Genomic DNA, 57,039 nt, shown 5'->3' with positions numbered 1-57,039 from the left:
AACCACCCTGGGCTTTTTTTGTGAGCGGTGCTTAGAAAGCGCCCATGTAATCACGCTTGCCCACTTCCACACCGTTGTGACGCAGCAAGGCGTAGGTGGTGGTGACATGGAAGAAGAACTGCGGCAGGCCGTAGGTCAGCAGGTAGGATTGGCCGCTGAAGCGCTTCTCTTTAGGCGTGCCCTGGCGGGTGATGATCTCGATGCCTTCCTTGCCGTCGATCTGTGCTGGCGTGATGGTATCGACGAATGCCAGGACCTTGGCGATCAGCGCTTGCAGCTCGGCGAAGGTCACTTCGTTGTCTTCGTATTTCGGCACTTCGATTTCAGCCAGGCGGGCGGATACGCCCTTGGCGAAGTCGACGGCGATCTGCACCTGGCGCACCAGAGGAAACATGTCGGGGAACAGGCGCGCTTGCAGCAAGGCGTCAGGGTCGATGTTCTTGGCGGTGGCGTGGGCTTCGGCTTTGTTCAGCACATCGCTCAGGGCGTTGAGCATTTGCTTGAAGACTGGGATGGAGGCGGCGTACAGGGAAATAGTCATGACAGTCTCATCGGTAATGGCAGGGTTGGAACCAGCGGCGATTATAGCCATGCCTGCCGCTTGTCTTTTATTTTTTCAGGATTAGGCTAGTGGGCTTCACTGCATAGGGAACGCGCGATGACCGCCGAGCACGACACCGACACCCCTGAGCCGCGCCTGAACAGCACGGAAATCCGCATTCTGGGCTGCCTGATCGAAAAACACGCGACCAACCCGGAAACCTACCCCCTGACCCTCAATGCCCTGGTATTGGCCTGCAACCAGAAGACCAGCCGCGAGCCGGTGATGAACCTGACCCAGGGCCAGGTCGGCCAGAGCCTGCGCGCGCTCGAGGGCCAAGGCTTTACGCGCCTGGTGATGGGCAGCCGCGCCGACCGCTGGGAACACCGCGTGGACAAAGCCCTGGAGCTGGTGCCGGCACAGGTGATTCTGATCGGGCTACTGTTTCTGCGCGGCCCGCAGACCGTCAACGAGCTGCTGACCCGCAGCGCACGCATGCACGACTTTGAAGATGCCGAGCAAGTGGTGCATCAGCTCGAACGCCTGATCTCGCGCGGGCTGGCGCTGCTGGTACCGCGTCAGGCGGGGCAGCGCGAAGACCGTTACACCCATGCGCTGGGGGACCCGGCCGATATCGAGGTGATCATGGCCGCGCGGGGCAATCCGGTGGAGCGTGGGGCTGGTGTGCCTGTTGAGCGCATTGAAGAACTGGAAGCGCGGATCGCGGCATTGGAGGAACGCCTCGCACAGCTGGAACAGGCCTGACTCGGTAAAAAATGTGGGAGGTGGCCTGCCCCTTCCCACATGGCTCAACCCTCTTTCTTCAGCTTCGGGCAAACGCCACGGCCTTTTCGAACTGTTCCTGGGTCGGCCGAACGCCGGTGTACAGCACGAACTGCTCCAACGCCTGGATCGCAATCACTTCCAGGCCAGTGATCACCCGCTTGCCCTGGGCCCGCCCTCGCACGATCAATGGTGTTTCGGCGGGGATCGCCACCACATCAAACACCGTCTCGGCGTTATCAACAGCATCAGCGTCAAATGCCAGCGCGTGCGCCTCAGGCCCGCCAGTCATGCCGATCGGCGTTACGTTGATCAGCATCTGCGGGCGTAATTCTCCCAGTTCGGCTTGCCACGCATAACCCAGGTTCTGCGCCAATTTGCGCCCTGTGGCTTCGTTGCGCGCCACAATTACGCCGTTGGCATAGCCACCATCACGCAAGGCACTGGCCACGGCCTTGGCCATGCCGCCGCTGCCGTGCAGGGCAAAGGTCGACGCCTGTGGCACCGCGTGTTTTTTCAGCAATTGCTCGATGGCGATGTAGTCGGTGTTATAGGCCTTGAGGTGGCCGTCGGTGTTGACGATGGTGTTCAACGAGTCGATGGCTTGAACCGAATCGTCCAGTTCGTCCACCAGGGCAATGGCCGCTTCCTTGAAGGGCATGGACACCCCGCAACCCCGCACGCCCAATGCGCGTATACCGCCGATCGCGCCAGGTAAGTCCTGGCTGCTGAACGCCTTATAGTAGAAATTCAGACCCAACTGTTCGTACAGGTGGTTATGAAAGCGCAGGCCGAAATTCCCGGGGCGCGCCGACAGCGACATGCACAGCTGGGTGTCCTTGTTGGGGTGCATCTGCATGGATAACTCCTTTGAGTAAGCAAATCGGTACAGACCTTACACAACCTTTACCTTGCGGCCGTGCTGTTTTTCAGAAATACGTTGTCTTAAAAGTATCCCCGCGACATTACTTGAGTCTATTGATTGCAGACCACAAGCGCAGGGGCTAACCGAGGAATGACCATGATTCGTACAATCCCCAAGATCGCCTTGCTGGTGGGTGCACTCGCGATGGCAGGCCAGGCTTCCGCCCACGGTGGTGGATGGGCTGGACCGGCCGCCTTGGGTGCCCTGGTCGGCGCCGCCGTGGTGGGCTCCGTGGTTGCCAGCCAACCCCGTGAGGTCTATGTGCAACAGCCGGTCTACGTGCAGCCGCAGCCGGTGTATGCCGCACCGCCGCCGGTCTATTACGCCCCACCACCACCGGTGTATGTGCAGCAACAGGTGTATTACCGCCCGGCACCGGTGTATTACGGCCCGCCGCGTGGGTATTACGGCCCGCCCCATGGTTATTACCGTCGCGGCTGGTAAGCCTTGCGCATCACGCCTGAAACCGGGCCTCGCCTTCGGCGGGGCCTTTTTTTGCGTGTGACGTCCGGTTTTATCGCTCCAGGGTCGCTCTGAGAACAATGCCCCGGCCAAAATCCCACATTATTCAAGTCGAAAGTCTACTTGCCCCACGGGGCCCGGCGCTGTCATGTTTGTGTCACGACACGCTTTCACTATCCTTCCTGTCCACCCAATAACAACAAGGACGACTGACCATGCCCACACAAAACCCGCATCGCACCGCTGGCCTCTGTACGTCCAGCAAGGTCTATAGCGCCCTCACTGAACTCAAGCACCTGGAAGGCCACCGCAGCGCGAAGTTTCTGGCGTTGCTGGCAGAAAATCTGGTGCGCAAGGGCCTGCTCAATGAGCAGGAAGTGGTGAGCATGCTTGATCAGGTGGTCGACTGACGCCTGGCGTTGATGTCGACTATCGAGCCAGGTGATTTTTCCTGAGCCGCCCGCCCCCGTAAGGTGACCTCCATTGCGATTGGAGGTATCTATGCCCACTGTTCAAATCATGTCCGTCATCGGCAGCGCCGTCCCCGCCCCGCTTCGCGCGCTGGGTGTGCTCGCCTGCTGGTACCTGGTACGCGATGGCGAGGCCATCAGCGGCCCGCTTACGTCCTTGTCCGCCGCCGAACAACAACTGCAGCAAGCCACCCGCTTCCGGTTGCACGCCTGAGGTTACGGCAATGGCAGTTTGACCCGCGGTTTGCTTTCGACAAACAGCGCCCAACTGGAGATGAACAGCGCCGCCACCAGCGGCCCGATCACAAATCCGTTGAGGCCAAACACCGACAGGCCGCCCAGGGTCGAGATCAGGATCAGGTAGTCCGGCATCTTGGTGTCCTTGCCCACCAGAATCGGGCGCAGCACGTTGTCCACCAACCCGATCACAAACACACCAAACAAGCCCAGCACCACGCCCTGCCAGATCGAACCACTGAGCAGGAAATACGCAGCCACCGGCGCCCATACAATCCCCGCGCCCACCGCCGGCAGCAGCGACAGAAAGGCCATCAACACCGCCCAGAGCAACGCGCTGGGAATGTCCAGGAACCAGAAAATCAAACCGCCCAACGCGCCTTGGGTCACGGCCACCAGCACGTTGCCCTTGACCGTGGCGCGCACCACCCGGTTGAACTTGAGCTGCAACCGGCGTTTCTGCGGCTCGGCCAGCGGCACTGCGGTGCGAACCTTGCGCACCAGTTCCGGGCCGTCGCGCAGCAGGAAGAACAGCAGGTACAGCATGATGAAAAAGCTCACCAGGAAATCGAACGTACCCTGGCCGAAGCTGAACGCCTGGGTAGCGAAGAACTGGCTTCCCTGCATCGCGCTTTTGACGATTTTCTCGCGCAGCCCGTCCAGGTCGCCCATACCGAAGCGGTCGAGCAAATGCTGGAAGTACGGCGGCAGGAAGTGCTTGAACTGCTCGATATAACTGGCCACGTCGAGCTTGCCGCTCTCAATGTTCTTGTAGAGCGTCGCCCCCTCTTGCACCAGCAAGGCGCTGGTGATAATCACCGGCAAGATTGCGATCACCAGGCACACCGTCAGGGTGGTCAGGGAGGTCAGGTTGCGGTTCCAGCCGAACCGTTGCTGCAGTCGACGTTGCATCGGCGCAAAGATGATTCCCAGGATCACCGCCCAGAACACCGCGCCGTAGAACGGCAGCAATATCCAGATGAAGGCGATGGTCACCAGCGCCAGCAGCAACAGCAGGGTTTTGAATTGCAGGTTAGTTTGATTCATGTCCGATCCATGTCAAAAAAGCAGGCCGCGCGGGTGCGTCCCGGTGCTTAGTCCACCGCAAATCCTGGGAGTGCCATCTTTGTTGCGCTAAGCGTAGACGCAGATCAATAAAGCCCGGTGTCGCTTGCACTACCCTCGCGCCTTTTTGCGACCCAAGCCCATGCCCCCAGTCATCGCCCCCGAACTGCTCGCCCCTGCCGGCACCCTGAAAAACATGCGTTACGCCTTCGCCTATGGCGCCGATGCGGTGTACGCCGGTCAGCCGCGTTACAGCCTGCGCGTGCGCAACAACGAGTTCGATCATGCCAATCTCGCTCTTGGCATCGATGAAGCCCATGCACAGGGCAAGCGCTTCTATGTGGTGGTCAACATCGCCCCGCACAACGCCAAGCTCAAAACCTTCCTCAAGGACCTGACCCCGGTGATTGCCATGGGCCCGGATGCGCTGATCATGTCCGACCCCGGGTTGATCATGCTGGTGCGTCGGCACTTCCCGCAGATGCCGATTCACCTGTCGGTGCAGGCCAATACGGTGAACTGGGCCAGTGTGGAGTTCTGGCAGCAGCAAGGGATTGGCCGGGTGATTCTCTCGCGCGAGCTGTCCCTGGAGGAGATCGACGACATCCGCCAGCAGGTGCCAGCCATGGAGTTGGAGGTGTTTGTGCACGGCGCGTTGTGCATGGCCTATTCCGGGCGCTGCCTGCTGTCGGGTTATATGAACAAACGCGATGCCAACCAAGGCAGTTGCACCAACGCGTGCCGCTGGAAATACCAGGCCACGCCGGCGGTGGAAAACGCCACGGGGGATATCGTTCAGCAATACCAGCCGGAACCGACCCTGGGCATCGGCACGCCGACCGAGCAGGTGTTCCTGTTGCAGGAGGCCAACCGCCCCGATGAGCAGATGCCCGCGTTCGAGGATGAGCACGGCACCTACATCATGAACGCCAAGGACCTGCGCGCGGTGCAGCACGTCGAGCGCCTGACCCACATGGGCGTGCATTCGCTGAAGATCGAGGGCCGCACCAAGTCGCACTTCTACTGCGCGCGCACCACCCAGGTGTATCGCCAGGCCATCGACGATGCCGTGGCCGGTCGCGCCTTTGATCGCAGCCTGATGACCAATCTCGAATCCCTGGCCCAGCGCGGCTACACCGAAGGCTTCCTGCGCCGCCATGTGCACGATGAATACCAGAACTATCAGAACGGCAGCTCAGTCTCCGAGCGCCAGCAGTTTGTCGGCGAGTTCACCGGCGAGCGTCGCGGTGAGCTGGCCGAGGTCAAGGTGAAAAACCGCTTTGCCGTGGGCAATCACCTGGAACTGATGAGCCCGGCCGGCAACTTTCACTTTGATCTGGACACTTTGCACAGCAGCAAGGGGGAAGCCATCGAGGTCGCGCCGGGAGACGGGCACACGGTGTATATACCTGTGCCCGCGCAGATGGACCTGCGTTTCGCGCTGTTAATGCGTGACGTCTGACGGCTTCAGATCCTGAACTGACCGACCAGTTGCCCGAGGCGCTGACCAAGCTCCGCCAGGCTGCGAGAAGTTTGGGCGCCCAGTTGGGTTTCGTCGGCGACGGTGTCCACCGCCACGGCAATCTGATGCACGCTGCGGTTGATCTCTTCGGCCACCGCAGTCTGCTCCTCGGCCGCGCTGGCGATCTGTGCGTTCATGGAGTTAATGGTGCCGATCAACTGAGCCATGGTGTCCAGCGACGCCCCGGCTTCGTTGGCCTTGGCCGAGGTGCCGTCGCCGGCATCACTGGAGCGGCGCATGGCGTCCACGGCGGCTTCGGTGCCTTTTTGCAGGCGGTCGATCATGCCCTGGATTTCCTGGGTGCTGGTCTGGGTGCGACTGGCCAGGGCGCGCACTTCGTCGGCGACCACCGCAAAACCACGGCCGGCCTCGCCTGCCCGCGCAGCTTCGATGGCAGCGTTGAGGGCCAGCAGGTTGGTCTGTTCGGCAATCGAACGGATCACGCTGAGCACACTGACAATCGATGACACATCCTGCTGCAAGCTGTCGAGGGACACGCCGCTGCTGCGAATGTCGTTCACCAGCGCATGGATCTGCGCGATGCTGCCGTCCACCACGCGCTTGGCGGCCTGGCCTTCGGCGTCGGTCTGTTGCGCCGCCACCGATGCACCCTGGGCGCTGCGTGCCACTTCTTGCGCGGCGGAAGACATCTGGTTGATCGCGGTGGCCACCTGATCGGTCTCATGGCGCTGACGCTCCATGGCCTGCTCCGAGCGCTGGGCCTGGTCGGACACCTGGCCCACCAGCCCGGTCAATTGCGCGGTCATTTCGGTGATCTGGCGCACCAGACCATGGATCTTGTCGACAAAGCGGTTGAACGCCCCCGCCAGGTCGCCCAACTCATCCTGACTGGTGATGGCCAGGCGGCGGGTCAAATCGCCTTCGCCGGCGGCAATGTCATCGAGGTTGGCTTTCATCAAATGCAGCGGCCGCAGGATGGTATTGGCCAGCAGCATGCCGGCAGCCGCGATCACCAGCAGCACCACCACGGCCAAGCCCAGGATGCTCAACAACACGCCTTCCATGCGTTTTTCGACCTTGGCCTCGACCACTGCTACCTGGGCTTCGATGCCATCAAGGTTGACCGACGTACCGATCACCATGTCCCATTTGGGCAGGTATTCGGTGTAGCCCATCTTGGGCACCAGTTCGGTCTGACCGGGTTGGGTCGAGCTGTATTGCAGGTAGTGCGTGCCGTCCTTGCCGACCTTGACCAGATCGCGGTTGACGTAAACGCCGTTGGGATCGCGGTTGTCCTTGAAGCTTTTGCCCACGCCATCGGGGCTGTTGCCTTTGAACAGGCGGATAGTCTCGGAGTCGTAGCCGAAGAAGTAGCCGTCCTTGCCGTAACTGGTGTTGGACAACAGTTTGACCACCTGGGCCCGGGCGGCCGTATCGCCGGGCGCAGCCGCGTCGTAGAGCGGCTTGATGGTGGTCATGGCCACTTCCACATAACTCTGCAGCGTGGCCTTGGCATCGTTAAGCAGGCGCTGGCGGGTTTCATCCACCTCATTGCGCGCCTGCCCCTGGAGAATCCACACGGTGGTCAGGCTGATCACCAGAGCAAACAGCAACACCGGTACAACGGCGAGGGACAGGACTTTGGCCTTCAGACTCAGACGCATGGCTTTTCTCTCTTATTGGGCGACTTGAGAGGTATATCGGCCGCGGGCGCAGGTTCTGTAGACGGCAATGTGTTTGTGGGTGGGCTTGTGGGGAGAATCTGATATGGCCCGCTCACCACAACAAGCCCCATTCACCACCGCAGCTCCCTCAAAGATAGCCACGACGGCGGACAACAAGGATCAAAGCGTCATCGCGGCCAGCCAGCCAAAGGCCAACAATGGCAGGTTGTAGTGCAGAAAGGTCGGCACCACGGTGTCCCAGATGTGGTGGTGCTGGCCGTCGATGTTCAGGCCGGAGGTCGGGCCCAGGGTGGAGTCCGACGCAGGCGAGCCGGCATCGCCCAACGCGCCCGCCGTGCCGACGATGCACACGATGGCCATCGGGCTGAATCCCAACTGCACGCACAGCGGCACAAAAATCGCGGCGAGGATCGGCACCGTGGAAAACGACGAGCCAATGCCCATGGTCACCAGCAAGCCCACCAGCAGCATCAGCAAAGCGCCGACGCCACGGCTGTGCCCGATATAGGCCGCCGAGGCTTGCACCAGCGAACGCACGTCGCCGGTGGCCTTGAGCACCTCGGCAAAGCCTGAGGCGGCGATCATGATGAAGCCGATCATGGCCATCATTTTCATGCCTTCGGTGAACAGGTCATCGGTGTCGCGCCAGCGCACGATGCCCGACACCGAGAAGATCAGAAAGCCGGCCAGGGCGCCGATGATCATCGAGTCCAGCCACAGTTGAATGATGAACGCCGCAGCAATCGCCAGGCCGGCCACCAGCAGGGTCAGTGGGTTGTACTGCACCGCCACTTGCTCGACCCGCTCGATTTTCTTCAGGTCGTACACGCGCTTTTTGCGGTAGCTGAAAAACACCGCCACCAGCAGGCCGACCACCATGCCCAGGGCCGGCAGGCTCATGGCGTGGGTCACGTTGACCTGGCTGATGTCCACGCCGCCGTTGGCCACGTTGGCCAGCAGGATCTGGTTGAGGAAGATATTGCCGAAGCCCACCGGCAGGAACATGTAGGGGGTGATCAGACCGAAGGTCATCACACAGGCGATCAGACGGCGATCCAGTTGCAGCTTGGTCAGCACATAAAGAAGCGGCGGTACCAGCAGCGGAATAAACGCAATGTGTATCGGCAGGATGTTCTGCGAAGCAATCGCCACCCCCCCCAGCAGGCCGATCAACAGCCATTTGACGTGGCTGCCGCCGCCGGCTTCCTGGCGGTCGACCAGCAACAGCGCCTTGTCGGCCAACGCGTGGGCCAGGCCGGACTTGGCAATCGCCACCGCGAACGCGCCAAGCAGCGCGTAGGACAACGCCACGGTCGCCCCGCCGCCCAGGCCGCCGTTGAACGCCTTGAGCGTGGCCTCGATGCCCAGGCCACCGGTCAAGCCACCCACCAGGGCGCCGACGATGATGGCGATGACCACATGCACACGGGACAGGCTGAGCACCAGCATGGTGCCGACCGCGGCGATGACTGCGTTAATCATGGTTACCTCAAGCAGAAACATAAAAAACAGGCATGCCCACGCCTGGGTGGCCGTTGGCTGGAAACCCGCGTGCAGGCTTTAAAGGAGGTCTTATTAGAGGGCGCGCACTTTGCAGCAGGCGGGGCCACATGTCAAAAAACGACGCCGATTTCAGGTTTAAATTGAACGTTTGAATAAAGAAGCGTTTGTGGCGGCCGATACGCCTTTCTCTGTGTGTTCAGGTAAGGATGTACCGATGTCGCTTAGACAACTCTCCATTCAATGGAAAATCACCCTACTCGCCGGCCTCTGCCTGCTGGGGATCGTGACCCTGCTGGTGGGGTTGTCGTTGTACCGCATGGCGCAGAGCTCGGAGCAGGTTCAGGCCGCCAGCATGCACATGCTCGATACCGCCGCGCAGGCGCGCATTGAGGCCCAGGGCGAAGCGCAGGCACTGGGCATTCGTCGCCAGTTCATGGACGCCTACCAATACGGCCATGGTTTTTCCCGCCAGGTGCTGTTTTTGCGTGAACAGGCCGAAAAACGCTTCCTCGACGCCTTTGACACCCGCGAAGACCTGACCCGCCAGGTCAGGGCGGCATTGCAGGCCAACCCGGAACTGCTCGGTATTTCCCTGGTGTTCGAAGCCAATGCCCTGGACGGCAAGGACGAATTGTTCGCCGGTCAGGCAGAGCTGGGCAGCAACGACAAGGGGCGCTTCGCCCTTTACTGGTCGCAGCCGACGCCGGGAACGCTCACCTCGATGGCGCTGCCGGAAAGCGACATGACCGACACCCGCGTCGGCTCCAGCGGCGAAAAAGCCAACGCCTGGTTCACCTGCCCGCGCACCACGCTCAAGCCCTGCGTGATCGAACCCTACTTTTATGTGATCGACGGCCACAACGTGCTGATGACCAGCATCGTGTTTCCGTTGACCGTCAACGGCAAAGTCATCGCATCGTTGTCGGTGGACATCAACCTCAACAGCCTGCAGGCCGTCAGCCAGCAAGCCAGCCAGAAGCTCTATGACGGCCAGACCCAGGTCAGCATTCTCAGCCCCACCGGTGTACTGGCCGGCTACAGCGCCGATGCCGGCAAGCTGAGCCAACGCCTGGACCAGGTCGACACCGTCAGCGGCGCGCAGTTGATCAGCGCATTGGCCAGCGGCCCACAGACCCGCAGCGTGCGTACCGACCATCAGCTCAAGGTGCTCGCGCCCTTCGCGCCGATCCCCGACGGCAAGCTGTGGGGCGTGCTGCTGGATGTGCCAGAACACGTGCTGGTGGGCCCCGCCCAAGCGTTGAAGGCGCAATTGGATGCCGACAATGCCCGTGGCACGCTGCTCGAACTCGGCCTCGGCCTGTTGGCGGCGGTCATCGGCCTGATCCTGGTGTGGCTGATGGCCCGCAGCGTGACGCGGCCGATCCTGGGCGTGGCGCACATGCTTGAAGACATCGCCAGCGGAGAAGGCGATTTGACTCGGCGCCTGGCGTACGCCAACCGGGACGAACTGGGGCAACTGGCCGGCTGGTTCAACCGCTTCCTGGATAAGCTGCAACCGATCATTGCCGAGGTTAAACGCTCGGTGCAGGACGCCCGTGGCACCGCCGACCAGTCGGCCGCAATCGCCACCCAAACCAGTGCCGGCATGGAGCAGCAGTACCGCCAGGTCGATCAAGTGGCAACGGCCTCCCACGAAATGAGCGCCACCGCCCAGGACGTGGCCCGCAGCGCGGCCCAGGCGGCCCAAGCGGCGCGCGATGCCGACCAGGCCACCCGCGACGGCCTCACGGTGATCGACCAGACCACGACCAATATCGGTCATCTCGCCGCGGACATGAGCACGGCCATGGCTCAGGTTGAAGGCCTGGCCGGCAATAGCGAGAAAATCGGCTCGGTGCTGGAAGTGATTCGCGGCATCGCCGAGCAGACCAACCTGCTGGCACTCAACGCCGCCATCGAAGCCGCCCGCGCCGGCGAGGCCGGGCGAGGGTTTGCAGTGGTCGCCGATGAGGTGCGCAACCTGGCGCGGCGCACCCAGGAATCGGTGGAGGAAACCCGCCTGGTGATCGAGCAATTGCAAAGCGGCACCGCAGACGTGGTCGGCGCCATGGGCAATAGTTATCGCCAGGCCCAGGGCAGTGTCGAACAGGTCGGCCAAGCAGTGACCGCGTTGCGCCAGATCGGCGAGGCGGTCACGGTGATCAGCGACATGAACCTGCAAATCGCCAGCGCCGCCGAAGAGCAGAGCGCGGTAGCCGAGGAGATCAACAGCAACGTGGCGACCATTCGCGATGTGACCGAGTCACTCTCGGAGCAGGCCAATGAATCGGCGCGGGTGAGCCAGGCGCTGAACAGCCTGGCGAATCAGCAGCAGGGCTTGATGGATCAGTTTCGCGTTTAGTACCCCTGCACCGCTTCCGATATGCAGACCTTCCTTGTGGGAGCCGCGCTCCCACAGTGAGATGGCACCGCCTCAGGCGTGGCGCTTGGGTAACTCGATCAACACCTTGAGCCCACCCAATTCGCTCTCCTGCAACTGCAACACCCCGCCCCACACCTCGACGATATCCCGCACGATCCCAAGGCCCAGGCCGTGGCCATCGATTTGTTCATCCAGGCGCGCGCCGCGGCTGAACACCTGGTCACGTTGGGTTTCGGGGATGCCGGGGCCGTCGTCTTCCACTGCCAGCAGGTAGCTGTGCTCGGTTTGGCTGACGCTCAGACGAATGTACGCGTCCGCCCACTTGCAGGCGTTGTCCAGCAGGTTGCCCAACAGCTCAAGCAAATCTTCGCGATCCCAGGGCAGGTGCAGGCCGGGTTCGGCGTGACAGCTGAGGTCCAGGTGTTCACCGTGGATCATGCTCAGGGTGGCCAACAGACCGGGCAGTTCCTTTTCGCAGTCGAACAACGCGCCCGGCAGGGTTTCGCCAGCCAGGCGGGCGCGGTTGAGTTCACGGTTGAGGCGCTGCTGCACCTGCTCCAGTTGTTCGCGCAGCAGTTTGCTCAGTTCGGGGCGGTCCTTGAGCGCCTCGCTCGACGCCGCGCTCAGCATCACGGCCAACGGGGTTTTCAGCGCATGCCCCAGGTTGCCCAGCGCGTTGCGCGAGCGCTTGAGGCTGTCTTCGGTGTGGGCCAGCAGGTGGTTGATCTGCGCCACCAGCGGCTCCAGCTCCAGCGGCACCTGGGTGTCGAGTTGCGAGCGCTGGCCCTGTTGCAACTGGGCGATCTGGTTACGCGCGGTTTCCAACGGGCGCAAGGCGCGGCGTACGGTAAGCCGTTGCAGGATCAACACCAGCAGCAGCGCCGCCAGGCCCAACACCAGACCGATCTGACGCATCAGCCGGAAACTTTCCCGTACCGGGGTGTAGTCCTGGGCCACGCTGATGGAAATCGATTGGCCAAAGCGCTTGTAGTCCGAACGCAACACCAGCAATTGCTGACCTTCAGGCCCCAGTTGCAGGTTGCCCTTAAGCCCGGCCTCGGGCAGTTGGGGCAGTTCCTGATCCCACAACGAGCGCGATCGCCAGTGGACGTCGGCAAAGTCGATACGAAAGTAATGCCCGGAAAACGGCCGTTGATAAGCCGGCGACAGGCGCTGTTCATCCAGCTGCACGCCGTTGGCCCCACGCACCAGCGCCACCAGCAGGTTTTCGGAATCGTTGCGCAACCCCGCTTCCAGGTAGCGCTGCAAACCGGCTTCGAACAACCACAGACTGGTTTGCGCCAGCACCACGCCGACGATCACCATCACGCTGATCAACCCCAGGCTCAAGCGCCGTTGGATCGACCTCATGCAGGGTTGGCGCCAAACAGATAACCCTGGCCGCGCCGGGTTTCGATCACGCTACGCCCCAGCTTACGGCGCAGGTGGTTGACGTGGACTTCCAGCACGTTGGAATCGCGTTCGGTTTCGCCGTCATACAGATGTTCGGCCAGATGGCTTTTGGACAGGATCTGCTCGGGGTGCAACATGAAATAACGCAACAGGCGGAATTCAGCGGCGGTCAGCTGGATCTCGTCGCCATCGCGCAGTACACACTGGCGCCCTTCATCCAGATGCAGGCCGGCGGCTTGCAGGGTGGGCTGGTTGGCCCGGCCGTGGGAGCGGCGCAACAGCGCCTGGATGCGCAGGTATAACTCTTCGGGGTGAAAGGGCTTGCTCAGGTAATCGTCGGCGCCGGTCTTGAGCCCTTCGATACGTTCGGCCCAGGAGTCGCGTGCGGTGAGGATCAGCACCGGAATCGCCAGCGCGGCGGCACGCCATTGCGCCAACACCTCAAGGCCGGGCAAACCGGGCAGGCCAAGGTCGAGGATGATCAGGTCATAGGGCTCGCTGCGGCCCTGGTACACGGCGTCACGCCCATCGGCCAGCCAGTCGACGGCGTAGCCCTGGCGTTGCAGGCCGGCCAGCAGCTCATCGGCCAGGGGTACATTGTCTTCCACCAGCAGCAGGCGCATCAGTCTTCCTCATCTTTAATCAGCGCACCGGACGTGGCATCGAGTTTAATCTCGCGCACCACCCCCTCGGTGGTCACCAGTTCCACTTCATAGGCATATTGCCCGTGTTTTTTCTCAAGCTCAGCCTCCAGCAAACGCGAGCCTGGGTAGCGCGCCATGGCCTGATGCAGCAGTTGCTCCAGCGGCAGGATCACCCCCTGCTGTCGCAAAGCCAGGGCTTCGTCCTGGTTGAGGTCGCGAGCCTGCAGACCCGAGCAGAACACCACGAGCAACAATGCCACTCGACTGCCGGTGCGTAAATTTTCCTTCATTACGTATCCTGATGATTCTTGAGAACCTGGCCGGTGAGCGCGTCCAATTCAACGTCCCACTCAATGCCGTTGTTATCACGCACTTCGACTTCGTAGACGTACTTGCCGTAGTCCTCGTCCAGGTCGGTGTCCAACAGCGTGGAGCCGGGGTGCAGGGCCAGTGCCGTGGCTTCCAGTTCGTCAAACGCAACAATTGTAACAGTGGCCGGCACAACCCGCGGTTTGTCCGGGTCCACGGCTCCGGCCTGAGTCGCCGTGAAGGCGATGATAGCGGCGGCGACCAGAGCTGTGAGGCGCTTCATGATAAGTCTCCGTTACATGATGTTTTTCCTACGCCGGCCACCGTACCTGCTGCAACTTAACTGAAACTGAATTGCCACCATGGCAATTGCGGGTAAGCCTTTTCCCACAACCTGCGAGATTTCCTATACTGCCCCGCTCGCTTCAATAGAGACCGGTATGACAGCCATCCACATCAAGTTTCCCGCCCTGACCCTCAAGGCCGGCAACCGCGCGTTCACCCGCATCCGCGAACAGGGTCTTGCGCCCGCAGACGTCGGCATCCTTCCCGGTGCGGCTGGCGGCCCCAAGGCCCTGGGCATTCAGGGCTTGGACCTGGCCCTGTTCGGCGACTGGCTGGCCCGCGCCCCGCGGGAGCGGGCGTTGATCGGCGCGTCCATCGGCTCATGGCGCTTTGCCAGCGCCTGCCTGCCCGACCCAGTGCAAGGCTTGCTGGAGCTCGGCCGGCTGTACAACGAACAACGTTTTGCCAAGGGCGTCACCATGGCCGAGGTGAGCCAGAGCTGCCGACGCATGCTCGACGACCTGCTGGCCGGCCGCGATGCGCGGGTGCTGGACAACCCCCACTACCGCCTGAACATCATGGTGGTCAAAAGCCACGGCCTGCTCGCCGATGATCACCGTGGGCGCCTGGGGCTGGGCCTGTCGTCGGTGATCGCCGATAACCTGCGCGGCCGTGCGCGGCTGTCGCGGCATTTCGAACGACTGATCATCCACGACCCGCGCCAACCGCCACCGGTACACCCGTTACAGGATTTCCCCTCGCGCTTTCTCGACCTGGACCTGGGCAACCTGCGCCAGGCGCTGCTGGCCTCGGGCTCGATCCCGATGGTGATGCAAGGCGTGCGCGACTTGCCGGGGGCCGGCGCCGGCACCTACCGCGACGGTGGGCTGTTGGACTACCACCTCGACCTGCCGTACCACGGCGATGACATCGTGCTGTACCCGCATTTCACCGACCGGGTCATCCCTGGCTGGTTCGACAAAGGCCTGCCCTGGCGGCGCAGCAATCGGCAGGGTTTGCAGAATGTGTTGCTGCTGGCGCCGTCCAGGGAGTATCTGGCCCGCCTGCCCTACGGCAAGCTGCCCGACCGTAGCGACTTCAAACGCTTTTTGGGCGATGACCCGAGCCGCAACAAATACTGGCAAACCGCGATGAGCGAGAGCCAACGGTTGGGGGATGAGTTTCTGCAACTGGCGGATAACGGCAAGCTGGGCGAGCGCTTGCAGGCGCTTTGACCGAGCGGCATGCGCGGTGGCGGATCAAGCTGCTAAACTCGCCGCCTGCCAGATACCTGACCGAGCTGAAAATACTGTGGAAATCTTCAAAGAGTTTACCTTCGAGTCCGCCCACCGCCTGCCGCATGTACCGGACGGCCATAAATGCGGGCGCCTGCATGGGCATTCGTTCAAGGTGGCGATCCACCTGAGCGGCGACCTGGATCCCCATACCGGCTGGATTCGCGACTTCTCGGAGATCAAGGCGATTTTCAAGCCGCTCTATGAACGCCTCGACCACAACTACCTCAATGACATCCCAGGCCTGGAAAATCCGACCAGCGAAGTGCTGGCCAAGTGGATCTGGAATGAGCTCAAACCGCTGTTGCCGGAACTCAGCGCGATCCGTATCCATGAGACCTGCACCAGCGGCTGCATCTACCGCGGCGAGTAAGCCTGGGATGTGAAAAACCCACCTGTTGGAGCGAATCACCGGCCTGGTCCCGGACTTCGCCCAGCGGTGTTCGACACCGATGCTCGACGTACCCGGCGCCGTCATAGAGGCTGACCGAATCCTACTGGTACGCGAATTGACCGACGGCTGCTGGGCCGTGCCGGGCGGCTACGCGGCTATCGGTCTGTCAGCTGCGCAAAACATCGTCAAGGAAATCCGCGAAGAGGCCGGGCTCACGGCAACGGCACGGGCGCTCTAAAGCGTGACGGGTGGACCAAGTGACGCGGATGGCGGCCTTCGAGACCACACAGCCATTGTTCGACTGATCCATTTTGTATCACCGTTGCACCGCTTTCGTGCCTGACTGGGAGCGGCCACTCAACCCTGCATTTGTCCCCTGTTTAGCTATAAATACTGTGCACGCTGCACAGCAGCCACCGTGCGCCCGTCACTGCTGCGGATATGGCACGCGCGGTGCAACGGGCCTGCGTCACTCATTCAGGGAGCAAGGCACATGACGCAGCAAGAACCGGGCAACGATTACCCCTTAAGCGAAGTCCCCATGCATGCGCGCAAGGGCCTGGCCTCGACGGCCATGGTGCTGTTGGGCTTTACGTTTTTTACCGCGACCATGTTTGCCGGGGGCAAGCTGGGCGTGGCGTTCAGTTTTACCGAGATGCTCGGCGTAGTGGCCATAGGCAACCTGCTGCTGGGTATGTATGCCGCTGGCCTGGGCTATATCGCCTTCAAGAGCGGCTTGAACTCGGTACTGATGGGGCGCTTCTGTTTTGGCGAAATGGGCAGCAAGCTCAGTGACTTAATCCTCGGTTTCACCCAGATCGGCTGGTACGCCTGGGGCACCGCCACTGCCGCCGTGGTGTTGGGCAAGTATTTCGAACTGGGTCAGGGCAGCGTGCTGGCCTTGATGGTGGTACTTGGCTTGGTGTTTTGCGCCACGGCCTATGTGGGTTACCGCGGGCTGGAGATTCTGTCTTACATCGCGGTACCGGCTATGGGCCTGTTGCTGTTTCTGTCGATGTGGGTTGCCACTCAGAAAGTCGGCGGCTGGGACGGTCTGCTGGCAGTAGTGCCGACCGGCGAACTGGACGTGTCCACGGCAATCACTCTGGTGTTCGGTACGTTCGTCAGCGGTGCAACCCAGGCCACCAACTGGACACGGTTTTCCCGCTCGGCCAAGGTGGCGGTACTGGCCAGCCTGATCGGTTTCTTTATCGGCAATGGCTTGATGGTGCTGATCGGGGCCTACGGCGCGATCGTTTATCAGCAACCTGACGTGGTCGAGGTGTTGCTGCTGCAAGGCTTTGCCATGGCGGCGATGGCCATGTTGCTGCTCAATATCTGGAGCACCCAGGACAACACCATCTACAACTTTGCCGTGGCCGGCTGCAACCTGTTGCGCACCCGACGCCGCAAGACCGTGACCCTGGCCGGCGCGGTGATCGGCACCCTGCTGGCACTGCTGGGCATGTACGACATGCTGGTGCCGTACCTGATCCTGCTGGGCACGGTGATCCCACCGATCGGCGGGGTGATCATGGCGGACTTCTTTTACCGCTATCGCGGCCAATACCCGCGCCTGGCCGAGGTTCGCCTGCCGGCGTTCAACTGGACGGGGTTGGTGGCGTATGCCGTGGGCACCGTGCTGGCGTTCAACTCGCCGTGGGTCGCGCCGCTGGTGGGCATCGCTGCCGCCTCGCTGACCTACATCGTGCTCACCGCCGTGTTGCGTGTACGTGTGCCTCTGGCTGACGTCCAGGCATGAGCCTGACCGTCGCCGACGGCTGGCCGATTGGCTGAGTCTGATGCCTACCCTGGCAGCCTGGTTCCATGAAAATGCTAACCTGATGGCCGCCGTCCAGCGCCTGGCCCTGCACCGCAACCCCCTGACGCACCGCGTCCAGCGCATCGAAGCCCTGTGCGGGCTGTCGCTGGATAATCATATGACCGCCTGGACATCGGCATTGCCCTGATGATCTGGCGGCTGTCTGCCTGATTGTTTTCAGCCAAGAGGAACTTGCCCATGCACATCATCAACGCCCGCCTGCGCAACCGTGAAGGCCTGCATGATCTGCACCTGGAAAATGGCCGGATCGCCAGCATCACCCTGCAAACGGCAGCGCCGCTACTGGCGACCGATGACCTGGATGCCGCCGGCAACCTGGTGATTCCACCGTTCGTGGAACCGCATATCCACCTGGACGCCACGCTCACTGCCGGCGAACCACGCTGGAACATGAGCGGTACGCTGTTTGAGGGCATCGAATGCTGGGGCGAACGCAAAGCCACCATCACCGAAGAAGACACCCGGACCCGAGCCACGAAAACCATCCAGGCCCTTGCCGCCCACGGCATTCAGCACGTACGCACCCACGTCGATGTGACCGACCCGGACCTCACGGCGCTCAAAGCGATGCTGCAAGTGCGCGAAGACAGCGCGCACCTGATTGATTTGCAGATTGTCGCGTTCCCCCAGGAAGGCATCGAGTCATTCCGCAATGGCCGCGAGTTGATGGAAGAGGCCATTCGCCTGGGCGCCGATGTTATCGGTGGCATCCCGCACTTTGAATACACCCGTGACCAAGGTGTGAGTTCGGTGAAGTTCCTGATGGACCTGGCCGAACGCACCGGCTGCCTGGTGGACGTGCACTGCGACGAAACTGATGACCCCCACTCACGCTTCCTCGAAGTGCTGGCCGAAGAAGCCCGCAGCCGCGACATGGGCGCGCGGGTCACTGCCAGCCACACCACCGCCATGGGTTCTTACGACAACGCCTACTGCGCCAAGCTGTTTCGCCTGCTGGGGCATTCGGGCATCAGCTTCGTCTCGTGCCCGACCGAAAGCATCCATTTGCAAGGCCGTTTCGACAGCTTCCCGAAACGCCGTGGCGTGACACGGGTCAACGAACTGCTCGAAGCCGGCATGAACGTGTGCTTCGGCCAGGACTCCATCGTCGATCCCTGGTACCCCCTCGGCAACGGCAACATCCTGCGGGTGCTGGAAGCCGGGTTGCACATCTGCCATATGCTCGGCTACCGCAACCTGCAAAATGCCCTGGACCTGGTGACCGACAACAGTGCCAAGGCGATGGCTCTGGGTGATCGCTACGGTCTGGAACCTGGCCGCCCCGCCAACCTGCTGATCCTTTCTGCGGACAGTGACTACGAGGTGATTCGCAGCCAAGGCCTGCCGCTGTATTCGATTCGCGATGGCAAGGTGTTGATGAGACGTCATCCGGCGCAGGTGGAGTTTGTGTAGCCCTGCAGTTCAGACAATAGAGTCGATATCCAACGGCTGCGCCCTGCCCCGCTCGTTATCTTGGCTGGGTGGGATGCTGGCGACTTGGGACAGTGCTCGATTCTCACGATGACTGAACCAGCGCTTGAGGCTTGGTTGCAAGTGGGCGGCCAGGGCCTGACTGCCGTACACATCGCGGGCCTCGAGGCGGCGCCAGCGAAGGTTTTGCAGGCGTTCACGGCTGCGGTGCAAGCGGTCGATTTCGGCATTCAACGGCTCGTGATGTTCGTAGCCACGGTCGTTGGCCGGTCGATGTCGGGTCAGTTCCCGGCGCTTGTCCTGCAGCTGTTTGCGCATGGACGCAAGGGCATGGTCGAGCAGCTCAAACTCCCTTTGGGTCACCAGCGGGCCGTTGCTGTCCAGGGTTTGTTGCCAGCGACGCAACGTCGCCCAGGCAGCCGGAATATAGCTGGCGGTCATGAAGTGCTGTTTGTATTGCACCAACTGTTTGATCAGCCCATCGCGCTCAGGCATATCGCCCTGATTGCGTAGCGCCCGATTGCGGCCTGACTCTTCGATTGACTCGCAACCCGGTTTCCACAGGATGGATGAGTGCGTTCCATCCGGGAGAATAATCGGCATGAAGTGTTGTTGCTCGCCGTGGTGCTGGTACGGGTTACCCCCGACACGCACCAGGCCGGCGGCGAACATCAGGCCACCCGCGCTGGGCGCACTGAACAGCGTGACGGCGCCCGGGACCCAGAGTTTGGCGGTGGTGTTCATCCAAGGCGCCGGAACACTGGGAACGGGGTCATTGTGGTTGACGATACGATGATGGACCAGAGCCGCTGCGCCAGCCGTGAATTCCGAGTCGCCAGCCCGCGGGGCACCGTAGGTGTAGAGAAGGACGTTGTAGTTGGCCTCGGAAATTCGGCGCAGCCCTTGAGCCAGAAGCAACGCAATGGCACCGCCAAGGCTGTGGCCACAGATGATAATGCGCTGGCCGACATGGAACTGGTCGAGGTAGCGCAACACGAAATGACGCAACGCGCGGTAGGCCTGGTAAAAGCCTTCGTGGGCCTTGCCGACGCCATCAGCGAAAGGAACCTGATGGGCGTTGGCATCGCGCAATCCATCCGCTGGGCTGGCGGTGCCACGTACTGCTATCAGGATCACCTCATCATGATGGGTGATGAACGCTTGGGTGTCAGTGCCGTCCTTTTCGTCATCAAAGAAGTGCAGGCGCGCGGGGTGCTCCTGCTTATCCTCCAGTTCTGGACGATTCTGTGGGTACACCTCAGGATTGAAAGGCAGTATTTCGAAGCGCCTGGAATACGGGACGTCCTCATACAGCGGATAAAAGCGCTGCACCTGCTCCGGATCGACACGCCAGGCTTCCTGATGCCCTGAAAGCTGGCCGGCAAACAGATTCCCCACGCTGGGGTCCAGCGCAAACGAGACTTCATCAACGGGCTTTTGGTGTGGGACCTGGCCGAATTCGCAGTAACTCAACGCTGCGAATAATGCCAATTGATACAGGTTCAAGGCACAGAATTGATCGTCGGTGGAAAGCATCGGGCGCAAGGCGCGTAGCGGCCTTACTTCAAGAACGGTGTGGTTGTTGGGGAACAGGACGACCCCGGACAAGACTGGCTGGGGTGAGCCAAAGCCGAGATCGGCGATCATTTTCAGGGCGTGCCGTTGGGGACGGTGCGCGGAAGGGGCTACCGGGGGAAGATGAGCGACATGGCGAACCAAATCTCGCACCTCCACTTGATAAAATCTATCAGCAGGCTGTTTGCCAGGGTTGTTTCCGATGCGGCCCCCGTCAGCAACAAAGCGAGTTTGTTCTGCGCGAAATTGGAGCTCGGTAATAGGAAGTTTATAAGTCGGGCGCATCATTAAGCGCTGATACGGTTCATCTACACCCGAATACAGTTCATCAAAAGTCAGCACTACGGGACCGCAATAAATATTCCCCAGTTTTGCTACCCCCTCCCCATTCAATCTACCTTTGTATTGTTGCCCTGCACTGTCGTGGACGGTGTACGGCAAGCCGCCATACGACGCTCCACTGCCTTGTTCATCAACCAGGCGGAAACTGACCCAATGCCCTCTCAATGAACAGGCAGGCTCACTGTCACCGAAAAAAGGTTGCTTCCGTGCGTCCATATTCATGAATTCTCTCCTTGTTACTTACACGATGGATAAACGTCGCAGATGCGGCCATCCGGCATTTTTATCGGCTTAAAGTTGGTGATATCACCGTTGCAGTAGGCATCCCGGTCTTCGAAGCTTTTCCCTCTGCAACGCTTCCAGCCGCCTGAAACAGCAACCCAGTTATCGTCAACTGCAGGTCGCTCCTCCTCCGCCAACCTCAGCACCATCCTGAGTGTTTTTCCCGCAAGCTGATCCCGCTGTGCCACGCCACCTGCCCGCGTTTTTTGCACCTGACCGGCCGCGTCCAACGAACGGCATTGCAGAATCTTCCTGATCCCGTGAGCGGGACCCACGGTTCGAAACCACCACTGACACTGCCCCGGCAGCTCCTGCACGCCTGACTCAGGCATTCCCGGTATATTCAGGCGATCGCTGATGTAGATGTTCGCCATATCCCCGCCTACATCCGCACTGCGCTTACCCCACTTCGCATAAAAATCAAACTCCACGCTGCGCAACACCAGCGGGCAGCCCGCGACGGCTTCACTCAACGGCAGCTCATAGCTCACCCGGCTGGGGCCAGGCTTATAGTCGCTGAAAAAGACTTTGCGCTCTGGCCGTTTGCCGCGACGCGCTGGCGCGGTGCAGGTTTCACCGGTCGCGGGGAGGTAGTTGGCGGCCGTTTTAAGTTCAAATTCCGGGGGCAAATCCACCTCCAAGGTGAACCTGTCAACCGGCTTTCCCGCACACCCAAAAAGCCCCGCCAGACCCAGCGCAAGCAGCACGTTAATCACTCGTCGACTCATCCTTCTTTCTCCATCAGCCGCCACTGCTGCACCACCCGTTCGAAATGATCTGCGGGCGCTTCTCCAGCCACGGGTTGCCAGCGAATCACACTGCTGCGCGTGGCCTCTTCCAACCTCCGTACGACCAGGAATTCCAGCTGGTCCGGCCGCTTCCAATGCCAAACGCGCGCCTGCTCCAGTACCTGGGTCAACCACACTTTGGGGTCTTGAAACTCGACCAACGCAACCAGCGCTTCACTGTGTTCTGCCAGCAGGTAACGCAGGATATTGGCGTGCAGGATCGCACCGGCGTTTGGGTGGGGGACGTTGAGCCAAGGCAAGGGTTCGGGCACGGGATACTCCCCTGGCGCCGGGTTATTCGAGATGTGCCAGTGTTTTTCGTGCCAGTAGCACACGCTGATCATCGGGCCAAGGAATGCCGGCCAGTGATGCCTCGGCAAATACGCCAATGTGCGCGCCAGCGTGCGATTGTCGTGAACGCGGTACAGCGACTGGCTACCGGGTGACCCGACCAGCAGCCGGTTGCGCCAGTGCCGCGCCACGTCCGCCAGATCCGCAGTTGGCAGGCTGCACAACCAACCCCAATGCATTTCGGGCGTGTCCAAAAGGTCAAGCAGCGCGGGCTCTGCCCCCTGATCCAGCAGCAGGATCACTGGGCCCGGTGGGGCCATTTCCGCCAGCGGGGTATGTGCATAGAGCGTGCAGGATTCCGCTACCGCGCGGGCAGCCATCATGGGTTCACGCGCCGCGTTGCTGCCTTCAAGCATCAAGCACAGCCTGTGCCCTGCCTGTTGCTGATCGGCCATCCAATGGCCTGGGAGATTGACCATCAGGCGGCCCTCCCACGAACATCACACAGGCCTTCGCGGCAGCGTTCGCATACGGGGCAGAAGTCCGCCCCCAATTGCCTGGCCAACTGCATGATGGCGCCTTGGGCGGCGGCCACTTTCGGCACCTCGCCAACCGCCTCAGACCCTGTAGACACGACCGAAGACGGTGAGCCGCCGAGGGTGATGGGACGGCTGCTGAAAATACCGCCCGCCTGGATTACCAAGTGCTCTCCACCCGCTTTGAAGCTCAGGTGCGCGCCGGCGTCGATCACCAAACTGGCACCGGCCTTGAGATGAACCTGCTGACCCGCTTCAATCACCAGGGTCTGGGCCACATACGTCCGGCTGTTGCCCTGCACATCCAGATGGTCACTGGCACACAGGACAACCTTGCGATCACCAGTGACGTGGCGATGCTCCTCGCTGTCCAGATGAACCGTGCTTAAACCCCGAATGATCTCTCGTCGCTCTCCCGCCACCTCGAAGTGGCTGTCATGGCCTACCTGTTGCTCCATGTCCCGCTGCGCGCGTAGATAGATAAGCTCTTCGCCACGACGGTCTTCGAGGTACAGCTCGTTGGCGCCGCCGCCTCCAGAGGTGCTGCGACTGCGCAGAACACTGCGGGTCTTGTACTGCGGCAGAGGGTAGGCCGGCAGGTGCAACGCGTTGGGCAGGCAACCGTTGATCAATGGCAGGTCCGGGTCGCCTTCAAGGAAGGTCACCAGCACCTCCATGCCGACCCGCGGAATCATCGTTGCACCGAACCCGTCGCCGGCCCAACCCGACGCCACACGCACCCAACAACTGCTTTTGTCATCGGTCTTGTCCAGCCGGTCCCAGTGAAAGCGCACCTTCACTCGGCCATAGGCATCGCAATGCACCTCTTCACCGGCGGGCCCGGTTACGGTCGCGGTCTGGCTGCCGTTGATGGTCGGCTTGGGGTGTTTGAGGGGGGGCCGATAGGTCGCATGCCAGGGTGTCGCCGTGAACCGGTTGCGATAGCCGTGGAAGACACCCGCCTCCACTATCGACTCTTCGAGCACCTGCGGCTGATAGCCCTCGTGGCGCACCGAGGTGAGCAGCCACAGATCGTTACAGGACGGGTTGGGGTGATCGCGCAACTCAAGAAAGTGCCCACTGCGCAGCGCCGGTTGATCACCCCTGCCCAACGCCCGGTGGCGGTCGCTCTGATGCCGCTCCAGCCCCCTGCGGGCCAGGCGCACACCGCGTGCATGCGCGGTAAATCCAGGGGGGTAGCGGTAGTCTTCGAGAGGGGGTGTGGCGGTGGGGCCGGCGGTGTCCTGCAGGCGCAGTGAGGGGTGCTCGAAGTCATGATCGCGCACCACCGTTTGCCGGCTGCGCGTGGCCAGACGCACATCGAAACGCTGGATAACGCGCGCCTGGGCCTGGGGCCCGCCGACAGCTGAATAAGACTGTACCGGGAGGCGGCGAAATACGGTCTGGTCATCACCGAACACCAGCACATGCGCATCCTCACTGTGGCGGAAGTGATAATGGATGCCCTCCTCTTCGCACAGCCGCTGGATGAAATGCAGGTCGGTTTCCGCGTACTGCACGCAGAACGTACGCGGCGGATACACCACCGGGCCCAGTTCAAACGCGTAGGCATCGGCCAGGATGCCGTGATGCTCGAGCACGGCCGCAATGATCTGGGGAACGCTGCGTTGCTGGAAAATCCGCTGGTCGCGCCGATGCGCAAGGCGGGCCAGATTAGGCGCCAGCGTCAGGTGATAGCGGGTCAGGCGACGCCCAGGATCATCGCGGCCGATGGCGTAAACCTGCCCATGCAGGCCCTCGCCTGCTTCGCCGAAATCCAGATAGGCGGGCTGGTGCAGCAGAGCTTCCAGATCCAGGTCAGGGCACTCGCTCACCACCTGCACGCGGATGAAAAACGGTTGATCAATGGCCTCCAGGCCTTTGAACGCCAGCACCTTGAAATCTGTCTGCTGCCCTGGAAGAATTAATTTGAAATGTGACGAAATAAAAGCGTTATCCATCCTTTGTTAACCGCCATCTTTTCATGATCGAACTGAAATACTTTCTCCCGTTAAACAGCCAAAAAATGCCGAGAAAAAGCGCCTAAGCGCCCTGAAGCTTAGCGATCTCAGGACAAAATCGGCCTGTTCAAAATAAAAAAGAAGTTTCGTACGCCAGTGATGGAAGAGTCTTTTACAACATATTAAATCGAGATAAGCAGCATCTTATTAAACATGGGAAATGCCCTACGAACCCTTTCAACTAAATATCCCAGCCTTAGAGAAGCAGCTGACACCTGCTCAAGATATCAACTGTTTATAAGCGCTCATGCCTGGGCTCGTGCAGCCCCGAACAGACTGACACTCAGCAACGTATCGGCGTGAGTATGCAAGCGCACCGGCGCAGTGCCACCTGGCATCACCACCGAAACTTCGCCGCCCTCAACCCAGCCCGCTCGCCATGCCGCGCACGCCACCGCGCTGGCGCTGGTTCCCGAAGACGCGGTGGGCCCTTCTCCCCGTTCGAACACTCGCGCCACAACCCGGTTGGCGGACTGCCTGGCAACCCACTGTAAATTGACTCCGGCGACGCATGGCTGACCGGCGCCCGTCGGCGGCGCGAAGGCTATTGCCTTTAATACGTCGAACAGGCTTGGCTGCTGCATCTGTTGGTTGTCCGGCAGGGCTGAAAGCTGTTCGACCAGCGTGACGCAATGGGGATTACCCACCCGCACAAACTGGCTGTGCCGCCATTGCGGGTCTAGCGCCGTCAAGGCAGGCACACGGCTGAGTTCGATGTCCCCCAGAAACGTCTGATTGACGCCGCTGGCGCCTACGGCCGACGGCCCGAACTCGGGCAAACCCAAGGTCAGCCAGAACCCGGCAACCTGTTCATGGACCGCCGGTTCGACCCGTGTAGCCACCGGCGACAGCGCGTCGGACTTGTCATGGTGCACCCGCAGCTCACAGGCTTCGGTCATCGCGCCTTGGTCTGTGAGTGCCTGGGCGAAGATCGTTAACCCGTTGCCGCTGCGTTCGGCGAGGGTTCCATCAGTGTTCACGATCAACAGGTCAAACGGCGGCTCAGCCTGGAACGGCCCCACCAACAGACCATCACAGCGATGGGCCTTGGCGTGCGCCGGCCGAGGTATCGCCCCCCAGCCGCACTCGGCTTCAATGGCTGAGGCGGCCCAAGCACTGCGCACCGCTGCGGCCTGGGACGCGCTGTCAGGCACCGCGATGCCCCGGCGCCGTAACAACGCCGGGCTGACCACGCCATAAATGTTGCCTCGCGCGTCATAGAACAGCGTCATGACAGCGTACGCCTTAAAAATCTCATCGGTTTGTCCATCCAGTTGCCTACAGGCTGGGCCAGCAGCCTATTACACAATGCAAGCGTTGTGAGCAGAGATGATGCCGAGGGAACCCGGCTCGCCCCCCACTGCCTGATGTGCAAGGATGTCACGCCGGACCTCGTGCGTTGACCGCAAAATCAAGGATTTTTCATGACTGCCATCCCCACCTCCGCGCCCGTGGTTCCCGGGCGGCTTGAGCAAATGTCCACCCGTATTGCATTTTTCATCGCTGGCTTCGGCATCGCGGCCTGGGCGCCGCTGGTGCCCTATGCCAAAGCGCGGGCACAGCTGAATGAGGGCACGTTGGGCCTGCTGTTGTTGTGCCTGGGGGTGGGCTCGATCATCGCGATGCCGGCGGCTGGCGCCTTGGCCTCCCGCTATGGTTGCCGACGTGTATTGAGCGCCGGCACGATCATGATCTGCCTGGCCTTGCCAATGCTGGCAACGGTCAGCTCGATCCCGTTGCTGATCGCCGGGTTGTTCCTGTTTGGCGCAGGCCTCGGCACCGTGGATTCCACGGTGAATTTGCAGGCGGTGATCGTTGAACGGGCCAGCGGCAAGACCATGATGTCGGGCTTCCATGGGTTGTTCAGCCTGGGGGGTATTGTTGGCGCCGCCGGGGTTTCGGGGTTGCTGGGGCTGGGCATGTCGCCCTTGCAAGCCACCTTTGTGGTGATCGTCATCATGGCGCTGGCACTGCTGAAGGCCGGCCCACACCTACTGCCTTATGGCAGCGAAAGCTCGGGCCCGGCGTTCGCGATTCCCCATGGCGTGGTGCTGTTTATCGGCTGCCTGTGCTTTATCGTGTTTTTGGCCGAAGGCGCGGTACTCGACTGGAGCGCGGTGTTCCTCAGTGGCGAACGCGGTCTTGATGAAGCCTACGCGGGCCTCGGTTATGCGGCCTTCGCACTGACCATGACCGCCGGACGGCTGACCGGCGATGCCATCGTGCGGCGCCTGGGCGCTGCCCGAGTGATCGTGATCGGCGGCGCACTGGCCACTGCCGGCCTGTTATTGGCGACCTTGTTGCCAACATGGGAAACCGCACTGCTGGGCTATGCATTGGTGGGGGCCGGCTGTTCGAATATCGTGCCGGTGCTCTACACAGCGGTGGGCAAGCAAACGGTCATGCCGGAACATATCGCAGTGCCGGCGATCACGACCTTGGGGTACGCCGGGATTCTCGCCGGCCCCGCTGTGATCGGTTTTGTCGCCCATGGCAGTAGCCTGAGTACTGCCTTCGTGCTGATAGCCTTGTTGCTGGCGGGTGTGGCCATCAGCGGCAAAATTCTAAAAGTGTAAGCACAGTGTTCATCGCGCTTTATAAGCCTCGTCTTGTTCGAGCCAGCGCTCGAGGCTCTTGTTGCTGAGCCAGCCGTCCTTTTGAAACGGGCCAAACAAGCGCGTGGCGTTTGCACGTTCGAGTGCGCTCAGTAAACCTGGACGTTCAACGATGTTCTTTGCCGTATAGACGCAAAACTCGCTGTACCTGGGCCTGGGCATGCCGGTGAACGGGTCAAGCACCGGTACACCCTGTTGATCAACGGCATAGGGGTCCTGCATGACGGTTTTGAGCGTGGCAATTTCGACGTACTGGTGTTGTTCGAAGAGATATGTCCGGTCCTGGGTCCTGTCTCTCAATTGCTCAAACTGCCCTTGCAGCGCCTGAACCACGTGGGCGTTGCTTTTGACGTGAAACGGATCCTGGCTGAACACGCCAGGTGAGCTGTTGCCCTGCAACGCCTGGGCCGCGCCCCTGAGGCTATCGCGTGTGATATAGCCGTCGCGACTCAAAATGGCATCGCTCAGCCGTGGACGCTTGAGTATTTCGCCGACTACCTGAATCGCTCGATCCCGCTCCTCGCTCTCACCCTGAGGTTGCGCGCCAATACGTTGCAATGACGACCAGGTCAAACGCCCGTCGCTGATGAACGGGTGCAGCAGGCCGAAGGCTTTTTCCAGGGCGGTTGCCAGTTGGCTATCGGTGGAAGTGGCACCGGGTGGGGGAAGGTTGGCGCGCGCAGCAGGTAAATTCTGCAACGCCCGGTGATGCAGCACCGACACTGACGCGCACGGTTGCAGGGGCCTGCGAGGCTCTCCGATTGGGCGCTCAGAGTACGGTGCTTCCAGCGTTTCAGCGGATGCGGCCGGTGCTGGCGCGGTGGTTCGCAGGGCTGGCCCGTCAAGGGCCAAGGGTCGAACGTGAGGTAGTGCACCCTCGATTGTCATGGACTCTCTCCAACGCTTTCCAATACGTACCTGCCCGATGATCGCCAGCGTGGCGATTGAAACCATCAAATGGGTTCAACTCAGACAAGTGCCTCATGTGTGGCTGGGCGAACACGACAGTTCCAGATGATCGTCGAATACAGATGACAGCATGTAAAAACGCCGCCAGGACGCCCTTTACCGACGCCACCAGGCTGCCAGACTGTTGATCAGTCCGGTGTGTCTGAGTGAGGACGTGTCATCACCGTTCACCTTCCCGGTGGCGAGCATGCCCCGGGAAAAGTCATCCGCGACCGGTGCCTGGAATTTGCGCTGGCCTTCGAAGGTCTTCATCCGTCGGGCTTCCACCGCATGCACGTGCGGCGCAGTCAGAGGGTCTTGCACGACGTGGTCATTGCTGAGGACCGGCGCACCGGCATCCCGGGCACTGTGAACGCGTTCCTGACAACCGTGTTGGGGAGAATTAAACGAGGTTGACGTCATTTTTAGCTCTGGCTCGGGATCTGAAACGCGACCGATTCGATCAACGTCGGTATCACCTATGTGGCAAACCCGCGTAAACAGTTCCTGACAAAACAACAGCAGGCGCCGTCATCAGGTGACGGCGCCTGGGTATCGATCAGCGGGAAAGCAAATAAAGCGCTCGCCAACTGATTCGACCGTCACCGTCACGCCCGGCAAGATTGTCCATGATCGTCAGCACGTCGCTGCGCTTGAGGATTTCCTGGGCCAGCTGGATGACATGATCCTTGGAAGCGTTTCCGCTCGGCCGCTGCGCGGCCAGCCCCCTCAGCTCATTGAAACTCAGCTGCCCATCCCAGGAATTGCTCTTCAACGCATTGAAATGCTTGAGCATCTCGCCCGCCAACTGCTTGTCAGTCTTGTACTTGAAGGCGTTCTTTCCTTTTATGACCACGTTGACATTTTGCCGGTCGATCAGCCCGTCCAATGCCCCGGTCGACGTGTTCCGGTCAAGGGCACTCATAAGTTCGGGACGCCTTAGCAGTTCATTGGCCAGGCGAATGTTTGCGTTCGTGACGGGATCGAACGACCAGCCCTTTTTCGCCATCGCGTAGATGCTGTCAGCACTCACATACCCAGGTTTCAACGGGTCGCTGAAAGCGTTGAAGTGCCGCTGCAACTGCTGCGCCAGCTGTTCATTGGTTTTGCGTGCGTAGTGCGGGTGCGGCTTGCCTATCGGGTTCGGGTACGGTTTATCACCATGAGGGTTGGGGCGCGACGGTGCATGGCTGCACGCCGGATCCGGTTTTGCCGGTGGCCTGTGGTAGCCCGGCCCCATGGGTGGGCGATGCCCTGAAAACCATTGGCTCATCCAATGCTTGAACGCGTCCATAAAGCTCGACAGCGCCGGTGCGCTGAGGTTGGGGGCCAGGTGCTCGGCAGGAAGATGACGCCCTGTTGAGGGGTAATGTTTGCCGAACACCGGCCCGCCCTGGCCCTCACGCGGCACAAAGCTGACGTTCGCAGCAGTGTTGACCACAGGCGCCGGTCGACCGGCTTTGGTCTCAGGCTTGGAATGAATCTGCGAAAGATCAGTGGGTGATGAGGCAAATGCGGGTGTATCGGACATCGATACCGACATAATTTTCTCCAGTAGGGTGGATGCGATCTTCAGCTTGTCGCTCCAACGCATGTCGAAGCCCATCAGCTAGCCCATGTGTGGCGTTTATGTCGGAATCGGTTCCTGATCCCACAGTGACAGGTCCTGCGGGGTTGTAAGAAACAGGTCTATTGCTGATCGCGACGAGTTATTCCAGGTTTACCCCTTACAGCGCCTGCCGGAGGCGGCTCAATTTCTCCCGGCTGCCGCACACACTCATCTGGCACCATTTGCGCAGTTTGTTCTTGGAGCTGTCCAGAAAGATCCAATCGCAGTCGGTGGCGGTGCAACTCTTGAGTTCGCGAAGATCAGCGCTGACCAGCAGTTGCGTCGCATCGATCGCCAGACGCCCGATCAACATCGCGCTCAGCGCCTGGGCATCAGCGCAGGGTTTCCATTCCCAGGCCGGCAGGCCTTCGACCGAACGCAGCACCCGCCGGCCCACTCCTTGCTGCAAGCCGAGGTTGATCTGCTGCAAGGCTTCGTCGGGGGCCGCCCGCCCCAGCGACAGCGGATAAAACGCCGCATACAGGCACTCCCGGAAGGCAATCACGGCGTCCAGATCCGGCTGGTAGGAGATAGGCGAGTCGAACACCATTGGCCTGTACGCCTCGAATTCCTGGGCAGAGACCAGCGAGGCATGCAGCGCCCATTCAAAGAAGAATTGAAAACTGGTGAGCCGTTCCTCCAGCACTTTGAGTGCAGAGCCAGGGCGGCGGCCATTGGTGGTGTTGATAAAGTCCAATACCCAGGCCCCGCCAATCAAACGAATCGATTTTGCAGTACCCGTGAAATGTGTCATGACTGCTCCTGAAACGCGGTAGTGCTGCGATGGCGCAGATTACCTTGTTTTCCGGACATGCAAACACCGGCACTGCGGTGCAAAGACCAGCGGCTATGTGTGATCGTCGTTGCGTGCCAGCCAATCGAGGATCACCTCCACCGACTGCGCAACGCAAAGCGCCCGGGTATCCAAATGGACCTCCGGAAAAACCGGCACATCATAGGGGGAATCAATCCCGGTGAAGTGCTTGATCAATCCTTGGCGGGCTTTCTTGTATAGGCCTTTAGGGTCGCGTCTCTCGGCGGTTTCCAGTGGCGCATCCACATGCACTTCAACAAAAAACTCATTGCCGATGATCGAGCGTGCGTAATGCCGGCTGGCGGACGATGGGGAGATCAGCGCCACGATCACCATCAGCCCGGCATCGAGCATCAGGCGCGCCACTTCCGCAACCCGCCGAATGTTCTCATCACGGTCACGGTCGGTGAAACCCAGGTCCCGGCACAGCCCTGCGCGCACCGAATCACCGTCGATGATGCAGGTCAGGCGTCCTTGCGCCCGCAGGACCATGTCGAGCGCATCGGCAATGGTCGACTTGCCGGATGCGGAGATGCCCGTCATCCAGATGACCCTGGGCGTCTGCCCCAGGCGCGCGCGCTCGGCGCGCGGATGGCTGAAGGCAAAGGCATGCAGATCCGGGTTTGGGCCCTGCGCAACATCACTCATGGCCGCTGACCCTCCATCGGCAACACCTGCGGTTTACCCAACATGACGACCATCATGCATTGCACGAACAGCAACAATGCAACCACCCAATAGACGCTTGAGAACGAGCCCGTCAGGTCCTTGGAGAACCCACCCAGAAAGTTGCCGCAGACCCCGCCCAGGCCAATCAACACGTTAGCGATACCAAAAGCCTGGGTCAGCCGGCTGACCGGTACGATCTGCCCGATATAGCTGGGTACCAGGCCGAAGATCGGGTAGAACGCCAGCGCGAACAAAAACGCCGCCACATAGAACAAGGGCAGGCTGTTGAAACAGAACACCAGCACGGCGGCCAGGCCCGCACTTAAAAAGCACATCGCCAATGACGTGCGCACCCCGACCTTGTCAGCCATCCACCCCACCAGAAACCCCGAGGCCATGCCCACCGCCCCCAGGGTCGTCCAGATAAAACCGGTGTCCTGCACCGACACCCCCAGTTCATCGCGCAAGTACGGCGCCAGGTAGGTCTGGAACGGCAGCAATGCCATACCGTTGAGAAAGGCAATCGCCCACGTCAGGTACAGCGAGCGGCTCAGCCACGGGGTGTGGCTGTCCACCGACGCTGAACGTTGCCGCGCAGCACCGCCCTCTTCGGCCGTGCCCAGCCTGCGCAACAAGTACCAGGCCGCGACGCATAAGGTCACGGAGATCAGGCCCGCGGTCAGCCAAATCGAGCGCCAGCCCCCCTGCAGGGTCAGAAACGACACCAACAAGCCGTTGATAAACACGCCGTAGCTGGTGCCACTGGAAATCAGCCCCATGACCCGCGAACGATTACCGGGGCTGAAGCCCTTGGTGACGATCTCTGCCAACGGGATATACACCGAGGCGGAACAGCCACCGAGCAGAATCAACAGTGCACCGGACAACCAGATGCTGTTGCTGACACTCAGCCCCAGCAGCGCCAGGGAGGTAATCACCGTGGACACCAGACTGATTTTCCAGCCGTCGACGTAACGGCTGATCAGACTGGTCACCGAGGAGAACAGCAGGAAGCCGATCTGCGCTCCACCCGTGATCAGGCCTACTGTGGTGTAGTCGAAGCCGATGTCTCGGCGCATGTCCACCACCAGGTTGGCGAAGAGGTAGACGCCAAAACCGTAGGTGCTGGCCACGAAGCCGGTCAACACCACCGCGAGCACGATACTGTCCAGTGGACGGGCGTGCCCCTGCACCAGTGTGGTCATGCCGGCTTCCTCGCACTGGCGACCGCAGTGTGGATAACGAAATCACACTGCATCATGTCGTAGTCGGGCTGGAAATCACCGTAACTGCGATGGTCTGAAAAGCCTGACGCGAGTACCTCGTTGGTCAACTCGCCAGGCAACAACGGATAGACCTTCAGCCGATACTGCTCTTCGTTATCAAACGAGTAGATGAACTCGCACAGGTGTTGATCGACCTGCCCCAGGGTGACCGACGCGTGTTTGCCGCAGTAGTAGTAATTGCCGCTGGATTTGAAGTTGCCGGCGCGTATGGCGAAGAAATTGCGCTGGTCCACAATCAACAGGCCGCCCGGCTTGAGCAAGGCCCGGAACTTTTCCAGTACTTCGCACCGGGCCTTGGCCTCAAACACATGGCACAGCGAACTGCCCAGGCACACGACGGCGTCAAATTGACCCAGCTCTTGAGGATCAAGTGACAGCCAGTCGCGGTAATGGGACTGGATATCCAAACCCCGCTGCCTGAAGTTCGCCCGCGCCTTGGTCAACATGGTGCTGCTGCCATCGGTGGCGACCACATCGAACCCCGCCTGTTTGAGCTGCACCGCATGAAAACCGCTGCCCGTCGACACGTCGATCACCGACCTCACGCCGTGCCGTTTCAGCACGCCTTCAAAAAAGCCGTTCTCGCCTGCCTTTCTTTTGTCCCAGTCGATCAAATCATCCCAGCGTTCGACGAAACTCTTTGAGTATTGCGCGGCGTAACTGGCGACTTCGTTGTGTTTGCGCCCAGACATCTGATTCATCACACACCTACCAGGTTGAATTTTTGAACGCCGAGTACTTGCCCGCCAACTCATTGGCAAACTCGGCAGACTGCTCGATGGACATGGTTTTTTTGGAGTACCCCAACATCGCCTGCATCACGGCCATGCACTGCGGGTTGTAGGTGACCGAGCCGTCGCAATGGATTTCATCGATGCCGTCGTGGCTTTGGCAGATGCTGTTGAGGCGCACCGCCTCGTCCTGTGGGCAGGCGTCGCAGAACTGCACCTGGATCTGCCCGTTGTGCAACCACACCGGGTAGCCGCCAGGCAGCCCCAACGGGCCCGGCGCATGCACCAGTACCGGCGTGGCGGAACACAACCCTTCGATCACGGTGACTGCCGAGCACGCGGTGAGGAACTGCCCGTCCATGCCTCCCAGGCGGCGGAACTCGGTCTTGACCGTGGAAAAAATCGCCTCGTCCGGCGGGCGTGCCACGCTCGGGCGGTCGCGCACCTCGTACAGCAGGCGGTAGCTGGCGCGCGGCGGCAACCCACCGCGCGGCACGTAGTGGCTGAAATAATGCTGGGCGTACAAGCACACCTGCACATCCGAGGGCGCACACTCGAGCAGGCGCGCGATGGCGAAGCGCACGGCCGGCACCAGATTGGCCACATTGCCTACGCCGATATCCGGCGCCAGGCCAACCCTGGCCAGAATCGGATTGACCGCATCGGGAAAGGCCGCGTTGATGGTCCTGGTGACGATGCCGGAGGCTTTTACCGCCTGCATCAAGTGATGCATCAGCGTCAGGTGCATCGGCAGCCAGGGGCCAAATTGGGCCTGGTCCAGTTGTTCGAATGTGAGTTTGGGCAAACCGGTAATGACCCGCCATGACTGCAATGATGCGCAATTGACAGATATGTCCGGCGCCTCTTCGCGCAGGATCTGCGTCACCCTGTCGACATCCGTCAGGTCGGCGATCACCGGTTTGATCGCGATGTACTGCCCCAACTGCGCACACGACAGCGCCACCAGGTTGCACAGGCGCAGGGTCGCTTCCTCATTGCGCCCCAGCACCACGAACTCGAAGGCATTTTTGGGCCCGAGAATCTTCAGGATTTGCAGGCACAGGTTACCCGCGCCTACCAGCAGCAGTTTTTTCCTGGGGGTCGACGGGTTCATCGTGGGTAAGCCCCGTTGTCCACCGGAATGACTCTGCCGCTGATGTGGCGCATGGCATCGCCGATCAACAACAAAATGACCTGCGCGACGCCACTTGGCAGGATTGGGTCCTTGAGGATTTCCTGGCGCGCGTACTCGGCGCGGCGGTATTCGGGGATGGTGTCGTAGATGGCTGTGTCGTGGATCAGCGCCGGCGACACCGCATTTACCCGTACGAACGGCGCAAAATTCCAGGCGTTGGCTTTGGTCAGCCCGATCACCGCCGCCTTGGTGGCGCCGTACAGCGCATCGCAACTGCCCACTTCTCCGGCCACCGAGGCAATGTTGACGATACTGCGTGGAGCCTCGTGGGGCATTTCCCGTTCGGCGAAGTCTTTGGAGAGGTAGACCAGCGCCTTGAGATTGACATTGAGGATGTCGTCAACTTCTTCATCGCTGTACTGGTAGACACTTTTGCCGTGGTAAATACCGGCGTTGTTCACCAGTCCATAAATCGTGGTGTGACGTGTGTATAACGCCGGAATAAAACCCTTGATGACTGCATTGTCCGAAAATTCTGCAACCTGAGTTTCCAGGACCTGCGGTCCGTACAGGCGCTGCAAGTTATTTAAACCATCGGCATCTTTATCGGCAGCAATCACGAAATAACCTTGATTGATAGCCTGCTCTACTGTCGCCCGGCCAATCCCATTGGCGGCACCGGTGATAATCAACTTCTTCATCCAACAGTCCTTATTGACAAAATTCATTCATGCGCGCGTAAAAAGGCCGGTGATAGTCGTACAAGGCTTTCAGTTTGGGAGAGTGATCGAGTACATCGCTGTCAACTTGCTGATTATCCGGCAACACAATACGCTCACTGTTTTCCGCCGCGACGTGCCAACTTCTCCAGGTTTTCCACTGCGGCGGGCATTCACGTTTCCAAGTCATCGCATGGGGCAGAAATTCAATCTGCAAGTGATCACACAACTTGCGCATCACGCGCTCGGGTTCGGCGGCCAGATCATCGGCATTTATCACATAGGGCACGTGCCCGGTCAGTTTGGTCACCACGCAAAAGATCTCGTACAAGGCTTTATGCCCGATGGCCTGCAACGGCATATCCGGGTGTACTCGATGATGGGAAACAATACTGCTGGCGGGTTCGCGAATAATAAAAATATTGTGTTGTTGGGCCAGAAAGTCTTGATCGACTTTCAAGTCATCCAGGCAGTGGTAGCACATATCTTTATGAAACACGTTGCCCTGGGTTTTGGCCTCGATCAGTTGCGCTTTTATGCCCTCGTACGTGGTGGGCAAACTGTGGTCCCACTCATCCGACGGGATCGCCGACGCCTCGCAGAACGCCATGTGCGCGAAGGGCTCGTGGAACACCTGGAAGTCCCCGCGTTCGATAAACACCCGCTCCAGCACTGTGGAACGCGAGCGCGGATGCGCCCATAAACCCACCATTTTATTCATGCCGGCACCCCGTATTCAGCGGCGAGGACGGCGTTGAGCGACAGGCTGAAGGGTTTGGCCGTCGGGCACAGGCGCACGCAGTAATCGGTCAGGCGACGGTGCGCGCTGTTGGCCTCAGTGCAGGCGTTGATAAACGCCTCATGGTTGCCGAAGTCGTAGGGTTCGATGCCGTCGAGCAAAAAGGCTTCGCAGAAGTACGGAATGCCGATGAGTTTGGCGAACGTGGCCGGCGGCGCCTGCACCGGTTCGCTGGCCGGCGCCACCGGTTTGCCGTGGCTTTCGCGCTCGATCAGAAACTCCACCACGTCCGGGGTCAGCGTGTAACAGGTGGCGGTCAGTCCGGTTTTCTCCAGATGCCAGCAGTGTTTGTGGCCACGCTCATCGATGTCGACCTTGATACTGGAGAGCAGGGTTTTAACCGGTACTTTCGAGGCCGCGACCAGGGCTTGTATCTGCTGGTAAATCAGCAGCTCGGCCCAGCGCAGTTCCTCTGGTGCCAGCGCCAGGCCGCGCTCTGCCGCTTGCAACGCAAACTCCGGCTGGCAGGCGAAACGCCCGATCATGAAGGTGATCACGTACTTGCAAGGGCCGGTGTCGATGCCGTTGCTGCGTGCAGTGGCCAAGCCGCGTTCTAACGCCTGGATACCGGCCTGGAACTGAGAAACGGTAAAACAGAACGTGATATTGACCGAGACGCCCTGGGCCACCAGCTGTTCGACCGTCGCGATCCCTTCGAGACTACCCGGCACCTTGACCATCACATTCGCAGCCAGGCGATGCAGCTCCAGCCCTCGGGCGGTCATGCGCTCGGCGCAGCGCACATCCGAAGGGTCGACCTGAGCGCTGATCCAACCGTCGGCCTGCGCCGAATGTACCCACAAGGGCTTGAGTGCCGAGGCGCCTTCGCTGATCACCTCGTTATACAGCTTGTTGCGCAACGCCCCGCAGGACAGCCCTGCCAGGTTAAAACGGGAGGACCAGTATTCACGTTTATCGAGGATCGCCGCCGTCACCAGCCGAGGGTTGGTGGTCACGCTGCTCAAGCCCCAGGGCTGCGACAGCTCATCCGGCATCAGTTGCTCGATGTGCGCGACCGCCGCCGGGTACTTATCCAACAAGTGCCTTTTATAGGGCGCGTAGGCCACCGGCGATGAATCCCACCACACTTCTGAACATTGATCATTGCGTTTAAGCCGTTCTATATAACCTTGTGTGCCCACGACGCCTGCTCCTTCAGTGGCTCGGTTAATAAGGGTCAATAATTCACGCATATCGCAAAAGGGTGTCGCACCGGCCTCGGCCAATGCGGTATGCCGATGCAGCGGACCAAAACCCAGAACTTTTATAGTGGCGGCGACAGCCGCTTGAATGCCGACCACACTGTCTTCAATAACCAGGGCATCACGTACATCAACGTTATACGTAGCGCACGCGGTTAAAAACACCAAAGGATCAGGTTTCCAACGCCCCAGCTCATAACAACTGAATATTCGTCCTTCAAAGTACGGCAACAACCCGGTGAGGCGTAAACAGTGTTCTATTTTGTTGCGCGGCGCACTGGAGGCCACGCAATAAGGGATTGTCAGGCCGTCCAATACATCACTGATGCCATCGGTGGCTTTCAACGCGAGTGTTAACGCGGACAATGCCCGCGCTCGAAAGTCCTCTTCAAACGTCTTCCCCAAACTAACATTTAATAATTCCTCGGCTTCACGCAGGCACTCGCCAACTTTTCGTCCACGAAAGCGCTCAATGAAATAAGCACGGTCCAGTGCCTGACGCTCATGCACAAGAGCATTAAGCATGGAGATCAATACAGACAGGGTGATCTCTTCACTTTGGACAAGTACACCGTCGCAATCGAAGATGACTAACTTGGGCAACTGCGCTGCCCCCTGCTCTGGTAGTTCCCCTATAACGGCCGATAGACACATAGGCTTCTCTATATAGGTGACTCCGCGTGACTTCTGAACTACCGGCGGAGCGAGTTGAGGTGTGCCTATAAGACACGTGAGCAAAAATCCTGTCAAACGCTTTTGAGCGGTTTTTTAGTATCTTATGGTTATTTTTTATAGTTCTGTTATTCCATTTATCACCATGGTTGTAGTCGTCAAAATCACACGGCTGAACTTCCCTTGCTCACAGTCAGTCAGCTGACGTGAACTCACGAATTTCAAGGTCGGGTGGGCAATGCATATCTCGTTGGAGCAACAAGTGGCACTGGTGACGGGCGCCAGTTCCGGCATCGGTGCCGGCGCGGCCAAGGCCCTGGCGCAAGCCGGTGCGGCCGTGGTGCTGAATTACAACCGCCAGGCGGCACCGGCCGAGGCGTTGGCGGCGCAGATCAATGCCAACGGTGGCCGGGCCATCGCGATTGGCGCGGACGTGTCCCAAGAGGCCGATGTCGAGCGGCTGTTCGCTCAGACGCTGGAGGCGTTCGGGCACCTGGATATTCTGGTGGCCAACTCCGGCCTGCAAAAGGATGCCGCCGTGGTCGACATGAGCCTCGACGACTGGAACAGCGTGATCGGCGTCAACCTCACCGGCCAATTCCTGTGCGCCCGGGCCGCAGTGCGCATCTTCACGCGCCAGGGCGTGCGCGAAGGCGTGTCACGGGCCGCCGGCAAGATCATCCACATGAGTTCGGTGCATCAAGTCATCCCCTGGGCCGGCCACGTGAACTACGCCGCATCAAAGGGCGGTGTGGAGATGCTGATGCGCACCCTCGCCCAGGAAGTCAGCGCGCAGCGAATCCGCATCAATGGCATTGCACCGGGGGCGATTCGTACGGCGATCAACCGTGCCGCCACCGAGGGAGCGGCCGAACAGCAATTGCTGAAATTGATTCCCTATGGCCGCGTCGGCGACGTGGAAGACGTCGCCAACGCGGTGGTCTGGCTGGCCAGTGATGCGTCCGACTATGTGGTCGGCAGCACCTTGTTCATCGATGGCGGCATGAGCCTTTATCCGGAGTTTCGTGACAATGGTTGATTTGAAAAACGAACCCCAAAGCGCCATCGATGCGCACGGCATCATCGGTGATATGCGCACAGCGGCCCTGGTGAACGATAAAGGCAGCATCGACTTTTTGTGCTGGCCGGAATTCGACAGCCCATCGATTTTTTGCGCACTGCTGGATACGCCGGACGCCGGCACTTTCCAGCTCACCCCCAACCTGCCCAACGCGCGCCGCGAACAGATCTACCTGCCCGACACCAACGTGCTGCAAACCCGCTGGCTGAGCGATGAAGCGGTGGTGGAAATCACCGACCTGTTGACCATCAGTGAGTCCCCAGATGACCTGCCCTTGTTGATCCGCCGCGTGCGCGTGGTCAGCGGCACGGCCGACTTTCACCTGCGTTGTGCGGTGCGCCATGACTACGCGCGTGCCGCCACCCACGCCAGCGTCGATCACGGCGCGGTGTGCTTCAACGCCGAAGGTCATCCCGGCCTGCGTCTCTCTGGCAGCCACCCGCTGCAGATTGAAGACGCTGCCGCGGTGGCCCATTTCACCCTCACCCAGGATCAAGGCGCCGAATTCGTCCTCGGTGGCCAGGACGATGCGCGCGTCGACAGCAACGGCACCGACCTGCCGCTGGCCCATACGTTGCAGTTCTGGCGCGGCTGGATCGCCCAATCGAATTACCGCGGGCGCTGGCGCGAAATGGTCAACCGCTCGGCCCTGGCGCTCAAGCTGCTGACCTCGCGCAAACACGGCGCGATTATCGCCGCCGCCACTTTCGGCCTGCCGGAATCACCCGGCGGTGAACGCAACTGGGACTACCGCTACACCTGGATCCGCGACGCCTCGTTTACGGTCTATGCGTTCATGCGCCTGGGTTTTGTCGAAGAAGCCAACGCTTATATGCGTTGGCTCAGGGGCCGGGTCAGCGACTGCTGCGGTCAATCGCTCAAGATCAATATCCTCTACGGTATTGACGGCCGTCAGGAACTGCCCGAAATCCACCTGGATCACCTGAGCGGCCACGGCGGTGCCAGGCCGGTGCGCATCGGCAACGAAGCGGTCGACCAGGTCCAGCTGGATATCTACGGCGAGTTGATGGACGCGGTGTATCTGGTCAACAAGTACGGCGAAGCCATCTCCCACGAGGGCTGGAAACACACGGTGGAAGTGGTCGATCAAGTGTGTGAAGTGTGGAACAGCAAAGACGTGGGCATCTGGGAAATGCGCGGCGAGCAGCACCACTTCCTGCATTCGCGGCTGATGTGCTGGGTGGCGTTGGACCGCGCGATCCGCCTGGCCTCCAAGCGCTCGCTGCCGGCGCCTTTCGCGCGCTGGGACCAGACACGCCAGGCGATTTACGCCGACATCTGGAGCAACTTCTGGAACGAAGAGCGCGGGCACTTTGTGCAACACATCGGCAGCACCGCCCTCGACGGTTCGATGCTGTTGATGCCGCTGGTGCGCTTCGTCGCGGCCACCGATCCGCGCTGGCTGAGTACGCTGGAAGCGATCCAGAAAAGCCTGGTGCGCGACGGCATGGTGTACCGCTACCGCAACGACGACAGCCGGATCGACGGACTGCAAGGCACCGAAGGCGCGTTCACCGCCTGCTCGTTCTGGTACGTCGAATGCCTGGCCCGCGCCGGCCAAGTGGAGAAAGCCCACCTGGAATTCGAGCAATTGCTGCGCTACGCCAACCCGCTGGGGCTGTACGCCGAAGAGTTCGACAGCCAGGCGCGGCACCTGGGCAACACGCCCCAGGCGTTGAGCCATTTGGCACTGATCAGTGCGGCGACGTTTCTGGACCGCAAGTTGAGTGGGGAGAAGACCGTATGGCAACCTTGAGACGAACGCCCGTTAGAAAACCGATGCCGCGTGATGTTGAGCTAGAGTGTTTATTCTTCTGGCCAACCGACAGGCGCCCCTCATGATCACCGCTCCCTCGCTGCATTACGTGCGCACGTCGATGCTCGACATCGCCTACGAAGCCCATGGCCCTGCCGACGGCGAGCCGGTGATTCTGCTGCATGGGTTCCCTTATGACCCGCGCGGCTATGACGCGATTGCGCCGGTGCTCGCCGAGCGTGGTTACCGGGTGCTGGTGCCCTACTTGCGCGGGTACGGCCCGACACGCTTTATCAACGATCAGGTGATGCGTTCCGGGCAACAGGCGGCGCTGGCGCAGGATCTGCTCGAGTTCATGGATGCGCTGTCTATCCCGCGCGCCATGCTGGCGGGGTATGACTGGGGTGGACGCGCCGCGTGTATCGTCGCGGCGCTGTGGCCGCAACGAGTCCGTGGGTTGGTGACAGGCGACGGCTACAACATCCAGGACATCTCAAAGTCGCCCGCCCCGCGCGCGCCGGAGACGGAACACCGCCTGTGGTACCAGTATTACTTCCATACCCCGCGCGGCGTGGAGGGTTTGACCGCCAACCGTCGCGGGTTATGCAAGCTGCTGTGGTCGTTGTGGTCGCCGTCGTGGGCCGCGGGGCCTGGGCTGTATGCGCACACGGCGCCGTCGTTCGATAACCCGGATTTCGTCGAGGTGGTGATTCACTCTTATCGCCATCGCTTCATGTATGCGCCCGGCGACCCGGCACTTGAGTTCATCGAGGAGAAACTCGCTGAGCAACCGCTGATCTCGGTACCCAGCATTTCGTTGTGCGGTGCCGATGATGGCGTCGGTCCGCCGTCGGAAGTGGACGAGGATGTGCAGCACTTCAGCGGCTTCTACCGGCGTCAGGTGTTGCCCGGCGTGGGCCACAATATTCCTCAGGAGGCGCCCGGCGCCACCCTTGAGGCACTGTTGGAATTGCTCGCCTATGACACTGGCGAAAAGCGTTCACGGTAAGCCTGGGGCGTCACCGCCAAAGCCCGCAGGAAGCTGCGCCGCAGGGTTTCTTCACAGCCAAAGCCACACTGCACGGCGATGCGTTTGATCGACGTGTTGCTGTGCGCCAACTGCCGGCGCGCGGTCTCGACGCGGATCAGTTCGACGGCGCGGGCCGGGGTCTGGCCGGTTTCAGCGCGGTAGTGGCGCACGAAACTGCGCTCACTCATGCCGACCTGGGCCGCCAGGGTCGAAATGTTCAGGTCCAGGCTGAGGTGTTCGGCGATCCAGGCGTGAAGTTCAGCGAAGCGGCTGTCCCCTTTTTGCAGGGACAACGTGACGCTGAACTGCGACTGGCCACCAGGGCGCTTGAGAAACACCACCAGGTGCCGCGCCACTTCCAACGCCACCGCGCCGCCCAGGTCTTGCTCCACCAGGGCCAGACACAGGTCGATGCCCGCAGTGACCCCGGCCGACGTCCACACGGCGCCTTGCTGGATAAAGATCGGGTTGGACTCCACCGTCAGCGCGGGAAACTTGCGCGCCAGTTCTTCACAGCGCGTCCAGTGAGTAGCCACGCGGCAGCCGTCGAGCATGCCGCTGGCGGCCAGCAGGAATGCGCCGGTACACACTGAGGTCATGCGCCGGGTGTGCCGGGCTTTTTCGCGTACCCAGTCCACCAGCGCCAGGTCTTCGGCGGCGCCGTAAACGCCCCAGCCGCCGGCAATCACCAGGGTGTCGCACGGCGCATCGGCGGCGGGCAAAGGCTCGGCCACCAGCGCCAGGCCGGCGGAGGTCATCACCGGTTCCGTTTGCGCCGCAATCACCGAGACCGCGTACGGCAATGGCTGGCCGCGCTGGCGGGCCAGGTCGTTGGCGGAGGCGAACACCTGCAGCGGCCCGGTCACATCGAGCACTTGAGCATTATCGAAAGCAAGGACGTGGACGATTTTGGACATGGTTGGCGTGATTGGTGGGTTCAATGGCGTATTCGCCAAAGACTAGGCCTCTAGAGTGGTGCCGTCCACCCCTTTATTGGAGCGTCATTGATGACCTTGCAGATCGGCTTTGTGTTGTTTCCCGGCATCCAGCAACTGGACCTGACCGGCCCTTATGACGTGCTGGGTTCGCTGCCGGATGTGAAGTTGCACCTGGTGTGGAAAGACCTGGCGCCCGTCACCTCCAGCACCGGTCTGGTGTTCACCCCAACCACGACTTATGCCGACTGCCCGAACCTGGATGTGCTTTGCGTGCCCGGCGGTTCCGGGGTGGGTGCGTTGATGGAAGACCCGCACACCCTCGACTTTCTCAAAGCCCAGGCCCAGACCGCGCGCTATGTGACGTCGGTGTGCACCGGCTCGCTGGTGCTCGGCGCCGCAGGTTTGTTGCGCGGCCGCAAGGCCACCACCCACTGGGCTTATCACGACATGCTCGCGCCGCTCGGCGCCATCCCGGTGCAGGAGCGCGTGGTACGTGACGGCAACCTGTTTACCGGCGGCGGGATCACCGCAGGCATTGATTTCGCCCTGGTGCTGGCGGCAGAGCTGTACAGCGAAGCGGCGGCGCAGTTGGTGCAGTTGCAGATCGAATACGCACCGGCGCCGCCGTTTGACGCGGGCAGCCCGCAGACGGCGCCCGCGCATGTGCTGGAAGAGGCGAAAAAACGCACGGTGGAATCGCGCAAGGTGCGCGGTGAAATCACCGCACGGGCGGCTGCGCGCCTGGGCTGATGCAACCGATGTGACTGTAGCTGTGGCGAGCGGGCTCGCCACACGCCCCCTCCCCTGGCCCGTCGCGGCGCAACATGATCTCCCCACGCACCCCAAAAATGATGCTGGCCCCCACCCTGCGCAGCGACTAGAATGCGAAACATTATCAATTAAGACTGCTGCGCCAGGATGCCCATGTCGAGCGATCCCCCACTGGACCATGCCGCTATCGGCCAGCTGTACCATGCCCATCACGCCTGGCTGCGCAGTTGGTTGAACCGCCGCACCGGTTGCCGTGAACATGCCGCCGACCTGGCCCAGGAAACCTTCGTGCGCCTGCTCAATGCGCGCAAGCAGCAGACCTTGCAGCAGCCACGTGCCTACCTGAGCACCATCGCGCGCAGCCTCATGATTGACCACTACCGGCGTCGGGAACTGGAACGCGCCTATCTCGAAAGCCTCGCGCATTTTCCTGAAATCGAGGTGCCGTCGGAAGAAACGCGGCGGCTGATCCTCGACAGCCTGGAACGTATCGACCGCCTGCTCGACCAGCTCAAGCCGCGCGTGCGGGAGGCGTTCCTGCTCGCACAACTGGACGGCCTGACCTGCGCGCAGATCGCCGAGCGCCTGGATGTGTCCAAGGCGACGGTAGAACGTGACCTGTCCAAGGCACTTCATGCTTGCTATCGGTTGCGCTATGTCGAACTTTGATCCGCGCCTGGTGGACCAGGCAATCCAGTGGATGATCACTCTGCGCTTCAATGTCGCCGACGACGCCAGCACTGCAGCATTCGACCGTTGGTTGCACACCAGCGCCGAACACGAGCAGGTGTGGCAGCGGGTGGCGACGATGAACGATGATTTCAGCCAACTGCCGGCGCAGGTCGGGCGCCATACCCTGCGCGGTGCGCGTCAACGCATCAGCCGTCGTGAAGGCTTGAAATTGTTGGGGCTGGTGGCCGGTGCGGCGGGCTTGACCTGGCTCGGCCGCGACTACACGCCGCTGCCGGCCCTGATGGCCGATTACCGTACCGTCACCGGTGAACGGCGTCTGGTGACGTTGAACGACGGCAGCACGGTCCAGCTCAACAGCGCCACCGCCCTCGATACCGCGTTCAATCAGGAGCGACGCCTGGTGCAACTGCGCCAGGGTGAAATCCTGGTGAATACCGGTGCCGACCGCAGGCCTTTCTGGGTCAAGACGCGTGACGGTTACCTGCACGGCCTCGACACGCGCTTTCTGGTGCGCGAAGACGCCCAGGGCACGTTACTGGCCGTGCAACAGGGCCGTGTGGCGCTGTTTGCCGATCGCCCAGACGCCGGCGCGCGTCAGGTGATCAATCCAGGCGAGCAGGTGGTGTTCGACCGCAACGGCATCCGCCCTCCCGCCGCCAATGGCCTGGACCCCTGGGCCTGGAGCGACGGGGTGATCAGCGCGCAAAACATGCGTCTGGATGACTTCCTCGCCGAGCTGAGCCGTTATCGCAATGGCGTGCTGCGCTGCAGCGAAGCGGTGGCCGGGTTACGCGTATCGGGCACTTATCAGTTGGACGACACTGATCAAGTGCTCACCCTGGTGGCGCAATCCCTGAAGCTTGATGTGACGTACCGCAGCCGTTATTGGGTGAGCGTTTCAGCACGCGTATGAACGCGAAAAATAAATGAGGTGAATTCGCATTGCCGTTCGACCTGTAAGGAAAGGCCGATCAACAGGCCAGTTCTGTTCACTTCCTTCAGGAGCATCCCGCGGTCATGCAAGCGTTCCCCTCCCAACGTTCCCCCTTCAAGCGCGCGGTACAGGCCGCGGTGCTCGGTGCCTGCCTCAGTGGCGCGGCCGCGCCGACGGTCGTGCTGGCTGACAACACGGCCAGCGATACCCAGGCCCACGACTGGAACATCGCCGCCGGCGCCCTCGCCCATGCACTGGACCAGTTCGCCCGCCAGGCCGGCATCAGCCTGTCGTACGACGCCACCAGTGTCGCGGGCAAGATCAGCCCAGGCCTGAGCGGCCGCTTCGACCGCGAACAGGCCCTTGGCCAACTGCTGCGTGGCCAGGGCCTGCAAGCCCAGCGTAAGGGCAACAGCACCTGGCTGCTGTTACCGCAAGCGGCCGATACCGGTGCACTGAACCTGGGCGCGACGATGGTCACCGGCGAACGCCTGGGCGCCACCACCGACGGCACCGGTTCCTACACCACCGGCGCGGTAACCATCGGCAAAGGTGAACACAGCCTGCGAGAGACGCCGCAATCGGTCAGCGTGATCACCCGCCAATTGATGGACGACCAGCAGCTCACCACCATCGACGACGTAATGGAGCGCACACCTGGTATCACCACCTACGCATCGCCCATGGGCGGCAAGTATTTCTATTCCCGTGGGTTCAAGATGCTCGGCCAGTACCAGTACGACGGTGTGCCGCTGGACATGGGCAAGGACTACGTTCAAGCCGACAGTTTCAGCGCCAACATGGCGATCTACGACCGCGTCGAAGTGCTCAAAGGCGCCGCCGGGATGCTCAAGGGCGCGGGCACCGCCAGCGGCGCGGTGAACTTCGTGCGCAAGCGGCCCCAGGCCAAGCCCACCACCAGCCTTTCACTGTCCGCCGGGACCTGGGACAACTACCGCGCCGACGTCGACACCGGTGGCCCGCTCAATGACAGCGGCACGGTGCGCGGACGCGCGGCGATCAGCCAGCAGCATCGCGGTTCCTACATGGACATCCAAAAGCGTCAGGACCAGGCGTTCTACGGCGCGCTGGACATTGACCTGAGCCCCGAGACCACCCTGGGCATCGGTGCCAGCTACGAAGATGTGGACGCCACCCCGTGCTGGGGCGGTCTGCCGCGCTACGCCGACGGCAAAAGCGCCAACCTCAGCCGCTCCACCTGCCTGGGCCAGTCCTGGAACGACTGGCAAAGCCGTCGCGCCACGTTCTTCGCCGACCTCACCCATCAGTTCAACGATGACTGGAAACTCAAGGTGGCGGCCGTGCACAGCCGCAACCTGCAAGACACCAAGTACGCCGCCAGCGAAGGCACCATTGCCTACGGCAACCCGGCACCCACGGCCGGCTCCTACGCTGCATTGATGGACTACGACCACAAGGACTTCGGCCTGGACGCCTACGTCGACGGCAAGTTCCAAGCCTTCGGCCTGGAACACGAGCTGATTCTTGGCGCCAACGGCAGCCGGGGTACCCAGGACGACGTGTACGCGATCCAGAGTCTTGCCTTGCGCCAGAGCATCTATAACCCCAACCACCACTTCCCGGAACCGGCCAACAGCAGCTTCTGGCCGAACATGTACCGCGGCGGCACGGTCAAGGAAACCGCCACCCAATACGGCACCTATGCCACCTTGCGCCTGCGCCTGGCGGAACCGTTGATGCTGATCGTGGGCAGCCGCGTGAGCTGGTATGAGAACCGTCGCCAGTCCAATAATCTGGCCTGGGGCGAATGGGCGGTGCAGGACGCACGCACCAGGGAAACCGGCGAGGTCACGCCGTTTGCCGCGCTGATCTATGACCTCGACGAGCACCTGTCGGTGTACGCCAGCTATGCGGATATCTTCCAGCCACAAAGCTCCTACGCCACCGTCGACGGCGCCGCGCTCAAGCCGAAAATCGGTGACAACTATGAGCTGGGCATCAAGGGCGAATGGTTCGATGGGCGCCTAAACAGCTCCCTGGCCCTGTTCCGCTCCGTCGAGAAAAATGGCGCCGAATCCGACTACACCACCCAATGCGCGACCTCCGCCGATGGCTATTGCTACACCGGCAAAGGCAAGGTGCGCGCCCAGGGGGTGGAAGCCGAAGTCAGTGGTGAACTGCTCGAGCGCCTGCAACTGTTCGGCGGCTACACCTACACCCAGACCAAGTCACTGAGCACCATCGATGTGGCAAAGGAAGGCGGTGTTTCCAACACCTATGTGCCCCGCCACATGCTGCGTCTGTGGGGTGATTATCAACTCGACGGCGCGTTGTCGAAATGGAGCGCGGGCACCGGCGTCAACGCCCAGAGCGGCAATTACCGCGTACAAACCATCAAGCTTGAACAGCCCGGTTACGCGACGTGGAACGCACGCGTGGCGTATCGCATAGACGACACGTGGACCGTGGCGTTGAACGGCAATAACCTGTTTGATAAAACCTACTACAGCACCGTCGGCACTGCTTCCTGGGGCAACTTTTATGGCGAGCCGCGCAACTTTACCGTGAGTTTGAAAGGCAACTTCTAAACCCACACCTCCCCGGTTGTGGCGGGGCACTTGATACGCCCTGCCATACCTCTTGTGCCGGCCCTTGCTACCGTCTTTTGACCCAGAACGTGTCGAATACGACCTGGCGTGCATCTCCAAGTGTGCGGTTTGACTTGTACATCGCCTTTATAACGGTCACGGCCGTCCTGTCCACCAAGGAAGTCTATTGATGAACACCCTCAGCGGATTGATTCCCTGCATCATTTCCGGTGGTTCGGGCACGCGGCTGTGGCCAGTGTCGCGCCAGAACATGCCCAAGCCCTTCATGCGCATGCGTGACGGCCAAAGCCTCCTGCAGAAGACCTTCCAGCGCGCCGCCAAACTGCCGGGGGTACACTCCGTGCTCACGGTGACCAACCGCGACCTGTTGTTTAGCACCCTCGACGACTACCGCGGCGTCAACACGTCCAGGCTGCATCTGGACTTGCTGCTCGAACCCTTCGGCCGCAACACCGCAGCGGCCATCGCCGTGGCGGCGCTGCATGTGCAGGAACACTTCGGCGACGATGCGCAGTTGCTGGTGATGCCCGCCGACCATTTGATCCTCAATGAGATGGCATTTGCCGAGGCCGTCAGTCAGGCACGCGACTTGGCCGATGCAGGCTACCTGGTGACCTTCGGCATCCAGCCCGATCATCCGGAAACAGGCTTCGGCTACATCGAACAAGGTGAACAGCTGAGCCATGGCCACCGGGTCAAACGCTTCGTCGAGAAGCCCGACCTGGCCACCGCCCAAGGCTATCTCGACGGCGGCAAGCACCTGTGGAACGCCGGCATGTTCTGCTTCAAGGCCAGCACGCTGGTGGACGAGCTCGCCGCCCACGCACCCGACGTACTTGAAGCCGGCCGCGCCTCGCTCAGCCGCAGCCAAAGCCTGCAGAACGATACCTCGCGCCAACGAGAGCTGGACGCGGACGCCTTCGGCCGCGCGCCGGACATATCCATCGATGTGGCACTGATGGAAAAGTCCAGCCGGGTGGCAGTGGTGCCCTGTGATATAGGCTGGAGCGATATCGGCTCGTGGGAAGCCCTGCGCCAACTCACGCCCAGCGACGCACATGGCAATCAGGTCAACGGCGAAGCGATTTTGCACGATGTACACAACTGCTACATCGACTCACCCAGGCGTGTGCTGGGCGCCGTAGGCGTGCGTGACCTGATCATCGTCGACACCCCCGACGCGCTGCTGATCGCCGACGCCCATCGCAGCCAGGATGTGCGCTTCATCGTCGCCGAACTCAAGCGCCAGAACCATCCGGCGTACAGGCTGCACCGCACCGTCACGCGGCCGTGGGGCACCTACACCGTGCTGGAGGAAAGCAGCCACTTCAAGATCAAGCGCATCGTGGTCAAGCCCATGGCGTCGTTGTCGCTGCAGATGCATCACCACCGCAGCGAACACTGGGTGGTGGTAAGCGGCGCGGCGCAGATCACCAACGGCGAGCGAGAGTTTTTAATCAACGCCAACGAGTCCACCTACATTCCGGCAGGCCACAAGCATCGGTTGACCAACCCAGGCATCATCGACCTGGTGATGATCGAGGTGCAGAGCGGCGAGTACCTGGGCGAAGACGACATCGTGCGCTTCGATGACGTCTACGGCCGCGCACCTGGCTGAGTACCCGGGCATTCGCAGCAGGGTGAGCGAAGTCTTCCTGGCGGTGGCGCTATTTCAATCATCCAGCGGTTGCGGGGCGGCTTTGCTGCCAGGCTTGACGGGGTTGGCGCCCTTGACCGGCGCGGGTGGAGCGGGTTCCGGCTCGGCTGCGGCTGCGGCTTCTTTTTCGGCCATAGGCATCTGGTCGATGGTGCTGAAAAACTCTTTCAGGTCGAGGCTGTCCGGGGGCACAGTCTTCTCAAGTTTCTTCTCGCCGTCCTTGCCGATCAGGATCGCTTTCGTACCGCTGCCGGCGCCGAGCTTGAGCGCACGAATCAGCGCATTGGTTTCCGGGGGCGTGAGTTTTTTGCTGTCTTTGGGGTCCTTGGCGAACTTCTCGCCTTCGGCACCGATACTGCCGAATTTCACGGTGTAGAACACCATGCTGCGCTCTTCGAAGGACTGCTTGGTGGCGGGCTCTTCCAGCTGTTTCTTGAGCGTCGCCAACGTCGGGTTACCGGCATCGAGTTCAACCACCACCAGCGGACGGGCTTTGCCCAGGTCCTGCTTGAGCGGATTATCATCAGCAGCCAACAGCGGCCCCGTAAAAGCCATCAAGGTAGCCAGGGTCAGCGACCGGATGAGCATGCGCACCTCCTTTGAATTCCATGCAGGGTTCTTGAGTTTCATGTCTGCGACAGCCAAATTCAAGGATGATTCCTACACAACTTTAAGAAAGCGTAGGTCAGGACACCCGCTACGCAAGGGGTTGAGGGGCACATCGGTGATTGTTTCCTCAGATTGCGGAAACATCATGAGACCTCCCACTGCGGCCAATGTCGCGCAAACACCGGCGCCACAATGGGGTCGGCATCCACCCGCGCCAGCGTCTGGGCAAAACTTGGCGCCAGGGAGCTCAATGCCTTCCGAGCATCGTCCCAGCGCGACACCGCTGCCGCCATGACGCCCAGTGCATTGGGCTGGCCACTGGGTGCAAATAATTGTTCGGCGAACTGATCGGCGAACACCACCCAGGCCTGGTGCAGGTAGCGGCGGGTGCCATTGACCAATTGTGTCTGTAGTGCTTCGTTGACGTCGCCCAGCCAGCGTTGCGGGTAGTCGATGATGCCGATCGCCGAGTAGCAATTGGCGGCGATGTACACCAGGCCGCGCAGGATCTGACCACGGTTGCCACTCAATAACTCGCTGGCCGGAAACTCCAGGCCCAGGTGGACCAGGATCGCCGCGCTTTCCGTCAGCACCTGCCCATCCGGGGTCACCAGGGTAGGCACCTGTTTGAGCGGGTTGATACGTGCCAGCGCGTCGCTGCCCTCGCCTTCGGCCCAGGAAGCGGCGTCCACCCGACCCCATTGCACCCCACAGCGCTGCAGGGCGATTTCGATCATGCACGAGCCGGATTCGTCGATGCCATAGAGTGTGAACATGCGGTTACCCTCGTCGGTAATCATCCTCGGACCACCACAATGCAGTGCCTGAGCACAGCGACGCAAGTGCGCTAAAACAAGCCCATTTGCCCGCCGACCAGCGTGCTGAAGTCATCGTTCACGAACGGCAAAATCGCGTCGGCCACCGGCTGTAATTGCCGGGTGACGTAGTGGTCGTAGTCGATAGGGGCTTGCCGTATTTCCAAGGGCTCCGGGCCGTTGAGGCTGATCACGTAGCTGATCCAGCCTCCGCGCTGATACTGGCGCGGGCGCCCCAGGCGGTCGTTGTACGCATCGGCCAGGCGCGCAGCACGCACATGGGGCGGCACGTTGCGTTCATAGTCATCCAGTTGCCGGCGCAGGCGCTTACGGTAGATCAGCAATTCGTCGAATTCGCCGCTCAGGGTACGACGCACATAGTCGCGGATGTAGTCTTGATGGGGTTGGCGGTGAAAGATGCGCTGGTAGAGTTCCTGCTGGAAGCGCCGCGCCAGTGGCGACCAGTCGCTGCGCACGGTTTCCAGGCCCTTGTAGACTATGTCTTCACTGCCATCGCTACGGGTGACCAAGCCTGCGTAGCGCTTCTTGCTGCCCTCCTCCGCCCCGCGGATGGTGGGCATGAGAAAGCGCGTAAAGTGGGTTTCGTATTGCAACTCCAGGGCACTCTTCAGGCCGAACGCCGTGTGCAGATGCTCACGCCACCAGTCGTTGACGTGCCGCACCAAGGCTTGGCCGATGCGGCTCGCGTCTTCCTGGGAATGGGCATTGCCGAGCCAGACGAACGTGGAGTCGGTGTCGCCATAGATCACTTCATAGCCCTGGGCTTCGACCAGTTCGCGGGTCTGGCGCATGATCTGGTGACCACGCATGGTGATCGAAGAGGCCAGCCGCGTATCGAAAAACCGGCAACCGCTGGAGCCGAGCACACCGTAGAACGCGTTCATGATGATCTTAAGGGCTTGGGACAGCGGCGCGTTATGTTCGCGCTTGGCCACTTCACGGCCTTCGGACACCCGCGCAACGATGGATGGCAGACAGTGTCGCGTGCGCGAAAAACGTGCACCGCGAAAGCCTTCAACCGAATCGCTGTCGTCAGGGTGCTTGAGGCCTTCGATCAAGCCAACGGGGTCGATCAGAAAGCTGCGGATGATCGATGGGTAAAGGCTTTTGTAGTCGAGTACCAGCACTGACTCGTAGAGACCGGGACGCGAGTCCATGACAAACCCACCGGGACTGGCTTGGGGCGGTTTGTCCCCAAGGTTGGGCGCGACGAAACCCTGGCGGTGCATCAACGGCATGTACAGGTGTGTGAACGCCGCCACCGAACCACCGCTGCGGTCAGCTGGCAGGCCGGTGACGCTGGCCCGTTCCAGCAGGAACTTGAGTAGTTCGGTCTTCTCGAAAATCCGCGTGACGAGTTCACAGTCTTTAAGGTTGTAGCGCGCCAGGGCGGGTTTGTCCTCGGCGAACATGCGGTTGATTTCATCCATGCGCTGGTACGGCGTGGCGATATCCTTGCCTTCGCCCAGCAAGGTTTGTGCGACGTTTTCCAGGCTGAAGGATTCAAAGCTCCATGTGGCCGAACGCAGCGCTTCGATCCCATCGATAATCAGGCGCCCCGCCGCGGCGGCGAAGTAATGGTTGCGGCTGCCGTGTTCACGCCAGGCCATCGGCTCTTCGCCGCGCCCAAGCATGAGCGGCACCTTGAGGCGCTGGGCATGTTCGTGCAGCACACGCAGGTCGAATTGCACCACATTCCAGCCGATGATTGCATCCGGGTCATGGGTGGCGAGCCATTGGTTGAGGCGTTCAAGCAGTTGCGCGCGGGTGTCGCAGTAGTCGAGTTTGAAGTCCACCGTACCAGCATTGTTCGGTGGGCCGAGCATGTACACCTGACGCTCGCCGCAGCCTTCGAGGGCGATGGAATACAGGTCGCCCTGGGCGGTTGTCTCGATGTCCAGGGACACCAGCTTGAGCGGGGGGCGGTAGTCGGGCGCGGGTTTCATTTGCGCCTCGCACAGGGTGCCGTTGGCATCGGGCGTGCCGCCGAACCAGACCGGGGCGGTGATGTAGCGCTCCATCATGTAGCGTTCGGGTGGGCGTACGTCGGCTTCATAGACATCGACACCGGCCGCACGCAGGCGCTTTTCCACGTCCATCAACTGACGGTGCTGGCGGGTGTAGAGGCCCAGGACCGGGCGATGATGGAAATCGCACAACTGCAGGGGGCGCAATTCTATATCGCGCTCGCCTTTGAGCAGCCAGTCGAGAGGCTTGCGATGGGCTTCGGGAATAAACATTACCGAAGTCTGCACAGGTAGGCGGATAAGCCGTGGCCCCTGGTCAGTGGCCAGCCAGAAACTGACCTCCGTGCCCGCCGGGGTATCGCGCCAATGCCGGGTCAGGACAAAACCCTGCTGTAAATCCACCGTGCCACACCTCAAGAATCGCGTTCAGGTGCTGATTCTACGCGGCATCTGCTCGAACACGGCAGGTAAACGCCCACGCCGGGCGTATGTTCACAAACTTTTTGCCTGGCGCTAAGAACAATTGCGATCATTTGCGCTGGAGTCGTTCGCGGATTGAGGAGGTGCAACGTCTGTTGCCTTTTCCTCACATCGACGGTTCGCCGTCAGGATCGACCCTACCCTTCTGTACCCGACTCACTGTGCTGCTGCCTGAGCGTTGCGGCCACGTCGCAGCCCGGTTACCGCAAAGGATAAACCGGTGGTGACATGAGTTCTGACAGCCTGTACGGCATCATGCCGCGTCAGATCATATCCACCGATGCCCATGTTTTGGTTCACGCCCGGCGCGCATTGTTCAGATAGTTTTCGATATTGCCCATCTGCTCATCCCAGCCACGGGAGTTCATCTTGAACGCTTTTTGCCGCCTGGCCGAGGGTATGTTGTCAAACCCGGATTCGACTACCCGCAGCAAAATACCTGGAGCGCGGTCCTCAATGGTGAATTCCACCAAGGTCGGGGTCTCGTTGTCATAGTCCACCCCCACCTCTACCGCGAACGGATGCCACCAGAAAGAGAACAGTGTTTGCGGCAGGATACGTTCGATCTTGGCCTTCCAGATCACATGTTCGTAACCTGGATAAGTAATCGGCGCCGTAATGGCATCACCCGCGTTAAAAGTCTTGCCCGTGAGGGCGATGCCAAACCACTGGCCGAAGTGCTCGGCGTTGGTGAGTGCTTCCCACACCTGTTTACGTGAAGCGTTAAGCAGAACCTTGCGCTCTATGCGATCTAATACGTGCATATGTCACCTCCTCCATTGACAGTAGGAGACATCAAACAATGCGCAACCTGAGGTTGTAAGCAATGATGATGACACCATCCTTGAACCGGCAATACGTTATGACTGACCCGCTGAATGGAAGTTGCTTCTGTAAAGGTGTGCGCTATCAGGTGAACAGCCTGGACATGCCTATCAGCCACTGTCACTGCAGCAGTTGCCGCAAAGTGCATGCGGCGCCGTTTGTCGCGACCGCAGGGGTGATGCGCGCGCATTTTCGTTGGACGCAAGGTGAAGCGTTGCTATCGTCCTTTGAATCTTCACCGGGCAAATTCAGGCATTTCTGCTCGCGCTGCGGCTCACACTTGATGGCCGAGCGTAGGCAACAGCCTCATGTGATCGTGCGAGTGGCGACGCTGGATGATGATCCGAGCGTCAGGCCCACCTCGCACATCTGGACCGCGCATGATGTGCCCTGGCTTGCCTATGACGGCGTAGAGCGCTGGGCTGAGTGGCAGGGTTGAATCAGACGTGAGGATCACCCGGAGCTTTCGCCGGTGCTGCGTATTGCGGCTTGAGGTGGCCTTGCTGGTCAAGCAGCCAGGCGTCCATGATCTGCCGTACCACGGGCCCTGCGACACGACCACCGGCTTCGCCGTTTTCGATCATCACCGAGATTACAATCTTAGGGTGTTCCGCAGGAGCGAAGCCGACGAACAAGGCGTTATCACGGTGGCGCTCCAGGGTCTTCTCACGGTTGTAGCGTTCGCCCTGCTTGATCGCGACTACCTGCGCGGTACCGCTCTTGCCTGCGATGCGGTATTGCGCACCTTGCGCCGCCGCACGGGCGATACCACGTGGGTCGTGCATCACCAATTGCATGCCATGGTTGACCTGCTCCCAGTCACGCGGATCCTTCAGGACAACGTTAGGCATAGGGTTTTCGTCCACCGGCGGCACGCCATCGATAGTCTTGGCCAGGTGCGGACGGTTCCATACACCTTTGTTGGCGATCAGCGCGGTGGCCTGCGCCAATTGCAGCGGTGTTACTTGCATATAACCCTGGCCGATACCGAGGATCACCGTTTCGCCCGGAAACCAAGGCTGACGGCGGGTAGCGCGCTTCCAGGCTTGAGATGGCATCAAGCCGGCTGACTCTTCGAACATATCCAACGACACTTTCTGGCCAAGGCCGAATTCAGCCAGATAGTCGTGCAGACGGTCGATGCCCAGCTTGTGGGCCAAGTCGTAAAAGTAGGTGTCGTTGGAACGCATGATGGCGGCGTCCATATCCACCCAGCCGTCGCCGCTGTGGTTCCAGTTGCGGTATTTATGGTCGAAGTCGGGCAATTGGTAGTAACCGGGATCGAAAACGCGTGTCTGGGCGGTCACTACACCACTGTCGAGACCGGCGATGGCGACCTCTGGCTTGATGGTCGAGCCCGGCGCGTATAACCCTCGAAGCACACGGTTGAATAGCGGCCGGTCAATAGAATCATGCAGCGCGGCGTATTCCTTGAAGCTGATGCCGGTGACAAAGAGGTTCGGGTCAAAACTCGGTTTACTGACCATGGCCAGTACCTCACCGGTCTGCGGATCGAGCGCGACTACCGAGCCACGGCGGTCACCAAGGGCTTCCTCGGCCGCTTCCTGGAGTTTGACGTCGAGGCTCAAGACAATGTTCTTACCGGGGACGGGATCGGTGTGCTTGAGCACTCGCAGTACACGTCCCTGGGCATTGGTCTCGACTTCCTCGTAACCCACATGGCCGTGCAACTCCGATTCGTAGAAACGCTCGATACCGGTTTTACCGATCGATTGCGTCCCCCGGTATTCTACCGAATCGAGGGCTTTGGATTCTTTCTCGTTGATGCGTCCTACGTAGCCGATGGAGTGCGCGAAGTGAGCGCCTAATGGGTAATGACGAACGAATTGTGGTTCTACGTCCACACCTGGCAAACGGAATTCGTTCACCGCCAGCACCGCAATTTGCTCTTCGGTCAACTCGTAAAACAACGTCACAGGAACGAAAGGGTGTCGTGCTTGCTTCAGCGCCTTATCGAACACAGCCCGGTCTTCGGCAGGCAGGTGCAGCAGGTTTATTATCGCGTCCAGCTCACCCTTAAGATCGGTGGTGCGCTCGCGGGTGATGGTCAGGTTGTAGCTCGGACGGTTGTCGGCCAGCACCACGCCGTTTCGGTCGTAGATCAGCCCGCGCGTCGGGGTGATGGGGAGCACGTGGACACGATTGTTTTCGGAGATCGTGGAGTGATAGTCGTACTGCACGACTTGCAGGAAGTACATCCGCCCCACCAAGGCGCATGTAATGCCAATGACCAACAACGCGCAGGCGAACAGGCGCTTATTGACCAGGCGATTCTCTTTTTCGTGATCCTTGATCGGTATAGGTTCAGGCATTTCTACAGCATCTCTTTGAAGAAGGTCGACGCCGCGTCCTGCGTATAAAAGTCAGTCCTTGTGAAAATGTGCTGCACCATACCAAAAATGCGGAAACACTTTGCATCGATTTCCCCAACGGCATGTTGAGAATTTTATCAGGGATCGTAGCAATGACCTCTCCCCGTACTTTCCGAGCGCCCAAAACAAAACCCCTGTCTGCGTAAGCAAACAGGGGTTCTGGAATTTAATCTTGACGATGACCTACTCTCACATGGGGAAACCCCACACTACCATCGGCGATGCATCGTTTCACTGCTGAGTTCGGGATGGGATCAGGTGGTTCCAATGCT

General features: G+C 60.8%; 51 protein-coding genes, 1 rRNA gene and 3 pseudogenes. 22 read left to right on the top strand and 33 right to left on the bottom strand.

Annotated elements, in window-relative coordinates:
- Nucleotides 1-31 precede the first annotated feature (31 nt).
- Nucleotides 32-541, bottom strand: coding sequence for a DUF1993 domain-containing protein (locus KZX66_RS16470; RefSeq protein WP_248081260.1), 510 nt, complete (start codon nt 539-541; stop codon nt 32-34).
- Between the two features lie 117 nt (nt 542-658).
- On the opposite strand from KZX66_RS16470, the gene KZX66_RS16465 reads away from it, so the two are divergent.
- Entirely contained in the window at nt 659-1,306 is a 648-nt protein-coding gene (locus KZX66_RS16465; RefSeq protein ID WP_248081257.1) for a DUF480 domain-containing protein, read from the top strand.
- A gap of 58 nt (nt 1,307-1,364) precedes the next feature.
- On the opposite strand, the gene KZX66_RS16460 is transcribed toward KZX66_RS16465, so the two are convergent.
- The gene (locus tag KZX66_RS16460; RefSeq protein ID WP_248081254.1) at nt 1,365-2,183 is read right to left on the bottom strand and encodes a shikimate 5-dehydrogenase; all 819 of its coding nucleotides are present in this window, start codon (nt 2,181-2,183) and stop codon (nt 1,365-1,367) included.
- Nucleotides 2,184-2,339: 156 nt separating this feature from the next.
- Between KZX66_RS16460 and KZX66_RS16455 the strand changes: the two genes are divergently transcribed.
- From KZX66_RS16455 to KZX66_RS16445, 3 genes are all read left to right on the top strand, one after another.
- Complete coding sequence (locus KZX66_RS16455; protein ID WP_034096854.1) at nt 2,340-2,693, top strand: hypothetical protein; 354 nt, start codon at nt 2,340-2,342, stop codon at nt 2,691-2,693.
- Between the two features lie 233 nt (nt 2,694-2,926).
- A complete protein-coding gene (locus tag KZX66_RS16450) occupies nt 2,927-3,121 on the top strand; it encodes a hypothetical protein (protein ID WP_003173044.1) in 195 nt (64 codons plus the stop codon).
- Nucleotides 3,122-3,212: 91 nt separating this feature from the next.
- Nucleotides 3,213-3,395 carry a hypothetical protein gene (locus KZX66_RS16445; RefSeq protein ID WP_248081251.1) on the top strand — a complete coding sequence of 61 codons (183 nt, stop codon included), beginning with the start codon at nt 3,213-3,215 and terminating at the stop codon, nt 3,393-3,395.
- A 2-nt stretch (nt 3,396-3,397) separates the two neighbouring features.
- Here the strand turns inward: KZX66_RS16445 and KZX66_RS16440 are convergent, their stop codons facing one another.
- Nucleotides 3,398-4,465 (bottom strand): AI-2E family transporter, encoded by a 1,068-nt coding sequence (locus KZX66_RS16440; RefSeq protein ID WP_248081249.1) that lies wholly within the window; start codon nt 4,463-4,465, stop codon nt 3,398-3,400.
- 160 nt (nt 4,466-4,625) lie between these two features.
- Here KZX66_RS16440 and yegQ point away from each other — a divergent pair, with 160 nt between their 5' ends.
- Nucleotides 4,626-5,945: a tRNA 5-hydroxyuridine modification protein YegQ gene (yegQ, locus tag KZX66_RS16435; protein WP_248081246.1), complete on the top strand. Its 1,320-nt coding sequence runs from the start codon at nt 4,626-4,628 to the stop codon at nt 5,943-5,945.
- Nucleotides 5,946-5,950: 5 nt separating this feature from the next.
- Here the strand turns inward: yegQ and KZX66_RS16430 are convergent, their stop codons facing one another.
- Together KZX66_RS16430 and KZX66_RS16425 are read right to left on the bottom strand one after the other, a co-directional pair.
- Nucleotides 5,951-7,630, bottom strand: coding sequence for a methyl-accepting chemotaxis protein (locus tag KZX66_RS16430; protein WP_248081243.1), 1,680 nt, complete (start codon nt 7,628-7,630; stop codon nt 5,951-5,953).
- Nucleotides 7,631-7,810: 180 nt separating this feature from the next.
- Nucleotides 7,811-9,130 (bottom strand): Na+/H+ antiporter NhaC family protein, encoded by a 1,320-nt coding sequence (locus KZX66_RS16425; protein ID WP_248081560.1) that lies wholly within the window; start codon nt 9,128-9,130, stop codon nt 7,811-7,813.
- A 238-nt stretch (nt 9,131-9,368) separates the two neighbouring features.
- On the opposite strand from KZX66_RS16425, the gene KZX66_RS16420 reads away from it, so the two are divergent.
- Nucleotides 9,369-11,516, top strand: coding sequence for a methyl-accepting chemotaxis protein (locus tag KZX66_RS16420; protein WP_248081240.1), 2,148 nt, complete (start codon nt 9,369-9,371; stop codon nt 11,514-11,516).
- Between the two features lie 72 nt (nt 11,517-11,588).
- Here the strand turns inward: KZX66_RS16420 and KZX66_RS16415 are convergent, their stop codons facing one another.
- From KZX66_RS16415 to KZX66_RS16400, 4 genes are read right to left on the bottom strand one after another with little or no spacing between them, the layout of a single operon-like run.
- Entirely contained in the window at nt 11,589-12,908 is a 1,320-nt protein-coding gene (locus KZX66_RS16415; RefSeq protein WP_248081237.1) for a sensor histidine kinase, read from the bottom strand.
- Nucleotides 12,905-13,573: a response regulator transcription factor gene (locus KZX66_RS16410; RefSeq protein WP_248081234.1), complete on the bottom strand. Its 669-nt coding sequence runs from the start codon at nt 13,571-13,573 to the stop codon at nt 12,905-12,907. The genes KZX66_RS16415 and KZX66_RS16410 overlap by 4 nt, the downstream gene beginning before the upstream one ends.
- A complete protein-coding gene (locus tag KZX66_RS16405) occupies nt 13,573-13,884 on the bottom strand; it encodes a PepSY domain-containing protein (RefSeq protein ID WP_248081231.1) in 312 nt (103 codons plus the stop codon). Before KZX66_RS16405 ends, KZX66_RS16410 begins: the two co-directional genes overlap by 1 nt.
- Entirely contained in the window at nt 13,884-14,186 is a 303-nt protein-coding gene (locus KZX66_RS16400) for a PepSY domain-containing protein (RefSeq protein ID WP_248081228.1), read from the bottom strand. The genes KZX66_RS16405 and KZX66_RS16400 overlap by 1 nt, the downstream gene beginning before the upstream one ends.
- 157 nt (nt 14,187-14,343) lie before the next feature.
- On the opposite strand from KZX66_RS16400, the gene KZX66_RS16395 reads away from it, so the two are divergent.
- The 6 genes and pseudogenes from KZX66_RS16395 to codA all read left to right on the top strand — a co-directional run bounded on the left by KZX66_RS16395 (nt 14,344) and on the right by codA (nt 19,133).
- A complete protein-coding gene (locus KZX66_RS16395) occupies nt 14,344-15,423 on the top strand; it encodes a patatin-like phospholipase family protein (RefSeq protein WP_248081225.1) in 1,080 nt (359 codons plus the stop codon).
- 76 nt (nt 15,424-15,499) lie between these two features.
- Nucleotides 15,500-15,856, top strand: a complete 357-nt coding sequence (gene queD, locus KZX66_RS16390; RefSeq protein WP_003173033.1) for a 6-carboxytetrahydropterin synthase QueD — start codon at nt 15,500-15,502, stop codon at nt 15,854-15,856.
- A 25-nt stretch (nt 15,857-15,881) separates the two neighbouring features.
- Nucleotides 15,882-16,112, top strand: a pseudogene (locus tag KZX66_RS16385) (NUDIX domain-containing protein); the annotation flags it as partial.
- 258 nt (nt 16,113-16,370) lie between these two features.
- Nucleotides 16,371-17,639: a cytosine permease gene (gene codB, locus KZX66_RS16380; protein ID WP_248081222.1), complete on the top strand. Its 1,269-nt coding sequence runs from the start codon at nt 16,371-16,373 to the stop codon at nt 17,637-17,639.
- Between the two features lie 34 nt (nt 17,640-17,673).
- Nucleotides 17,674-17,870: pseudogene (locus KZX66_RS16375) on the top strand (helix-turn-helix domain-containing protein); the annotation flags it as partial.
- A gap of 27 nt (nt 17,871-17,897) precedes the next feature.
- Nucleotides 17,898-19,133, top strand: coding sequence for a cytosine deaminase (codA, locus tag KZX66_RS16370; protein ID WP_248081216.1), 1,236 nt, complete (start codon nt 17,898-17,900; stop codon nt 19,131-19,133).
- A 9-nt stretch (nt 19,134-19,142) separates the two neighbouring features.
- Here the strand turns inward: codA and KZX66_RS16365 are convergent, their stop codons facing one another.
- The 5 genes from KZX66_RS16365 to KZX66_RS16345 all read right to left on the bottom strand — a co-directional run bounded on the left by KZX66_RS16365 (nt 19,143) and on the right by KZX66_RS16345 (nt 26,218).
- A complete protein-coding gene (locus tag KZX66_RS16365; protein WP_248081213.1) occupies nt 19,143-21,290 on the bottom strand; it encodes a lipase family protein in 2,148 nt (715 codons plus the stop codon).
- 14 nt (nt 21,291-21,304) lie between these two features.
- Nucleotides 21,305-22,078 carry a hypothetical protein gene (locus KZX66_RS16360; protein WP_248081210.1) on the bottom strand — a complete coding sequence of 258 codons (774 nt, stop codon included), beginning with the start codon at nt 22,076-22,078 and terminating at the stop codon, nt 21,305-21,307.
- On the bottom strand, nt 22,075-22,908 hold the full coding sequence (locus tag KZX66_RS16355; RefSeq protein ID WP_248081209.1) for a DUF4123 domain-containing protein: 834 nt from the start codon (nt 22,906-22,908) through the stop codon (nt 22,075-22,077). Before KZX66_RS16355 ends, KZX66_RS16360 begins: the two co-directional genes overlap by 4 nt.
- The gene (locus KZX66_RS16350; RefSeq protein WP_248081206.1) at nt 22,908-24,926 is read right to left on the bottom strand and encodes a type VI secretion system tip protein VgrG; all 2,019 of its coding nucleotides are present in this window, start codon (nt 24,924-24,926) and stop codon (nt 22,908-22,910) included. Before KZX66_RS16350 ends, KZX66_RS16355 begins: the two co-directional genes overlap by 1 nt.
- Nucleotides 24,927-25,231: 305 nt before the next feature.
- Nucleotides 25,232-26,218 carry a diaminopimelate epimerase gene (locus KZX66_RS16345; RefSeq protein ID WP_248081203.1) on the bottom strand — a complete coding sequence of 329 codons (987 nt, stop codon included), beginning with the start codon at nt 26,216-26,218 and terminating at the stop codon, nt 25,232-25,234.
- A 192-nt stretch (nt 26,219-26,410) separates the two neighbouring features.
- Between KZX66_RS16345 and KZX66_RS16340 the strand changes: the two genes are divergently transcribed.
- Nucleotides 26,411-27,562: an MFS transporter gene (locus tag KZX66_RS16340; protein ID WP_248081200.1), complete on the top strand. Its 1,152-nt coding sequence runs from the start codon at nt 26,411-26,413 to the stop codon at nt 27,560-27,562.
- Nucleotides 27,563-27,571: 9 nt separating this feature from the next.
- Here KZX66_RS16340 and KZX66_RS16335 read toward each other — a convergent pair whose 3' ends face one another.
- From KZX66_RS16335 to KZX66_RS16280, 12 genes and pseudogenes are all read right to left on the bottom strand, one after another.
- A complete protein-coding gene (locus KZX66_RS16335; protein ID WP_248081198.1) occupies nt 27,572-28,555 on the bottom strand; it encodes a type III secretion protein in 984 nt (327 codons plus the stop codon).
- A gap of 111 nt (nt 28,556-28,666) precedes the next feature.
- Nucleotides 28,667-28,873 (bottom strand): type III secretion effector protein, encoded by a 207-nt coding sequence (locus KZX66_RS16330; RefSeq protein ID WP_248081196.1) that lies wholly within the window; start codon nt 28,871-28,873, stop codon nt 28,667-28,669.
- A gap of 235 nt (nt 28,874-29,108) precedes the next feature.
- On the bottom strand, nt 29,109-30,155 hold the full coding sequence (locus tag KZX66_RS16325) for a type III secretion effector protein (protein WP_248081194.1): 1,047 nt from the start codon (nt 30,153-30,155) through the stop codon (nt 29,109-29,111).
- Nucleotides 30,156-30,276: 121 nt separating this feature from the next.
- Nucleotides 30,277-30,912 (bottom strand): CGNR zinc finger domain-containing protein, encoded by a 636-nt coding sequence (locus tag KZX66_RS16320; RefSeq protein ID WP_248081192.1) that lies wholly within the window; start codon nt 30,910-30,912, stop codon nt 30,277-30,279.
- A gap of 93 nt (nt 30,913-31,005) precedes the next feature.
- Nucleotides 31,006-31,620 carry an adenylyl-sulfate kinase gene (cysC, locus tag KZX66_RS16315; RefSeq protein ID WP_248081190.1) on the bottom strand — a complete coding sequence of 205 codons (615 nt, stop codon included), beginning with the start codon at nt 31,618-31,620 and terminating at the stop codon, nt 31,006-31,008.
- Nucleotides 31,617-32,846, bottom strand: coding sequence for an MFS transporter (locus tag KZX66_RS16310; RefSeq protein ID WP_248081188.1), 1,230 nt, complete (start codon nt 32,844-32,846; stop codon nt 31,617-31,619). Before KZX66_RS16310 ends, cysC begins: the two co-directional genes overlap by 4 nt.
- A complete protein-coding gene (locus tag KZX66_RS16305) occupies nt 32,843-33,628 on the bottom strand; it encodes a class I SAM-dependent methyltransferase (protein WP_248081187.1) in 786 nt (261 codons plus the stop codon). The genes KZX66_RS16310 and KZX66_RS16305 overlap by 4 nt, the downstream gene beginning before the upstream one ends.
- A gap of 7 nt (nt 33,629-33,635) precedes the next feature.
- Nucleotides 33,636-34,772 carry a hypothetical protein gene (locus KZX66_RS16300; RefSeq protein WP_248081185.1) on the bottom strand — a complete coding sequence of 379 codons (1,137 nt, stop codon included), beginning with the start codon at nt 34,770-34,772 and terminating at the stop codon, nt 33,636-33,638.
- Nucleotides 34,769-35,494, bottom strand: coding sequence for an SDR family oxidoreductase (locus tag KZX66_RS16295; RefSeq protein ID WP_248081183.1), 726 nt, complete (start codon nt 35,492-35,494; stop codon nt 34,769-34,771). The genes KZX66_RS16300 and KZX66_RS16295 overlap by 4 nt, the downstream gene beginning before the upstream one ends.
- A 10-nt stretch (nt 35,495-35,504) precedes the next feature.
- Nucleotides 35,505-36,233 (bottom strand): sulfotransferase family protein, encoded by a 729-nt coding sequence (locus tag KZX66_RS16290; RefSeq protein ID WP_248081181.1) that lies wholly within the window; start codon nt 36,231-36,233, stop codon nt 35,505-35,507.
- Entirely contained in the window at nt 36,230-37,453 is a 1,224-nt protein-coding gene (locus KZX66_RS16285) for a transaldolase family protein (RefSeq protein ID WP_248081558.1), read from the bottom strand. The genes KZX66_RS16290 and KZX66_RS16285 overlap by 4 nt, the downstream gene beginning before the upstream one ends.
- Nucleotides 37,454-37,576: 123 nt before the next feature.
- Nucleotides 37,577-38,167 (bottom strand): annotated as a pseudogene (locus tag KZX66_RS16280) (HAD-IA family hydrolase); the annotation flags it as partial.
- Between the two features lie 256 nt (nt 38,168-38,423).
- On the opposite strand from KZX66_RS16280, the gene KZX66_RS16275 reads away from it, so the two are divergent.
- From KZX66_RS16275 to KZX66_RS16265, 3 genes are all read left to right on the top strand, one after another.
- Nucleotides 38,424-39,224: a glucose 1-dehydrogenase gene (locus KZX66_RS16275; RefSeq protein WP_248081179.1), complete on the top strand. Its 801-nt coding sequence runs from the start codon at nt 38,424-38,426 to the stop codon at nt 39,222-39,224.
- Nucleotides 39,217-41,043 carry a glycoside hydrolase family 15 protein gene (locus KZX66_RS16270; RefSeq protein ID WP_248081176.1) on the top strand — a complete coding sequence of 609 codons (1,827 nt, stop codon included), beginning with the start codon at nt 39,217-39,219 and terminating at the stop codon, nt 41,041-41,043. The genes KZX66_RS16275 and KZX66_RS16270 overlap by 8 nt, the downstream gene beginning before the upstream one ends.
- Nucleotides 41,044-41,125: 82 nt before the next feature.
- A complete protein-coding gene (locus tag KZX66_RS16265; RefSeq protein ID WP_248081173.1) occupies nt 41,126-42,052 on the top strand; it encodes an alpha/beta hydrolase in 927 nt (308 codons plus the stop codon).
- Here the strand turns inward: KZX66_RS16265 and KZX66_RS16260 are convergent.
- A complete protein-coding gene (locus KZX66_RS16260; RefSeq protein WP_248081170.1) occupies nt 42,022-42,990 on the bottom strand; it encodes a GlxA family transcriptional regulator in 969 nt (322 codons plus the stop codon). The two genes, KZX66_RS16265 and KZX66_RS16260, sit on opposite strands and share 31 nt — an antisense overlap.
- A gap of 90 nt (nt 42,991-43,080) precedes the next feature.
- Here KZX66_RS16260 and inhA point away from each other — a divergent pair, with 90 nt between their 5' ends.
- The 5 genes from inhA (at nt 43,081) to KZX66_RS16235 (ending at nt 49,618) form a co-directional block, all read left to right on the top strand.
- Nucleotides 43,081-43,761 (top strand): isonitrile hydratase, encoded by a 681-nt coding sequence (gene inhA, locus KZX66_RS16255; RefSeq protein ID WP_248081167.1) that lies wholly within the window; start codon nt 43,081-43,083, stop codon nt 43,759-43,761.
- A 174-nt stretch (nt 43,762-43,935) separates the two neighbouring features.
- A complete protein-coding gene (locus tag KZX66_RS16250; RefSeq protein WP_248081165.1) occupies nt 43,936-44,451 on the top strand; it encodes a sigma-70 family RNA polymerase sigma factor in 516 nt (171 codons plus the stop codon).
- The gene (locus tag KZX66_RS16245; protein WP_248081162.1) at nt 44,438-45,388 is read left to right on the top strand and encodes a FecR domain-containing protein; all 951 of its coding nucleotides are present in this window, start codon (nt 44,438-44,440) and stop codon (nt 45,386-45,388) included. The genes KZX66_RS16250 and KZX66_RS16245 overlap by 14 nt, the downstream gene beginning before the upstream one ends.
- 104 nt (nt 45,389-45,492) lie before the next feature.
- Nucleotides 45,493-47,979 carry a TonB-dependent siderophore receptor gene (locus KZX66_RS16240; RefSeq protein WP_248081160.1) on the top strand — a complete coding sequence of 829 codons (2,487 nt, stop codon included), beginning with the start codon at nt 45,493-45,495 and terminating at the stop codon, nt 47,977-47,979.
- A gap of 190 nt (nt 47,980-48,169) precedes the next feature.
- Nucleotides 48,170-49,618: a mannose-1-phosphate guanylyltransferase/mannose-6-phosphate isomerase gene (locus tag KZX66_RS16235; protein ID WP_248081158.1), complete on the top strand. Its 1,449-nt coding sequence runs from the start codon at nt 48,170-48,172 to the stop codon at nt 49,616-49,618.
- Between the two features lie 54 nt (nt 49,619-49,672).
- Here the strand turns inward: KZX66_RS16235 and KZX66_RS16230 are convergent, their stop codons facing one another.
- The 4 genes from KZX66_RS16230 to KZX66_RS16215 form a co-directional block, all read right to left on the bottom strand.
- Nucleotides 49,673-50,245, bottom strand: coding sequence for a DUF4174 domain-containing protein (locus KZX66_RS16230; RefSeq protein WP_248081156.1), 573 nt, complete (start codon nt 50,243-50,245; stop codon nt 49,673-49,675).
- Between the two features lie 164 nt (nt 50,246-50,409).
- Nucleotides 50,410-51,042, bottom strand: coding sequence for a glutathione S-transferase (locus KZX66_RS16225; protein WP_248081154.1), 633 nt, complete (start codon nt 51,040-51,042; stop codon nt 50,410-50,412).
- Between the two features lie 71 nt (nt 51,043-51,113).
- Entirely contained in the window at nt 51,114-53,471 is a 2,358-nt protein-coding gene (locus tag KZX66_RS16220; RefSeq protein ID WP_248081152.1) for a DNA polymerase II, read from the bottom strand.
- A 374-nt stretch (nt 53,472-53,845) separates the two neighbouring features.
- Nucleotides 53,846-54,313, bottom strand: coding sequence for an SRPBCC family protein (locus KZX66_RS16215; protein ID WP_248081150.1), 468 nt, complete (start codon nt 54,311-54,313; stop codon nt 53,846-53,848).
- A 98-nt stretch (nt 54,314-54,411) separates the two neighbouring features.
- Between KZX66_RS16215 and KZX66_RS16210 the strand changes: the two genes are divergently transcribed.
- On the top strand, nt 54,412-54,813 hold the full coding sequence (locus KZX66_RS16210) for a GFA family protein (protein WP_248081148.1): 402 nt from the start codon (nt 54,412-54,414) through the stop codon (nt 54,811-54,813).
- Nucleotide 54,814: 1 nt separating this feature from the next.
- Here the strand turns inward: KZX66_RS16210 and mrdA are convergent, their stop codons facing one another.
- Together mrdA and rrf are read right to left on the bottom strand one after the other, a co-directional pair.
- A complete protein-coding gene (mrdA, locus tag KZX66_RS16205) occupies nt 54,815-56,707 on the bottom strand; it encodes a penicillin-binding protein 2 (protein ID WP_248081146.1) in 1,893 nt (630 codons plus the stop codon).
- 230 nt (nt 56,708-56,937) lie between these two features.
- A 5S ribosomal RNA gene (gene rrf / locus KZX66_RS16200) occupies nt 56,938-57,039 on the bottom strand; the annotation flags it as partial.

It is taken from the genome of Pseudomonas sp. EYE_354 (genome assembly GCF_023148575.1).
Lineage (GTDB): Bacteria > Pseudomonadota > Gammaproteobacteria > Pseudomonadales > Pseudomonadaceae > Aquipseudomonas.
Note: the sequence above shows the minus strand (reverse complement) of the source record. Positions and strands in the feature narration are given on the sequence as shown.

Coding starts and splice junctions, on each gene's coding strand:
- KZX66_RS16405 (WP_248081231.1), bottom strand. CDS start 13,884: ATGAAGGAAAATTTACGCACCGGCAGTCGAGTGGCATTGTTGCTCGTG.
- KZX66_RS16365 (WP_248081213.1), bottom strand. CDS start 21,290: ATGAATATGGACGCACGGAAGCAACCTTTTTTCGGTGACAGTGAGCCT.
- KZX66_RS16420 (WP_248081240.1), top strand. CDS start 9,369: ATGTCGCTTAGACAACTCTCCATTCAATGGAAAATCACCCTACTCGCC.
- KZX66_RS16335 (WP_248081198.1), bottom strand. CDS start 28,555: ATGGTTTCAATCGCCACGCTGGCGATCATCGGGCAGGTACGTATTGGA.
- KZX66_RS16225 (WP_248081154.1), bottom strand. CDS start 51,042: ATGTTCACACTCTATGGCATCGACGAATCCGGCTCGTGCATGATCGAA.
- KZX66_RS16245 (WP_248081162.1), top strand. CDS start 44,438: ATGTCGAACTTTGATCCGCGCCTGGTGGACCAGGCAATCCAGTGGATG.
- KZX66_RS16295 (WP_248081183.1), bottom strand. CDS start 35,494: ATGAAGAAGTTGATTATCACCGGTGCCGCCAATGGGATTGGCCGGGCG.
- inhA (WP_248081167.1), top strand. CDS start 43,081: ATGACCTTGCAGATCGGCTTTGTGTTGTTTCCCGGCATCCAGCAACTG.
- KZX66_RS16250 (WP_248081165.1), top strand. CDS start 43,936: ATGTCGAGCGATCCCCCACTGGACCATGCCGCTATCGGCCAGCTGTAC.
- KZX66_RS16460 (WP_248081254.1), bottom strand. CDS start 2,183: ATGCAGATGCACCCCAACAAGGACACCCAGCTGTGCATGTCGCTGTCG.
- KZX66_RS16320 (WP_248081192.1), bottom strand. CDS start 30,912: ATGACACATTTCACGGGTACTGCAAAATCGATTCGTTTGATTGGCGGG.
- codB (WP_248081222.1), top strand. CDS start 16,371: ATGACGCAGCAAGAACCGGGCAACGATTACCCCTTAAGCGAAGTCCCC.
- KZX66_RS16360 (WP_248081210.1), bottom strand. CDS start 22,078: ATGAGTCGACGAGTGATTAACGTGCTGCTTGCGCTGGGTCTGGCGGGG.
- KZX66_RS16230 (WP_248081156.1), bottom strand. CDS start 50,245: ATGCTCATCCGGTCGCTGACCCTGGCTACCTTGATGGCTTTTACGGGG.
- KZX66_RS16235 (WP_248081158.1), top strand. CDS start 48,170: ATGAACACCCTCAGCGGATTGATTCCCTGCATCATTTCCGGTGGTTCG.
- KZX66_RS16275 (WP_248081179.1), top strand. CDS start 38,424: ATGCATATCTCGTTGGAGCAACAAGTGGCACTGGTGACGGGCGCCAGT.
- KZX66_RS16430 (WP_248081243.1), bottom strand. CDS start 7,630: ATGCGTCTGAGTCTGAAGGCCAAAGTCCTGTCCCTCGCCGTTGTACCG.
- KZX66_RS16260 (WP_248081170.1), bottom strand. CDS start 42,990: ATGTCCAAAATCGTCCACGTCCTTGCTTTCGATAATGCTCAAGTGCTC.
- KZX66_RS16440 (WP_248081249.1), bottom strand. CDS start 4,465: ATGAATCAAACTAACCTGCAATTCAAAACCCTGCTGTTGCTGCTGGCG.
- KZX66_RS16470 (WP_248081260.1), bottom strand. CDS start 541: ATGACTATTTCCCTGTACGCCGCCTCCATCCCAGTCTTCAAGCAAATG.
- KZX66_RS16340 (WP_248081200.1), top strand. CDS start 26,411: ATGACTGCCATCCCCACCTCCGCGCCCGTGGTTCCCGGGCGGCTTGAG.
- mrdA (WP_248081146.1), bottom strand. CDS start 56,707: ATGCCTGAACCTATACCGATCAAGGATCACGAAAAAGAGAATCGCCTG.
- KZX66_RS16415 (WP_248081237.1), bottom strand. CDS start 12,908: ATGAGGTCGATCCAACGGCGCTTGAGCCTGGGGTTGATCAGCGTGATG.
- KZX66_RS16325 (WP_248081194.1), bottom strand. CDS start 30,155: ATGGGCTTCGACATGCGTTGGAGCGACAAGCTGAAGATCGCATCCACC.
- KZX66_RS16450 (WP_003173044.1), top strand. CDS start 2,927: ATGCCCACACAAAACCCGCATCGCACCGCTGGCCTCTGTACGTCCAGC.
- KZX66_RS16310 (WP_248081188.1), bottom strand. CDS start 32,846: ATGACCACACTGGTGCAGGGGCACGCCCGTCCACTGGACAGTATCGTG.
- KZX66_RS16240 (WP_248081160.1), top strand. CDS start 45,493: ATGCAAGCGTTCCCCTCCCAACGTTCCCCCTTCAAGCGCGCGGTACAG.
- KZX66_RS16270 (WP_248081176.1), top strand. CDS start 39,217: ATGGTTGATTTGAAAAACGAACCCCAAAGCGCCATCGATGCGCACGGC.
- cysC (WP_248081190.1), bottom strand. CDS start 31,620: ATGAGTGATGTTGCGCAGGGCCCAAACCCGGATCTGCATGCCTTTGCC.
- KZX66_RS16355 (WP_248081209.1), bottom strand. CDS start 22,908: ATGGTCAATCTCCCAGGCCATTGGATGGCCGATCAGCAACAGGCAGGG.
- KZX66_RS16465 (WP_248081257.1), top strand. CDS start 659: ATGACCGCCGAGCACGACACCGACACCCCTGAGCCGCGCCTGAACAGC.
- KZX66_RS16395 (WP_248081225.1), top strand. CDS start 14,344: ATGACAGCCATCCACATCAAGTTTCCCGCCCTGACCCTCAAGGCCGGC.
- KZX66_RS16345 (WP_248081203.1), bottom strand. CDS start 26,218: ATGACGCTGTTCTATGACGCGCGAGGCAACATTTATGGCGTGGTCAGC.
- KZX66_RS16400 (WP_248081228.1), bottom strand. CDS start 14,186: ATGAAGCGCCTCACAGCTCTGGTCGCCGCCGCTATCATCGCCTTCACG.
- KZX66_RS16455 (WP_034096854.1), top strand. CDS start 2,340: ATGACCATGATTCGTACAATCCCCAAGATCGCCTTGCTGGTGGGTGCA.
- codA (WP_248081216.1), top strand. CDS start 17,898: ATGCACATCATCAACGCCCGCCTGCGCAACCGTGAAGGCCTGCATGAT.
- KZX66_RS16210 (WP_248081148.1), top strand. CDS start 54,412: ATGACTGACCCGCTGAATGGAAGTTGCTTCTGTAAAGGTGTGCGCTAT.
- KZX66_RS16445 (WP_248081251.1), top strand. CDS start 3,213: ATGCCCACTGTTCAAATCATGTCCGTCATCGGCAGCGCCGTCCCCGCC.
- KZX66_RS16290 (WP_248081181.1), bottom strand. CDS start 36,233: ATGAATAAAATGGTGGGTTTATGGGCGCATCCGCGCTCGCGTTCCACA.
- KZX66_RS16215 (WP_248081150.1), bottom strand. CDS start 54,313: ATGCACGTATTAGATCGCATAGAGCGCAAGGTTCTGCTTAACGCTTCA.
- KZX66_RS16350 (WP_248081206.1), bottom strand. CDS start 24,926: ATGGATAACGCTTTTATTTCGTCACATTTCAAATTAATTCTTCCAGGG.
- KZX66_RS16300 (WP_248081185.1), bottom strand. CDS start 34,772: ATGAACCCGTCGACCCCCAGGAAAAAACTGCTGCTGGTAGGCGCGGGT.
- KZX66_RS16410 (WP_248081234.1), bottom strand. CDS start 13,573: ATGCGCCTGCTGCTGGTGGAAGACAATGTACCCCTGGCCGATGAGCTG.
- yegQ (WP_248081246.1), top strand. CDS start 4,626: ATGCCCCCAGTCATCGCCCCCGAACTGCTCGCCCCTGCCGGCACCCTG.
- KZX66_RS16305 (WP_248081187.1), bottom strand. CDS start 33,628: ATGAATCAGATGTCTGGGCGCAAACACAACGAAGTCGCCAGTTACGCC.
- KZX66_RS16265 (WP_248081173.1), top strand. CDS start 41,126: ATGATCACCGCTCCCTCGCTGCATTACGTGCGCACGTCGATGCTCGAC.